This window comes from Marinobacter halotolerans, from assembly GCF_008795985.1.
GTDB classification, from domain to species: Bacteria; Pseudomonadota; Gammaproteobacteria; order Pseudomonadales; family Oleiphilaceae; genus Marinobacter; species Marinobacter halotolerans.
The window spans coordinates 56069-113739 of the sequence record NZ_VMHP01000003.1 but is presented as its reverse complement, the minus strand read 5'-3'; the positions used below and the strand labels follow the sequence as shown (position 1 = coordinate 113739).

General features: G+C 56.5%; 46 protein-coding genes and 1 riboswitch (1 of these 47 cut by a window edge). Of the genes, 17 read left to right on the top strand and 29 right to left on the bottom strand.

Features of this window, described 5'->3' with window-relative positions; all coding sequences use genetic code 11:
* The first annotated feature begins 130 nt into the window (after positions 1 to 130).
* A complete protein-coding gene (gene fnr / locus FPL19_RS17090) occupies positions 131 to 871 on the top strand; it encodes a fumarate/nitrate reduction transcriptional regulator Fnr (protein WP_150914486.1) in 741 nt (246 codons plus the stop codon).
* A 66-nt stretch (positions 872 to 937) separates the two neighbouring features.
* Here fnr and FPL19_RS17085 read toward each other — a convergent pair whose 3' ends face one another.
* Positions 938 to 2992: a dehydrogenase gene (locus FPL19_RS17085; RefSeq protein ID WP_150914485.1), complete on the bottom strand. Its 2055-nt coding sequence runs from the start codon at positions 2990 to 2992 to the stop codon at positions 938 to 940.
* Positions 2993 to 3286: 294 nt separating this feature from the next.
* Between FPL19_RS17085 and FPL19_RS17080 the strand changes: the two genes are divergently transcribed.
* Positions 3287 to 4666, top strand: a complete 1380-nt coding sequence (locus FPL19_RS17080; RefSeq protein ID WP_191965312.1) for a WS/DGAT/MGAT family O-acyltransferase — start codon at positions 3287 to 3289, stop codon at positions 4664 to 4666.
* Here the strand turns inward: FPL19_RS17080 and gcvH are convergent.
* Positions 4663 to 5055, bottom strand: coding sequence for a glycine cleavage system protein GcvH (gene gcvH / locus FPL19_RS17075; protein WP_150914481.1), 393 nt, complete (start codon positions 5053 to 5055; stop codon positions 4663 to 4665). The two genes, FPL19_RS17080 and gcvH, sit on opposite strands and share 4 nt — an antisense overlap.
* 92 nt (positions 5056 to 5147) lie before the next feature.
* Complete coding sequence (locus tag FPL19_RS17070) at positions 5148 to 6044, bottom strand: LysR family transcriptional regulator (protein ID WP_150914479.1); 897 nt, start codon at positions 6042 to 6044, stop codon at positions 5148 to 5150.
* A 115-nt stretch (positions 6045 to 6159) separates the two neighbouring features.
* Here FPL19_RS17070 and metE point away from each other — a divergent pair, with 115 nt between their 5' ends.
* Positions 6160 to 8433, top strand: a complete 2274-nt coding sequence (gene metE / locus FPL19_RS17065; protein ID WP_150914477.1) for a 5-methyltetrahydropteroyltriglutamate--homocysteine S-methyltransferase — start codon at positions 6160 to 6162, stop codon at positions 8431 to 8433.
* A 43-nt stretch (positions 8434 to 8476) separates the two neighbouring features.
* Here metE and FPL19_RS17060 read toward each other — a convergent pair whose 3' ends face one another.
* The 9 genes from FPL19_RS17060 to thiC form a co-directional block, all read right to left on the bottom strand.
* Positions 8477 to 9175 carry a DUF3592 domain-containing protein gene (locus tag FPL19_RS17060; protein ID WP_150914475.1) on the bottom strand — a complete coding sequence of 233 codons (699 nt, stop codon included), beginning with the start codon at positions 9173 to 9175 and terminating at the stop codon, positions 8477 to 8479.
* A 120-nt stretch (positions 9176 to 9295) separates the two neighbouring features.
* Positions 9296 to 10243, bottom strand: a complete 948-nt coding sequence (locus FPL19_RS17055; protein WP_150914473.1) for a formylglycine-generating enzyme family protein — start codon at positions 10241 to 10243, stop codon at positions 9296 to 9298.
* 30 nt (positions 10244 to 10273) lie between these two features.
* A complete protein-coding gene (locus FPL19_RS17050; RefSeq protein WP_150914471.1) occupies positions 10274 to 12409 on the bottom strand; it encodes a LysM peptidoglycan-binding domain-containing protein in 2136 nt (711 codons plus the stop codon).
* Positions 12409 to 13218 carry a DUF4123 domain-containing protein gene (locus tag FPL19_RS17045; RefSeq protein ID WP_150914469.1) on the bottom strand — a complete coding sequence of 270 codons (810 nt, stop codon included), beginning with the start codon at positions 13216 to 13218 and terminating at the stop codon, positions 12409 to 12411. Before FPL19_RS17045 ends, FPL19_RS17050 begins: the two co-directional genes overlap by 1 nt.
* A gap of 15 nt (positions 13219 to 13233) precedes the next feature.
* Complete coding sequence (locus FPL19_RS17040) at positions 13234 to 15357, bottom strand: type VI secretion system Vgr family protein (RefSeq protein WP_150914467.1); 2124 nt, start codon at positions 15355 to 15357, stop codon at positions 13234 to 13236.
* Positions 15358 to 15487: 130 nt separating this feature from the next.
* Positions 15488 to 16294, bottom strand: coding sequence for a 3',5'-cyclic-AMP phosphodiesterase (cpdA, locus tag FPL19_RS17035; RefSeq protein WP_150914465.1), 807 nt, complete (start codon positions 16292 to 16294; stop codon positions 15488 to 15490).
* A 197-nt stretch (positions 16295 to 16491) separates the two neighbouring features.
* Positions 16492 to 16974 (bottom strand): DUF1249 domain-containing protein, encoded by a 483-nt coding sequence (locus FPL19_RS17030; RefSeq protein ID WP_150914461.1) that lies wholly within the window; start codon positions 16972 to 16974, stop codon positions 16492 to 16494.
* A gap of 1 nt (position 16975) precedes the next feature.
* The gene (locus tag FPL19_RS17025; protein WP_150914459.1) at positions 16976 to 17593 is read right to left on the bottom strand and encodes an NUDIX domain-containing protein; all 618 of its coding nucleotides are present in this window, start codon (positions 17591 to 17593) and stop codon (positions 16976 to 16978) included.
* A gap of 144 nt (positions 17594 to 17737) precedes the next feature.
* Positions 17738 to 19615 carry a phosphomethylpyrimidine synthase ThiC gene (gene thiC, locus FPL19_RS17020; RefSeq protein WP_150914457.1) on the bottom strand — a complete coding sequence of 626 codons (1878 nt, stop codon included), beginning with the start codon at positions 19613 to 19615 and terminating at the stop codon, positions 17738 to 17740.
* A 69-nt stretch (positions 19616 to 19684) separates the two neighbouring features.
* Positions 19685 to 19798: riboswitch (TPP riboswitch) on the bottom strand.
* 106 nt (positions 19799 to 19904) lie between these two features.
* Between thiC and FPL19_RS17015 the strand changes: the two genes are divergently transcribed.
* A complete protein-coding gene (locus tag FPL19_RS17015) occupies positions 19905 to 21284 on the top strand; it encodes a TolC family outer membrane protein (RefSeq protein WP_150914455.1) in 1380 nt (459 codons plus the stop codon).
* A 39-nt stretch (positions 21285 to 21323) separates the two neighbouring features.
* Here the strand turns inward: FPL19_RS17015 and waaA are convergent, their stop codons facing one another.
* Entirely contained in the window at positions 21324 to 22619 is a 1296-nt protein-coding gene (waaA, locus tag FPL19_RS17010) for a lipid IV(A) 3-deoxy-D-manno-octulosonic acid transferase (protein WP_150914453.1), read from the bottom strand.
* 152 nt (positions 22620 to 22771) lie between these two features.
* On the opposite strand from waaA, the gene lpxL reads away from it, so the two are divergent.
* From lpxL to FPL19_RS16990, 4 genes are read left to right on the top strand one after another with little or no spacing between them, the layout of a single operon-like run.
* Complete coding sequence (lpxL, locus tag FPL19_RS17005) at positions 22772 to 23716, top strand: LpxL/LpxP family Kdo(2)-lipid IV(A) lauroyl/palmitoleoyl acyltransferase (protein ID WP_150914451.1); 945 nt, start codon at positions 22772 to 22774, stop codon at positions 23714 to 23716.
* A 5-nt stretch (positions 23717 to 23721) separates the two neighbouring features.
* Positions 23722 to 24714 (top strand): mitochondrial fission ELM1 family protein, encoded by a 993-nt coding sequence (locus FPL19_RS17000; RefSeq protein ID WP_150914449.1) that lies wholly within the window; start codon positions 23722 to 23724, stop codon positions 24712 to 24714.
* Entirely contained in the window at positions 24711 to 25817 is a 1107-nt protein-coding gene (locus FPL19_RS16995) for a glycosyltransferase family 4 protein (RefSeq protein WP_150914448.1), read from the top strand. The genes FPL19_RS17000 and FPL19_RS16995 overlap by 4 nt, the downstream gene beginning before the upstream one ends.
* On the top strand, positions 25814 to 26878 hold the full coding sequence (locus FPL19_RS16990) for a glycosyltransferase (RefSeq protein WP_150914439.1): 1065 nt from the start codon (positions 25814 to 25816) through the stop codon (positions 26876 to 26878). The genes FPL19_RS16995 and FPL19_RS16990 overlap by 4 nt, the downstream gene beginning before the upstream one ends.
* A gap of 13 nt (positions 26879 to 26891) precedes the next feature.
* Here FPL19_RS16990 and FPL19_RS16985 read toward each other — a convergent pair whose 3' ends face one another.
* Positions 26892 to 27689 (bottom strand): glycosyltransferase family 2 protein, encoded by a 798-nt coding sequence (locus FPL19_RS16985; protein ID WP_150914437.1) that lies wholly within the window; start codon positions 27687 to 27689, stop codon positions 26892 to 26894.
* A 126-nt stretch (positions 27690 to 27815) separates the two neighbouring features.
* Here FPL19_RS16985 and FPL19_RS16980 point away from each other — a divergent pair, with 126 nt between their 5' ends.
* From FPL19_RS16980 to FPL19_RS16970, 3 genes are read left to right on the top strand one after another with little or no spacing between them, the layout of a single operon-like run.
* Positions 27816 to 29666, top strand: coding sequence for a DUF3413 domain-containing protein (locus FPL19_RS16980; protein WP_150914435.1), 1851 nt, complete (start codon positions 27816 to 27818; stop codon positions 29664 to 29666).
* A 20-nt stretch (positions 29667 to 29686) separates the two neighbouring features.
* A complete protein-coding gene (locus FPL19_RS16975; RefSeq protein ID WP_150914433.1) occupies positions 29687 to 30544 on the top strand; it encodes a glycosyltransferase family 2 protein in 858 nt (285 codons plus the stop codon).
* A 50-nt stretch (positions 30545 to 30594) separates the two neighbouring features.
* Positions 30595 to 31422: an FkbM family methyltransferase gene (locus FPL19_RS16970; protein WP_191965311.1), complete on the top strand. Its 828-nt coding sequence runs from the start codon at positions 30595 to 30597 to the stop codon at positions 31420 to 31422.
* Here the strand turns inward: FPL19_RS16970 and FPL19_RS16965 are convergent.
* From FPL19_RS16965 to FPL19_RS16940, 6 genes are all read right to left on the bottom strand, one after another.
* Positions 31387 to 32388 carry a hypothetical protein gene (locus tag FPL19_RS16965; RefSeq protein WP_150914428.1) on the bottom strand — a complete coding sequence of 334 codons (1002 nt, stop codon included), beginning with the start codon at positions 32386 to 32388 and terminating at the stop codon, positions 31387 to 31389. The two genes, FPL19_RS16970 and FPL19_RS16965, sit on opposite strands and share 36 nt — an antisense overlap.
* A gap of 259 nt (positions 32389 to 32647) precedes the next feature.
* Positions 32648 to 33562, bottom strand: coding sequence for a glycosyltransferase (locus FPL19_RS16960; protein WP_150914427.1), 915 nt, complete (start codon positions 33560 to 33562; stop codon positions 32648 to 32650).
* A 73-nt stretch (positions 33563 to 33635) separates the two neighbouring features.
* Positions 33636 to 34922, bottom strand: coding sequence for an O-antigen ligase family protein (locus FPL19_RS16955; protein ID WP_150914426.1), 1287 nt, complete (start codon positions 34920 to 34922; stop codon positions 33636 to 33638).
* A 56-nt stretch (positions 34923 to 34978) separates the two neighbouring features.
* Positions 34979 to 35908 carry a glycosyltransferase family 2 protein gene (locus FPL19_RS16950; protein ID WP_150914425.1) on the bottom strand — a complete coding sequence of 310 codons (930 nt, stop codon included), beginning with the start codon at positions 35906 to 35908 and terminating at the stop codon, positions 34979 to 34981.
* 59 nt (positions 35909 to 35967) lie between these two features.
* A complete protein-coding gene (locus tag FPL19_RS16945; RefSeq protein WP_150914422.1) occupies positions 35968 to 36921 on the bottom strand; it encodes a DUF6492 family protein in 954 nt (317 codons plus the stop codon).
* Positions 36918 to 37817 carry a glycosyltransferase family protein gene (locus FPL19_RS16940; RefSeq protein WP_150914420.1) on the bottom strand — a complete coding sequence of 300 codons (900 nt, stop codon included), beginning with the start codon at positions 37815 to 37817 and terminating at the stop codon, positions 36918 to 36920. The genes FPL19_RS16945 and FPL19_RS16940 overlap by 4 nt, the downstream gene beginning before the upstream one ends.
* A 160-nt stretch (positions 37818 to 37977) precedes the next feature.
* Here FPL19_RS16940 and FPL19_RS16935 point away from each other — a divergent pair, with 160 nt between their 5' ends.
* Complete coding sequence (locus FPL19_RS16935) at positions 37978 to 38856, top strand: lysophospholipid acyltransferase family protein (protein ID WP_225314477.1); 879 nt, start codon at positions 37978 to 37980, stop codon at positions 38854 to 38856.
* On the opposite strand, the gene FPL19_RS16930 is transcribed toward FPL19_RS16935, so the two are convergent.
* From FPL19_RS16930 to glnE, 3 genes are all read right to left on the bottom strand, one after another.
* Positions 38850 to 39569, bottom strand: a complete 720-nt coding sequence (locus FPL19_RS16930) for a 3-deoxy-D-manno-octulosonic acid kinase (protein WP_150914419.1) — start codon at positions 39567 to 39569, stop codon at positions 38850 to 38852. The genes FPL19_RS16935 and FPL19_RS16930 overlap by 7 nt on opposite strands.
* Before the next feature lie 6 nt (positions 39570 to 39575).
* Positions 39576 to 40499, bottom strand: coding sequence for a branched-chain amino acid transaminase (locus FPL19_RS16925; protein ID WP_150914418.1), 924 nt, complete (start codon positions 40497 to 40499; stop codon positions 39576 to 39578).
* Between the two features lie 68 nt (positions 40500 to 40567).
* The gene (glnE, locus tag FPL19_RS16920) at positions 40568 to 43489 is read right to left on the bottom strand and encodes a bifunctional [glutamate--ammonia ligase]-adenylyl-L-tyrosine phosphorylase/[glutamate--ammonia-ligase] adenylyltransferase (RefSeq protein ID WP_150914417.1); all 2922 of its coding nucleotides are present in this window, start codon (positions 43487 to 43489) and stop codon (positions 40568 to 40570) included.
* 81 nt (positions 43490 to 43570) lie between these two features.
* Between glnE and FPL19_RS16915 the strand changes: the two genes are divergently transcribed.
* Positions 43571 to 44749 carry an ion channel gene (locus tag FPL19_RS16915; RefSeq protein ID WP_150914415.1) on the top strand — a complete coding sequence of 393 codons (1179 nt, stop codon included), beginning with the start codon at positions 43571 to 43573 and terminating at the stop codon, positions 44747 to 44749.
* Here FPL19_RS16915 and FPL19_RS16910 read toward each other — a convergent pair.
* The 5 genes from FPL19_RS16910 to typA form a co-directional block, all read right to left on the bottom strand.
* Positions 44716 to 45600: a CYTH domain-containing protein gene (locus tag FPL19_RS16910; protein ID WP_191965310.1), complete on the bottom strand. Its 885-nt coding sequence runs from the start codon at positions 45598 to 45600 to the stop codon at positions 44716 to 44718. The two genes, FPL19_RS16915 and FPL19_RS16910, sit on opposite strands and share 34 nt — an antisense overlap.
* Before the next feature lie 108 nt (positions 45601 to 45708).
* Complete coding sequence (locus tag FPL19_RS16905; protein ID WP_150914411.1) at positions 45709 to 46734, bottom strand: porin; 1026 nt, start codon at positions 46732 to 46734, stop codon at positions 45709 to 45711.
* A gap of 536 nt (positions 46735 to 47270) precedes the next feature.
* Positions 47271 to 47720 (bottom strand): D-aminoacyl-tRNA deacylase, encoded by a 450-nt coding sequence (gene dtd, locus FPL19_RS16900; protein WP_150914409.1) that lies wholly within the window; start codon positions 47718 to 47720, stop codon positions 47271 to 47273.
* 52 nt (positions 47721 to 47772) lie between these two features.
* Complete coding sequence (gene pip / locus FPL19_RS16895; RefSeq protein WP_150914407.1) at positions 47773 to 48741, bottom strand: prolyl aminopeptidase; 969 nt, start codon at positions 48739 to 48741, stop codon at positions 47773 to 47775.
* Between the two features lie 107 nt (positions 48742 to 48848).
* Positions 48849 to 50660: a translational GTPase TypA gene (gene typA / locus FPL19_RS16890; RefSeq protein WP_150914405.1), complete on the bottom strand. Its 1812-nt coding sequence runs from the start codon at positions 50658 to 50660 to the stop codon at positions 48849 to 48851.
* Positions 50661 to 51109: 449 nt separating this feature from the next.
* Between typA and glnA the strand changes: the two genes are divergently transcribed.
* The 4 genes from glnA (at position 51110) to ntrC (ending at position 55978) form a co-directional block, all read left to right on the top strand.
* Positions 51110 to 52513, top strand: a complete 1404-nt coding sequence (glnA, locus tag FPL19_RS16885; protein WP_150914403.1) for a glutamate--ammonia ligase — start codon at positions 51110 to 51112, stop codon at positions 52511 to 52513.
* Between the two features lie 120 nt (positions 52514 to 52633).
* Positions 52634 to 53164: a DUF4124 domain-containing protein gene (locus tag FPL19_RS16880; protein ID WP_150914401.1), complete on the top strand. Its 531-nt coding sequence runs from the start codon at positions 52634 to 52636 to the stop codon at positions 53162 to 53164.
* A gap of 307 nt (positions 53165 to 53471) precedes the next feature.
* A complete protein-coding gene (gene glnL, locus FPL19_RS16875) occupies positions 53472 to 54554 on the top strand; it encodes a nitrogen regulation protein NR(II) (protein ID WP_150914399.1) in 1083 nt (360 codons plus the stop codon).
* Positions 54551 to 55978, top strand: a complete 1428-nt coding sequence (ntrC, locus tag FPL19_RS16870) for a nitrogen regulation protein NR(I) (protein ID WP_150914397.1) — start codon at positions 54551 to 54553, stop codon at positions 55976 to 55978. The genes glnL and ntrC overlap by 4 nt, the downstream gene beginning before the upstream one ends.
* Before the next feature lie 3 nt (positions 55979 to 55981).
* Here ntrC and FPL19_RS16865 read toward each other — a convergent pair whose 3' ends face one another.
* Positions 55982 to 57671 carry the 3' end of a DUF6701 domain-containing protein gene (locus tag FPL19_RS16865; RefSeq protein ID WP_150914395.1) on the bottom strand. The gene runs 2663 nt beyond the window's last position, so only the last 1690 of its 4353 coding nucleotides appear in the window; the start codon falls outside the window, past its right edge; its stop codon occupies positions 55982 to 55984.

The window sequence follows — 57671 nt, the reverse complement described above, 5'->3', positions numbered from 1 at the left end:
TCTGACTTGTCTATTAACCTATCTTAGCTATGCATGATTCGGCTTGCCCGACCTGCCCGGAACTTTTAGGATATATCCTTGACCTGGATCAATTCCTGAAGTCCGCGTTTCTTCACCCTGGGGTAAGATCATGGGCGAGCCAATTTCCCTCAAAGCACAGGCGGCTCGCAATTCCTGCGAACAATGCAGCCTGAGCAATGTCTGCCTACCAATGGCGGTCAGTCATGACGACCTTTACCGCCTGGAGGCCGTGGTCAACCAGGGGAGAATTCTTGATCGCGGGGAAATGGTCTTCAATCAGCATGACCCTTTCCGATCCTGCTACGCGGTTCAGGCCGGCGCCATCAAAACCTATTTTGTCAGTGCAGATGGTGACAAGCAGCTGACAGGGTTCTATCTGCCGGGCGAAGTGGTTGCCCTGGACAGCGTCAATACTGATCACTACTCGTGCTCGGCCGAAGCCCTTGAGCGCAGCAGCGTTTGCGAAATTCCCCTGCACCGCCTTGAAGAACTGGCAGCACAGATTCCCAGCCTGCAGCAGCACTTTTTCCAGTTGATGAGCCGCGAAATCCAGAGCAGCCAGCAGATGGCGATACTGCTTAACCGGAAAAATGCGGAGCAGCGCCTGGCGACATTTCTGCTGTCGCTGTCCACAAGGTTCAGCCGACGGCGCCTGTCCGGAACCAATTTCCGTTTGCCCATGGCCCGGAACGATATCGCCAACTTCCTTGGCCTGGCAGTGGAAACCGTCAGCCGGGTGCTTACACGATTCCAGAAACAGGAACTTGTTTATATTCAGGGACGCAACTGCACTCTGGTTAACATAGACCAACTGAAAAATATCGTGCACAACTACGACTCTCCCTGTTAGTTGCCCCCCCTGGTAGCCGGGTGCACTAAACCTGGGCAGGCGCCATCACGCAGATGAGCCCGCAACCTATTGCGGGCTCTCCTTGCTGGCCGCCAGGGTCCGTACCCGCTCGAAATCCTCTTCGGTGAAGGTCCCGTTAACGCCTGATATAGCCGCCAGCTTCATGCCGTGCTTCAGCCCCAGCTTGTATACTTCCCGAACTTTTTCCCATTCAATATTCCGACCCAGCGTGAAGTTTTCAAACCGCGCCTCAAGCGCAAGTACGATGGTTTCCGCCAGGCACGCATAGGCAATGCCCTGGGGTAGGCCGATATCTTTCATCCGGACATCTCCGGGCAATTGTATCTCGCCGGATTCGATCACCAATACGTCAGGCCGCCTGGCCACATCCTCCGCTGATATGTCCAGGGGCCGGGCAACATCGGTGATTACACAGCCCGGCTTCACCTTCATGATGTCCAGTATGCGCTTGCCGGCCCCGGAGGTAGCGGTGACAATCATGTCCATATCTTCCAGATCCCTGTCTGCAGCGCCGGCCACATGAACAATGGCCCCCGGTGTTTCCTGCTCGATGCTTTCCTTCAGGGCAAGCAGCTTTGCCGGTTCCGGCGCCGCTAGATACACCTCATCCACGGCTTTTGCCAATAACCTCGCACAGACAGAGCCGATGGCGCCGGTAGCACCCACCACCATGGCCTTACCGGCCGCCTTGCCACTGCGACCTATACCAACGCGACCGATGCGCTTCATGGCATCATGGGCCGCCCAGAGGGCACCAGAGGCACTGTAGCTGTTGCCAGTGGTAATCGGCAGCGGTGCCCGCTTGGCCACGGTGATACCTGCATCACCCACCACCTTGGTGAATGCACCAAGGCCCATGATCTGGGCGCCCAGTTTCTTCGCCAGTTCCGCTGCCTGAAGCAGGCGCGCATAGGTAAACTCGGGATCGTGGGCCATGATTTCCTTGGGTGTGCCACCAACCGTAATCAGCCAGCCTTCAACCTCGTCACCGGTAGGCGACCGGACGCCGGACACCTTCGAGTAAATGAATGGCGGCGAATAGGCCACGGCCTTCTCCACGAGATTCATCACCAGGGGAGGCGACACATTGGCAATCCAGTCCAGAGGCGAGGTTTTGGTCAGATACTGCTGGGACAGAGGGTGAATCACGAAAGCGAAGCGGTTAACCCTGCGATAACCATCCGGATAAAGGATTCTCGGTTCAATTCCCAGGTTCTGGATAACATCCAGATAATCATCCGGACCCAGCTGATCCGGTGTCCGGGAAAGCGACGCGCTGATCATGGCTTCCATCACGTTAACACCGACCGGACGGCCTTCTAGCCACGGGCTGTAGTCCACCACCATGGCGATTCGGCGGGACCGCATCCAGTCCAGCGCGGCATCCGTTGCCCGGGAGGTGATAATAGTTTTTCCGTCCAGCTCTTCACGGGTGAACTGCCTCAGATCGTCAATTGTGGAAACGATAACATGGGCATCCGAAACAGCCTTGTGCAGGGAGCCCCTGACAAGCTTCTCACCAAGACGATAGAGCGGCGAGTGGAGGATTGTTTCAACGGCTTTTACCGCCCTCGGTCGGAACATCACCGGCGCTGTCAGAGAGGTGTAGGTTTCCAGTTGCTTGAGCGAGGTCAGTAGGCGGGGTACGCCAAAATCGGTGTAGGGGTCGGCAAAGAAAAGGTTACCGGTGTGCTCTGACAAGGCGCGCGCAATACGATAACCAGCCTGGCCGTTCAGGAACAAAACGCGGGCGTTGTCGAAGAAATGACCCAGTTCGGATTGGGTATGACGAACCGCCCATTCCTGGAGAATAGCCCGCAGTCCCCGACCGGTTGTCACCGACTTGTCCGGAACGCAGGCTTCCAGCCGCGCTGTGCTGGGGTGCTCAAGCTGCTCCCGGCCCACTTGGTAGTGATCATGAATCATGCTCAGGCCGATGGCATCGGCCTTGTCACGAACCGATTCAAGCACTGCTTCCGCCCTGTTCAGGTCGCCATCTGAGCCAATGCGGATAATGCGAAAGGGCTGGCCCAGAAACACGGTTTCCAGATCGTAATCGTGCTGGCTGGATCCCTGGCTGACACTGAAAATGGTTTTCATATCCGGCCTTTTCCTGCTGTTATCGTGCTGAATCCAAAACAACTCTGCCTGACCGCCATTTCTCAAGAGCTGCCTGAACCACAAGAGCCTGACTAATGCTACATGGCAACAGCCGTTGAAATAGCAGCCGTTAATTGACGTGAATCAAGCGGACAGCAGATTTTCCGAACCCGAGACAAGCGGCATGACCTGCGTCAACTTTAATCTAACCTTGGTATCTCAAACTCTTTTAAGCAATAAATGAAATCACCAGGGAAACAGGGCACAACAACAGAAACCCGTGAGGCTCTGCCAATGACACAGTCCATTGAACCGATGAGCCGTGTGGATACCGCATGGCTGCATATGGATCAGGACGCCAACCATATGATGATTACCGGCGTCCTGGTGCTGGACAGGCCGGTTGACCGCAACCGGTTCAAGAAACTGCTGGAGACCCGCCTGTTACGCTTTGCCCGCTTCCGGCAAAGAGTAACTGAACGCAATGGCAGGGTTTACTGGGAAACGGATCCGAATTTTCATCTGGACAACCATTTACACCGAATCGGCCTACCGGCTCCGGCAGGCCAGGCAGAGTTGCAGGAGATGGTCGCAGACCTGGCGTCGGAACCTCTGGATTTTCACCATCCGCTCTGGCAGTTCCATCTGGTTGATCGCTACGAAGGTGGCGCAGCGCTGATTACACGTATCCATCACTGCATCGCCGATGGCCTGGCTCTGGTTCAGGTACTGATGTCACTGGCAGATGAGGCCTGGGACCCCCACACACAGGATCATCTACGAAGAGAGGGGTCGCTGCCAGAACGCCTTACCCGCCCTTTCAGGCGGGTGGCCGAAACCGGTGCCCACCTGGCCCACGACCTGATAAGTGAAGTGGCGGAGCTGGCGCAACACCCCGAGAAGTTAGGCCAATGGGTTCAGGAGGCCGAGCATATCACTGAAGAACTGATGCGAATCGGCCTACTGCCGCATGACCCGGAAACACATCTGCACGCCCGCCTGGCTGGGCGCAAGCGTATTGCCTGGGCCCAGCCACTTGAGCTCGCTGCAGTGAAGGAGACCGCCCACCAGCTCAGGGGTACGGTCAACGACGTATTGATGACCTGTGCGGCAGGCGCGCTTAGGCAATTTCTGATTGATGTCGATGACGATATCGAAAGTGACATACATGTTGCAGTGCCCTTCAGCCTGCGCCCACGTGATCAGGCAATCACCACTCTGGGCAATCAGTTCGGACTGGTTATCGTTCGGCTTCCGGTCAACGAACCTGATTCACTGAAGCGGTACCACCAGGTTCGTGAGGCGATGACCAACCTGAAGAACTCTGCCCAACCCCAGGTTACCTTCGGCCTGCTGAACCTGCTGGGCAAGGGGCCAGCGGGCATTGAGAAGTTCGCGCTGGACACGCTCAGCGACAAGGCATCACTGGTCATGACCAATGTACCCGGGCCAGAAACGCCACTGAGCATTGCCGGGGCGCGTATTCTTCAGCCGCTGGTCTGGGTGCCCCAGTCCGGACACCTGGGAGTCGGGTTCAGCATCCTGAGCTACGCGGGTTCAGTTCAGTTTGGGGTCATTGCCGACAGTCAGATGATGCAGGACCCCAGTCAGGTAACCCGCGACTTTGAGCAGAGTTTGAGAGAGCTTCAGCGGCATACGCTGAGCCAGGACTAGTCGGCATCAGCAACGTGTGCAGCGTAGGCGTCGGCGTCCATCAGGCCTTCAAGCTCGCCCTGATCCTTCAGCCGCACCCGGAACAGCCATCCATCCCCATAAGGATCTTCGTTGACCAGCTCCGGCTCCTCTTCCAGGGCCTCGTTCACCTCGATGACCTCACCGGTCACCGGGCTGAACACATCAGAAGCGGATTTGACCGACTCGGCCACACCGGCCTCCTCACCGCCGTTAACCGTCGCGCCTACCTCTGGAACGCCCACGTAAACCACATCACCCAGCTGATCCTGCGCAAAATCGGTAATACCCACGGTCGCCGTGCCATCATCGGCCGCCCGCGCCCACTGGTGAGTTTCGATGTACTTGAGATCTGGAGGGGTCTCGCTCATGGTCAGGCTCCCTGATGGATAATTTCGCGCATTTTAACCGAAGAAGTGGGCCCCGGCGAACATCCCGGTGAAAGAGACACCGAAAAGCCAGCTCAGGTCAGCTCCCAGGTTGTTGTACGCGCCATGGTCAAAAACGATTGCAGATACTCCACACCGGCGTCCCGCTCCCGCAGCCCCAGAAAAATCTGCTTGTCGATTCCGTTTCGGCCCAACCTGACCGGCGTGATAGGCATCTGATGGGCGTATTCCTCCACCAGCCATCGCGGCAAAGCCGACACACCCCGCCCCGCCGCCACCATCTGCAGCATGATATCTGTGGTTTCAATGGTCTTGTGGCGCGCCGGGCTGGCATAGGCCGGCACCAGGAAGCGGGTATAGATATCCAGTCGCTCCGCATCGACGGGATAGCTGATCAGAGTCTCGCTCTCCAGGTCTGACGGTTCCACCCAGGGCCTGCCCGCCAGCGGATGATGACTGGACACCACCAGCACCTGCTCGTAATCAAACACCGGCTCGAACACCAGCCCCTTACGATGCAGCGGATCCGGCGTCACCAGCACGTCGATATCGTAGCCGAATAACGCGCCGATACCGCCAAACTGGAAGCGTTGCTTCACGTCCACATCCACGCCCGGCCACTGCTCCAGATAGGGCCCGACCACCTTTAGCAACCATTGATAGCAGGGGTGGCATTCCATCCCGATCCGTAGAGTTCCCCGCTGGCCCCGAGCAATCTGCCCGACCAGCTCCTCGGCATGTTCAAACTGTGGCAATAGCCGATTGGCCAGGGAAAGCAGGTAGAGGCCGGATTGGGTCGGCCTCAGCTTCCGGCCTTCACGAACCCAGACGGCGGTGCCGAGCTGTTGCTCAAGCTTTTTCATGGCATGACTCAGGGCTGACTGGGTCAGAAACAGAGCCTCAGCCGCCGCAGTCAGCGAGCCACATCGCTCCACTTCCCGAACAATTTCCAGGTGGTTGCGCTCGATCATCGCTTACCCTAACTTGAATAAACTTCATGGTTTGATGAGATAATACCATTATTTTTCATAGCGGATCCTGGATAGCCTTGGTGCCTGACGACTAACAACGAACAGGAGACGCACCATGGTGACTACCCATAATCTGGGTTTTCCCAGGATCGGCGAACGCCGGGAACTGAAATTTGCCCTTGAAAGCTACTGGAAAGGCGAACTAAATGAGGCTGCCTTACAGGAGACCGGAACCGGGCTTCGCAACAGGCACTGGCGTGACCAACAACAACTGACACTGGCACCGGTTGGCGATTTCTCGCTCTATGACCAGGTACTGGATATGAGCTCAACCCTTGGTAACCTGCCGGTCCGCGCCGGCGAGAGTGATGAAAACGAGCTCAACCGGTATTTCCGCATCGCCCGGGGCCGCTCACCGGCGGACAGCAACTGCTGCGGGGTCCATGCCGGCGAAATGACCAAATGGTTCGACACCAACTACCATTATATTGTCCCGGAATTCGACGCCAACACCCGTTTCGCCCTCGACTCGACACGGCTGCTGACGCAACTGGCAGAAGCAATAAGAGCAGGCGTGAACGCCAAGCCCGTCATCATCGGCCCGGTCACTTATCTCTGGCTTGGTAAATCCAAAGACAGCACCGACAGGCTCAGCCTGCTGGATGACCTTTTGCCCGTTTACGGTCAATTACTGCAGCGTCTTGCAGACGAAGGCGTGGAATGGATCCAGATTGACGAACCCATTCTGGTGACAGAGCTGGACAGCCAATGGCGGCATGCCCTGAACAGGGCCTACCACAGCCTCAAGGCCAGCCCGGTCAAGCTGCTTCTGACTACCTATTTCGGGCAGCTGCGGGATAACCTGCAACTAGCCTGTGAGCTTCCAGTGGCCGGCCTGCACCTTGACGTCATCAGCGCCCCTAATGAAGTTGCCCGAATAACCGACTGGCTGCCGGGCCACAAAGTGCTCTCGCTGGGCGTAATCGATGGACGCAATATCTGGAAGACGGACCTGAGTGCAGCCCTGGACTGGCTGGAACCCCTCCATCAGAAACTGGGTGAACGGCTCTGGCTTGCCCCATCCTGCTCACTGCTGCATGTACCGGTGGACCTGAACAGCGAAACCACCATGGACCCGGAAATCCGCACCTGGCTGGCCTTCGCGCGGCAGAAACTGAAAGAGCTGCAACTATTGGCCAGAGCCCTTGATGAAGGCCGTGAAGTGGTCGCCAACGAACTTGCTAGCAACGCGAGCGCGGTCCTCAGCCGCAAAGATTCTACGCGAGTTACTGACCCTGAAGTGCGCCGCTCCGTTGCTGCAATCACTCCCGCGATGGGCCGACGAAACAGCGATTTCCAGACGCGCTCTGCCCTGCAGGCCAGGCATCTGAGATTACCGCGGTATCCCACTACCACCATCGGCTCCTTCCCCCAGACCCGGGAAATCCGCGAGACTCGGCTCAAGTTCCGCAAAGGCGAGCTGGGTCAGGATGAATACCAAAACCTGATCCGGGAGGAGATCCGTCAATGCGTCCGCAAACAGGAAGACCTCGGGTTAGACGTACTGGTTCACGGTGAGGCAGAACGCAATGACATGGTGGAGTACTTCGGCGAGCAACTGGAAGGTTACGTATTCAGCCGCTTTGGCTGGGTTCAGTCCTACGGCTCGCGCTGCGTAAAGCCACCCATTCTGTTCGGAGATATCTCCCGGCCCAGTGCCATGACCGTGGACTGGATTCGCTACGCCCAGTCGCTGACCGACAAGCCTCTGAAAGGCATGCTTACCGGCCCGGTTACCATCCTCAACTGGTCTTTCGTGCGCGATGACCAGCCCCGCAAAGACACCTGCCTGCAACTGGCGCTGGCCATCCGCAAGGAAGTACTGGATCTTGAGGCGGCCGGTGTAAACATTATCCAGATTGACGAGGCCGCACTGAGGGAAGGACTGCCACTGCGCCAGAGCGACTGGCAGTCCTATCTGGACTGGGCGATCGAAGCCTTCCGGATTACCGCCAATGGCGTGAAGGACGAGACCCAGATACACACCCATATGTGCTATTCGGAGTTCAACGACATTATCGAAGCCATCGCCAGAATGGACGCGGATGTGATCACCATCGAAACCTCCAGGTCCGACATGGAGCTCTTGGACGCCTTCAAAGGCTTCAGCTACCCCAACGACATAGGGCCGGGCGTGTATGACATTCACTCGCCCAACGTTCCCGCCACCGAACAGATTGTCTCGCTAATGCATAAAGCCGCAGAACGCATTCCGGCAGAGAGACTCTGGATCAATCCGGACTGCGGGTTGAAGACCCGGTCCTGGGATGAGGTAGTACCAGCACTCGAAGGAATGGTAGCGGCAGCGAGGGCGCTACGGGAGGCTTGATGCGACCGGGGAGCGGCAATGCCGTGGCGCTCCCCGGCTGCGATCAGGACGCCATCTTTGGCAGAAACGACGTATCCACCCAGTAACGCTTGGGGTTGTCTGGGCGGATATAGACATTGATCGACTCGCCCGGGATATGGTCGGTGGGATCAAACCAGAGATTATCGCTGCGGAATACATGGAGGGTTGCCGTTGCTGGATCCTGCCACTGCGTCACGATCCGGAACGGGCTCTGGCCATTCATCACCAGGCCCTTGTTCTTCTCCACACTCTGGAGCCTGGCCACCACAAGCTGGCCGGTCTCCCGCAGCTTTGCTCCACGACCCTGGCGGATCAGGGGCACCAGTATCATCAGTGCGCCCACTAAAAAGAAAACACCGCCCATGATGGCCAGAATCAGTGACAGGCCCCAAAGCGAAAAGAAGCCGTTTATGCGGGCACTGAATGGCTCATCCACGCGGTAAAGAACCGATACTCTTTCACCAACGTCATAGGACGCCGGATTGCTTCCCGATGACGACTGAAATTCAACCAACCGACCGCTCGCCGACTGGAACTCCACGACTGGGTAATAGCTGACGGAGTCGTCAGAGCGGGAGTAGATCAGACCAGTGACCGTCCCCTGGGTCTCCACGGCTTCTTCGATAAAGTTGGCGGTGTTCTGGTATGAGAAAAACGCGCCCACAAGCAGGGCCGCGCCCAGCAGAGCGAAAATGTACTTGAGAAGATTATAGGTACGCATAGCATGTCCTTTGCAGTTATCGTTCATCCATGAATTCCGGCAACAGCCTGTCGCCGGGGCGAAAGTTATACAGCGAGCACAAGCCCTCTGTAGCCGTCCCGCTTTACTGATATTAGAGAATTAGCTGAGTGGTTCTGTCCGATTGACCACGCAACGAAAACCATTATTGGAACTGGAGACTGCGCTTCCAGCACGAGCAAAAACGGTCCCCCCACCACCGAAATGCTCGCCGCGACCAGCCCAATCGCGAACAACTTTTTCAGGTTTGTCCGTATTTTCAGGTTGTTCGGGACCAGATGGATTCTTACCCTGAATATGCCTATAAGCATCGGATGCATACCAATCTTTAGTCCATTCCGCGACATTGCCAGTCATATCATATAAACCAAGCGGACTCGGAGGATAACTGCCGACAGCGCGACGTTCAGTTGTCATTGATGAGTGACTCAGAGCATTGCCGGATGGTGGCGTTTCGGGATCAATATATTGATCTGGACGCTGCAAATATGTGTCATTTTGCATGCGCCCATCATCTGTAGCGTAAGGTACATCTTCTCCGCGATTGCGTGCTGCGTACTCCCATTGAGCCTCTGAAGGCAATGAAATCGGCAGCCCAGTCTTTGTTGCAAGCCACTGGCAGTAACCCTCGGCCTCACTATAATTTGGGCTCCGCGCAGGCTTCTGATAAAAGTTTGGCGATTGAGGATCTTTTTCCGAGGAAATTGGCAGCTTGTTTGCCATCACAAAGCCAGACTCAACGGTATATTGCTCAAGCCTTCCTACTTCTTTTAAGTAAACGACGAACTCACCCCATGTCGTCTCATATTTTGAAATAGAAAAACTATTAAGTGTGACCTCTACTGGTGGTTTGTTATTGTCCTGCAACGTAGTGTATGCAGAGCCTCGCAAGACGCCGATATCACCAAGAAGGAAGGTTCCGCCTTCAACGAAAACCATATTACTCAAAGCCTTCTCAGTGACAATGCTTACTTCATTGGACGTTACATTGGAATTGCCAAAGCAACCACCAAAAGTCAAGGTTGATATCAAGATCAAAAGTCTTTGCATTGGCTAACCACACTTTTCGCTTTCGAAGAATTAAACAATGCCACAATTATGACAAGCGCTATAAGGATCAAGCTCGACGGGCCTATCGGCAATAGCGGAGCGAGCCTCAAGAGTTTTTTTGAACATGAGATAGTCGAACCGGTTTTTGCCTATAAACTTAAAGAGTTTTTCTGCATTTATTTCGCCTACTCCAGCCTCTGCCTCACCATCTGGATTCATGCGAAGCATGGTTTCATTGAAGTCACGCCAGCCTTGGAACGTTTTCAATACTTCGCCGATTGCTTTAACTTTGGTAAAAGTTCCATCAAAGAGCTGTGGCGTGAGCCAATGGTCGTATGTCAGCTTGTATAGAACTACGCCTTTTACTTCAGGTGGAGAGTGTCGAAAAACACTTTTTTCATTTCTGGCAATGTCTTTGATGAGATTTTCAGCAAGTATTTCGACGTCGTTTTCTTTGGCCAAACCCTCTCGCTGAGCGCTAATAAACGCAATCACCTCTCGCTCCATATAATCGAACCCCGACGTTGCAAGTTCAGTTGCGGCAACCGCATATTCCACACCCCTCGACAACGCAAACAATGAAACTTGTACGTAGCGCTCAAAAGCCTTTGATTGGCGGTCAAACAGCTCAACGTAACGGAAATCAACTTTCAGAAGACTGTTGTACACAAAATGAATCATTTCAAGCATTTCCTGAGCACTCACTTCAAGTAGGAAACTGCCACTCGCTCCCAATCCCAACACCAGCCCTGCATGTGCTTTCAACAGAAATTTGCCTGTTTTTTCACTGAAGGCTAGCTTCAAGTAGACGTCAGCCCCGATTCCCGCAGCCCCCTCAACTTTGGGCCCGATCTGACAAAGCGCTTTCCAATCAGACTGTTTTGAGAGCACGTCAGTCCAGTAAAGCGCACCGAGAAGCTCGCATCCGCCCCGAACCCCCGCAAAAGCCCCTGCCTCCGCATTAACCCCTTGATCCGAATCGCCAGCTGCGATGCCTTTAATACTGGGCACACCTTCCGAGCAATCAACTTTGACATTGGCGGCAAGCATGGCTGATGCGCCTGCGTATCCGCTCGCGGTGATAGTAAGGCGGGCCTGAAAATGGCCCAAGGTTGCGTATGCTCGCTTACCATCCCAGCCACCAACACGGTAATAGATTCGAATTTCTGAGTAGTCGTTAGCAGGAAACGCCTGCTCTATGGACGCCTTACCCTGGGCCAAACTGAATTGTGCATCGGCTTTGGCTTGTAGATGCACCTTACCTTCGCTTGGAGTGAATTCGCCCGATGCCTCAGCGCCGGCTGCAAATCGCATTAATTGAGCCTCTGCGGAGGCATCAAAACCAGTTTCGTTACGGTTTTTCGCCTGCGCATCCTTGTCGCCCCAAACAGACCAACTAACCTCATCATAAAACTGGTTTAGCGACTTGCTCAGATTGCTATCCGGATCAAGCTTCCACAGATCTGCCTTGAATTTAATACCAAAGTCACTCTCAACAGCCTCTTTCAGCTTGTTGCCATCAATACCTTTTTGGCTCATCCAACCAGCACTGCGCTTCCGGTCCTGCGCCGTCATCTTATAGCTACGCCAGTGGTTTGCGATTTTGTCAGACCGAACGTACGTATAGTGCTTGTTGCCTTTCAAGCGCTTGATCTCAGTCAAAGGTGGCGTGCTCTGCATACTGGTCCCCACAACGCCCATTTCCTCTAGCTCTGAGACAACCTCCAGCTTTGTCTTCTGGAGAGGGGAAATCGCCTGACCAACCATTTCACCGGGCTGATCAATCTTGCACATACCATCATTGTTACCCGCCTTAATTTCCCGATAGAGACGACCAATAGGTGCGCAAACCAGTTTCTCTTCCCGCTCGATTTCCGTCAGATCACTTTGCGTTAAGAAAAACAGCTCGTCGGTTCCAGTGATATGGATGATTTCAACAAAGTCTTCCTGACAATCGCCTCGATCTACAACGCTAGACGCTGGAGCGGATGAAAATGACGAGGATTCGCTGTTCGCCGGTACGTTGAGACACTGACCAGGATAGATCTTGTCAGGGTGATCTATCGTCCCTTCGTTCATTCTCATAAGTCGCGACACGGTTGTACCGTACTTGTTCGCAATCATCCCAAGCACGTCACCCGACTTAACCTGATACTGGTTTGGCATTATGCATCTCCATATGCAATCTGGCGGTCAAGCGCTGTCAGCTTCTGATAAGCGGTTTCGCCCCCATCATTCAGAATTCGCTGGCATGCTGAAGAATGAATGTGCTCATCTTGCCCCCAGGCTAACTCAACAAAGGTCGCGACCTCGCGCTCAGAAATAAAGCCGTACTGCTGTGCCTGGAGATTCAAACGCTTGATAGCATCAATCGTTTTCCCGTCAGTCTGAAGGCCGAGGTGTTGGCACAGCTTGCGACTAAACTCCGTTTCACGAATGTGACTGAGAGCATCCAGATGTTTGCTGCTCAACTGAAACCATCCCTCGTTGTCACGATTGCGGCACTCCCCGCATCCATCAAGCTGAATTTCATCAAATGGTGCTGTCGGATGGGTGCTAAACCAGCTGAATATTGGACCAGAGAAACTACGAGCCTCATGGTCCGAGAATACATCCAGCAACAGCGCCAAATGTTTATTAGAATAAAACCTGCAGTAGCTTTGTTGGCCATTCGGGAGTCGCACGCTGATAAGGCTGCGCAAATGACCAATCAGCTTTTCTGCTGAAACTCTGGTCTTTATACCAACCCCGAAAGATCCCCATTCAGTTTGATGTTCCCAAAATCGAGAATTCCCAGAAGGGCGAATCAGGCAAGGACTGACCTCTATAGCTCCAGCGTGTCTCGTGCCACGATATAACTGATCAAACCAGGGGTCGTCATCATATTTGTATGCCAACAGCGGCGCATTTATGAGCGCACCGTCCAAAACGATGAACGTCTTTTGGGACTGCTCTTCGGGGAATAAAGTGTTCATATTAATCTCCCGCCTCTATGCCGACTCACAATTGCAGGTCTCCAGCGGGCAAGTTCCATCATTACTGCGATGACACTGCGCAACAAACGCTTGGTCTTGCTGGGCAGCCCTTTTCAGTTTTTCTGTAGATGCGGCCTGGCTTTCGTAATTACCCCGCTGCTCTAATTCCGCAAGCTCAGTCGGAGCAATCCGATTTCCCGCTGGATCAAGCAACTGAGCTAGTATCGGCGCCTTACCCGACACGCCCGAACCACTCCCCGGCCCACCCCCGGAATTCATCTTCACCATAGGCCCAGATACCGTCACACCACTTGGGTCCACCTTCACAAAGCTACCACCAGCCTTCAGAGTCACTTCCGCACCGGCTTCAATCACGATTTTCATACCGGCCTTATGGTGAATTTCGCTGCCGGCTTCGATGAGCTGGTTTTTGCCCTGTTTGTTGTGGTAGCTGCCGTTGACGGTAAGGCTGTAATCCCCGCCGATAGACTCCCGCCTCTCGCCATCCACAGTACTGTGCTCGTTGCCTTTGATATGGCTGAAGTCGTTGTTCTCTGTGGTGCGGTGGCTGTCATTTCTGATAACTTCGGTGCGGTTGTTTTCGGTCAGCAGGTCCAGGTCTTTCTGGGCGTGAACATAGATCTGCTCTTTGCCGGCCTCATCTTCGAACCGCAGTTCGTTGCTGCCCTCGCCCTGGTGGGTCTGGGTTTTGAGGGTGGTGCGGGTTTTGTGTTCCGGCAGCGCATAGGGCGGTGTGTTGGCGCCGTGGTAGGTTCTGCCCGTGATGATCGGCTGATCGGGATCGCCGTCCAGGAAAGACACGATGACTTCGTGGCCGATTCTGGGCAGAGCCATAAAGCCATACTGGCCGCCGGCCCAGCCCTGGCTGACTCTGAGCCAGGCGCTGCTGTGTTCATCATTCTTTGAGTAGCGGTCCCACGGGAACCTTACTTTGACTCGCCCGTGTTCGTCGCAGTGGATTTCTTCACCCTCCGGACCGGTGACGATGGCGATCTGGGGGCCGTCCATGATGGGACGGTTAATGGTGTTTGGGTTTGGCCGCCAGGTTCTGTCGGCCGGAATGGCCTGGAAGTCGTTGTGGTAAGTGGTGGGGCCACTACCGCCTTCTTCTTCCAGGGCCTGGGGCTGCTGGCCGGTATGGGTGATCTTTGTGAACAGCCATTCCCTGTTCAGAGTCTGGTTGTCGTGTTCGGTCAGTTCGGTTTTGGCGCCGACGGTGAAATCCGGGCGGTTGCTCTTGCCGGTGGCGGTGCTGGCATCATTTCTGAGTGCGTCCAGTCTGGCTTCGGTAAAGGGCTGGCCGCTGGCGTCGGCCTTGAAGCGGCCGGGGTAGTCGTAGTGTTGGTAGTCTTCCCGTTGGGCTTCCAACTTGTCGGCCTGGTGCTCGTGCATCAGGGCATAGGCGGGATTCTTGAAGGTATAGTCCTTCATGGCCACGGAGGCGGCGCGGACTCTTTCCTGATAACGGAACCGGAAGATGGCCGGGTGCTTCGTGCTGCCGCCGGCTTTGGCGTTGTATTCGGCCGGCGCCAGTCTGGGGGCGTCGCCGTGGTGGTCGGCGATGATCAGTTGCGGCTGTTCTTCGCCGTTGACGTCACCGTGGCTGTAGCGGTAATGCCAGCCTTCTTCGGCAGAAAGGCGCTTAATGAAAGATAAGTCGCTTTCCCGATGCTGGACGCAGTATTCCCGCTCGATGGGGGTGCGTTTCAGGTCGAAGGTGGTATCGATGATGCCCCGCTCTTCCAGCAGGGTTTTGACGATGGCGTCGGTGGACTGGGTCTGGAAGATGCGGCTGTTGTGCATCAGCCCAAGGCGCCATAAGGGCGGCTGGATGATGACTTCATAGCGGGTGCGGCGGTGGCCGGTGTCGCCCCGGGCGAATTCGTTGATCACGCCGGTGAAGCGGCGCAGGGGTTCGCCGTGCTGCCACACCACCAGATCGACTGGTTGTTCCAGTACGTCAGACGCTGAAATATCCGAGAAGGTGCTGGCCAGGTTCAGCCGTCCTTGGAACAGGCTCGACAGGGTTTCCGTCAGCTCGAAGCCGACAACGGTGAAAAAATCCCGGGGGAGTCCGCCAATGGTGGCGGTGAACTGCAGTCCACTTGCCTGGGGCATGTCTTCGGTCCTTGAAGATCCTGATGGCTTTTGCTTGGGCGCCATTCCTGGGCCGCCGGAAATTATATACAGGTTACCCGGCAGATAACAGCATCTACCCGTCCATCGCCTGGGGCCCTGTCATCGCGATTCAATAGCCAGTGCTGTCCATATCCAGCTCGAACACGAAGCCTTCCGAGCGTTTCACGTGCGTGGTGAACTCGCCGTCGGGTTTCATCTCGAACCAACGGTAACCGGGTGCCTTCTCTTCTACCGAGAACTTCAACGAACCTGCTGTAAACTGGATGCAGGTTGACGGTGTTGCCAGCAATCTGACGCCCTTGCGATATTCATCGTATTCCTGATGGATGTGGCCCCAGAGAACGGTTTTCACCTGGGGAAAGCGATCCACAATGCGCCAGAAATCGTCGTTGTTCTGCAAGCCGATGGCCGACATCCAGCGCGTATCAATATCCACCGGGTGGTGATGCAGGGCAATGAGAGCAGGCCTGTCTGGATTATCGCTAAGCGTCTTTTCAAGAAAATCCAGCTCTGATTCAGGAAGATGGCCGTGAACTTTGCCCGGCACTGACGTGTCCAGAAGCACAAACTGCCAGCCGCCCCTGACGACATGACGATGGCTGGCGTTAAGTTCGGTGGCTATCGGCATCAGAACCGACGCATCGTCGTGATTGCCAGCTATCCAGACAGATTCGCAATTGAAAGCCCTCAGCTTTTCACCAAACAGGCGGTAAGCCTCTTCAGAGGCATCCTGTGCGATATCCCCGGTAGCCAGAATCAGATCAGGCTGGCCATGATCCTTCAGCACCTGGGCGATGACCGCATCCAGGCTATCTCTGGTGTTAACGCCCAAAAGCGCCCCGTCAGGGTCGGCCATGAGATGAGGATCGGTGATCTGTAGCACCCGAAGAGGCTTTTGGGGATCGTTTTCTGTCATGACACTTTTGGTTTCAGGGCTCTCAAATTGAGCAATCCAAAGAAGAATGCCTTACAGATTATTGGGAATAGGCCCTAAGGTCCCGAATTCCGTCACATTCCATCCAGACCACTGCTTCAAATTGCCGATTTTGACAACTTCGACACACTCCAACCCGCACAATCCTATGGCAGACGCGAGAGCGCCGACATTCAACCTTAGTCCACGCCCTCACCGGTCCACACGGAATGCTCCATAGGCAGGTGGCCGAACTTTAGACAGTAATCCAGCCAGTCGGCCAGAAAACTGTTCACCTGAACCTTTTCGTCGGGATGGTGCATGAATCGGTTGGGGTAGTCGTTAACCGGCGCGATCTGGCTGTCCCGGTAACAACTGATGACCTCGGCCATGGCCGCATCGTGATAGACCCGAACCGTCAGTTGCGGGTTATTCAGCCATCGGCCAGCGTTGTGGATCTGCTCGAGAAGCAGGGTCTCCGTGAACTTCGCAACCTGGAGAACCTGGATTCGAACCCTTCCCAGGTACTGGTCCTGCCGGTGGAGTTCAAATTCACAGACCGGCTGCCCGCCAGCTTCGAGTTTACGAAGGCGGTGCAGGCGCATGTAATTACCGTCGCACAGCGCACCAAACCGCCTCAGGTCCGGCACATAGCGGCGGGGCTTCATCACCCATTCGGTCATTCTAACTCCAGCCTTCCCGCAGGCGCGGGCGGTTCAATTGTAACCACTGCAGGGCGATAATGGCCGCAGCGTTATTTATTCGTCCATCATAAATCATTGCGATGGCGTCGTCGGCACTGAATACGTGGGCACGGATATCTTCGTGCTCGTCTTCCATGCCAAACAGACCGCCAGCAGACTCGGTGCTGATACGACCGCAATAAAGGTGCACCAGTTCCGTGGTTCCTCCAGGCGAGACAAGATAATCACAGATTTTTTCCAGGGGTGTGAAGGTCAGCCCTGCTTCCTCCTGGCCTTCCCGCTGGGCAACCTCTTCCGGCGACTCGCCCTCTTCATTCATGCCCGCCACGAGTTCGAGCAGCCAAGGTGACTGGTCACGGCCAATGGCGCCCAGGCGGAACTGCTCCAGCAGAACCACTTCGTCCCGATCAGGGTCGTAGGGTAATACGCAGGTGGCATCCCCCCGGATGAAGAGCTCGCGGGTAAAGGTGGGCATTTCCGTGCCATCAAATCGTGGGTGTCTCAGCCAGAGCTTGTCCATGCGGAAGAAACCCTGGAAGACGGTTTCGCGTTTCTCGACTTTGACGTCGTTCGCTTTGAACTGGAATGGTCTGGTCATACTGCACCTGGCTATGGATCAGCGGATCAACTTTGAACGATAGCCGGTAGTTGGGTTGGGCTGCAAGCCTACCCCCGGGCCTGCCTTTCGGGTGCAGGGCCACGGTGGGCGCCTGCACCCAACCGAGCAGGCTAGGAAACCAACTCAGACCTTGTCATAAAGCTTGGATCCAGCCTCCACAAACTCCCGCGACTTCTCTTTCATGCCGGCGTCCACCGCCGAAACCTCATCAATGCCGTGCTCCTTCGCGTACTCCCGAACCTCCTGGGAAATCTGCATGGAGCAGAACTTCGGCCCGCACATGGAACAGAAGTGCGCCACTTTGGCAGACTCTTTCGGCAGGGTTTCATCGTGGTAAGCACGGGCGGTGTCCGGGTCCAGACCCAGGTTGAACTGGTCTTCCCAGCGGAACTCGAAACGGGCCTTGGACAGAGCGTTGTCGCGGATCTGGGCGCCAGGATGGCCTTTCGCGAGATCTGCAGCATGGGCGGCGATCTTGTAGGTGATGATGCCGGTTTTGACATCGTCCTTGTTGGGCAGGCCCAGGTGTTCTTTGGGCGTGACGTAGCAAAGCATGGCACAACCGAACCAGCCGATCATCGCAGCACCGATGCCTGAGGTGATGTGATCGTAACCCGGCGCAATGTCGGTGGTCAGCGGCCCGAGAGTGTAAAAAGGCGCCTCGTCACAGCACTCCAGCTGCTTGTCCATGTTCTCCTTGATCAGCTGCATGGGTACATGCCCGGGGCCTTCGATCATGCACTGCACATCATGCTTCCAGGCAATCTTGGTCAGTTCGCCCAGGGTTTCCAGTTCGCCGAACTGGGCCTCGTCGTTGGCATCGGCAATGGAGCCCGGGCGCAGACCATCCCCCAGGCTGAACGAGACGTCGTAGGCTTTCATAATTTCGCAGATGTCTTCGAAATGCTCGTACAGGAAGCTTTCCTTGTGATGCGCCAGGCACCACTTGGCCATGATCGAGCCGCCACGGGAGACAATGCCGGTGGTGCGCTTGGCGGTCATGGGAACATGATGCAGGCGCACGCCGGCATGAATGGTGAAGTAATCCACGCCCTGCTCCGCCTGCTCAATGAGGGTATCCCGGAAAATTTCCCAGGTCAGATCCTCCGCGGCGCCGCCGACTTTTTCCAGAGCCTGGTAAATAGGCACAGTACCGATCGGCACCGGCGAGTTACGAATGATCCATTCTCGGGTCTCATGAATGTTCTTGCCGGTGGACAGGTCCATGATGGTATCGGAGCCCCAGCGGGTACCCCAGGTGAGTTTTTCCACCTCTTCCTCAATGGAGGAGCTGACCGCCGAATTGCCAATGTTGCCGTTAATCTTCACGAGGAAATTGCGGCCGATGATCATGGGCTCGGTTTCCGGATGGTTGATGTTGGCAGGAATGATGGCCCGGCCCCGAGCGACCTCGTCCCGGACAAACTCCGGCGTGATCTCCTGTGGCAGAGAGGCGCCGAAGGACTGGCCCGGGTGCTGGTCTGCGAGGAGCCCCTGTTCACGAGCCTCCTGAAGTTTCATGCTCTCGCGGATCGCAATAAATTCCATTTCCGGCGTGATAATGCCCTGCCGTGCATAGTGCATCTGGCTAACATTTTTGCCCGGCTTTGCCCGAAGTGGTTTGCGTTCGTCCATAAACCGCAGCGGATCAAGCTGCGGATCTTTCATTCTTCGGCGGGTAAATTCAGAGGTATAGTCTGCAAGCTGTTCCACATCCCCGCGCTCTTCAATCCAGGCGGAACGGATTGGTTTCAAACCCTTGCGCAAATCAATCTTGGCTTCCGGGTCGCTGTAGGGACCGGAGGTGTCATAGACCGCCACCGGTGGATTCTTCTCGCCACCCATGTCGGTGGGAGTGTCGCCCACGGTAATTTCCCGCATAGGCACCCGCAGATCGGGTCGGCTACCCTGTACGTATATTTTTCGCGATTGCGGCAGCGGCTTGATGGCGGCTGAATCGACTTTGGCGGAATCGCTGAGATAGGAAGGAAGTTCGGTCATGTTGCGCCCCTGAAGGTTGGATTTCGGGTCGCGTATGACGGAGGCGGATTCACGCTAGGCGCGTGACACACAATCGAAAGTCTTAATCCCTACGCCGGTATTATCCGGATCAGGTCGCGGGTTCTGCGTTGCAATCTCAGCCGGCAAATCAGAAAACTGATGCCAGCACCCCGTCAAGACGCGAATTCAATTAGGTGACACTGTCAATCAGTGCCAATGACAAGTGTAGAGGTCGCCCGGATTATTGTCCATAATGCGGTTTCGACGCGCGTTAACGTTAGGAGACATCATGAAGAAACGACTGCTTTCCGGGCTCATCGGCCTGCTTGCGGCCCAGCCTGCTCTGTCCATGGATCTGGTGGAGACCTACACGAAAGCAATCTCCTACGATTCCGGAATCGCCACCGCCCGGGCCACCTTTGAGGCTCAACAGGCCGCCAGCGACGTAACCCGCAGCGCCCTTTTGCCGCAGATCGTCGGCTTCGGCGAGGCAAATTACACCGATTCAGACGGTCCAAGCCAGGATGTAAGTTACGAGACCCTGGCCTATGGCGTGCGACTGACCCAACCCCTGTTCCGCGCCGAAGAGTGGTTCCGTTATGACGCCAGCCAGTTCCAGACCGAGGCAGCGCGTGCCGAATACAACCTTGCTCAGCAGCAGCTGATTCTGGATGTGGCGTCAGGCTACTTTGGTGTTTTGCGCGCGGCGGACAATCTCACCGTGGCACGATCAGCCGAAGCGGCTTTCCAGCGCCAGTACGAGCAGGCTCAGGAGCGCTTTGACGTAGGGTTGATCGCAATTACTGAAGTCTACGAGGCTCGCGCCACCTACGACGCCAGCAAAAGCCAGCGGATAGCCGCGGAAAGCGAGCTTGCCATTGCCCGTGAACAGCTTGCGAGACTGACCGGCGACTACGACGAGGAACTGGAAAACCTTCGGCGCAACTTCCCGCTCAGCCAACCTCAGCCAACGGATCCGGCAGTCTGGGCAGAAACCGCACTTGATCAGAACTGGCAGATCCGCTCGGCCCTTTTTGAGCTCAATGCCACCGAAGCCAATCTTAGAACCGCTAAATCAGGACACCTGCCAACGCTTGATCTGAACGCTTCCTACGGAAAAACAGACATCAGCGGTCTGGAGCAGGCAGCCACACTGCAAAGCCAGCGGGATGGCACGACCACCGAAGCCCAGATTGGCATTACGCTCAATGTCCCGCTTTACATGGGTGGCGGCACCCAGGCCGGTGTTCGCCAGCAAAGATCGCTGGTAATTGCCGCCGAGCAGTCGCTGGAAACCATCAGGCGGGATATCCGGGTGAACACCCGGAGCTTATACAGCAACGTAAACACCAACATCCAGTCAGCATCGGCCCTGTCACAAACCATCGTTTCCCGTCGTAGCGCGTTGAATGCAACCCGGGCAGGATACGAAGTAGGCACCCGCAACATCGTGGAAGTACTGGATGCCCAGAGAAACTACTTTGTGGCACTGAGGGATTTTGCCAATGCTCGGTATGACTACATCGTCAATTCCCTGCAGCTAAAGCAGGCTTCAGGCACTCTGAGCCCGGAAGATCTGGTTCAGTTGAACAACTGGCTGAGTGCCGAAGCACCGGGCATCCAGGCCCTGGCGGATGAGGATGACACGCTCGACAACCCGGTTCAGTAAGGGGGGCGCCGGGAAGCGACCGCTTCCCGGCTGCCAGCATCAAACCCTTTCGATAATCCCGTCAACTACCCGTTCCAGTGCTCCACGATTGGCGTTCACCACGGCCAATGCGTTCTGTCCGGCTTTAATGGCAGAGGGCTGATCGTCGAACAGGCGGATTACACACTCCGCGAGTGACTGGGATGAAGGCGTCATAAAAACGCCCTGCCCGTCCGACAGCTGGCTGTAAATCGTCTCGAAATTGAAGATATGAGGCCCTGACAGAACCGGCAATCCCCATGCCGCCGGCTCCAGGGGGTTATGACCACCGCGCTCGATCAGGGAGCCGCCGACGAAGGCAAGGTCGGACGCACCGTAAAGCATCAGCAATTCGCCCATGGTGTCACCCAGGTATACCTCGAACTCCTCATCAGGGATGTTTACGTCATCCGCTTGCCCGCCACCGGACGGCGCGGATTCGTCAGACCGGCGCTTCAAGGTGAACCCCATGGAGGTGATCAGGGACGCGACCGCTGCAAACCGCTCCGGGTGCCTGGGAACAATCACCAGACGCGCACCTGGGTGGCGCGCCAGCACCGCCCGGTGGGCTTCCAGAATTTCCCTGTCCTCGCCTTCATGGGTACTGGCAGCAATCCACACCGACCGATCCAACCCCAGCCTTTGGCGAAGAGCAACCGCCTCCGATCGTATCCGGTCGGAAATATCCACATCGAACTTGATACTGCCGGTGACCGACACCGATGCCGGAGTGGCGCCGATTCTCAGGAAGCGGTTGGCGTCTTCCTCAGCCTGGGCCGCGATCCACCGGATGCTTCGCAGCAAAGGCTTCACCAGTGACGACACCCGTTCATACCCTCGGGCGGAGCGCTCGGACAAGCGGGCATTAATCAGAAATATGGGCACATTCCGCCGCTTGCTGAGGGAGATCATATTCGGCCAGAGCTCGGTTTCCATGATCACCAGTGCCCGCGGCCTGACCCGGTCCACAAACCGCCTGACCGCGCCAGGGGTATCGTACGGGGAAAACGCGTAAAGCACCCGATCCCCGAACAGGGCTTTGGCCCGGGCAGAGCCGGTTGCGGTCATTGCCGTCATCAGGACGGGAATACCTGGATTACGCCGCAACAGCGCCTTCACCAACGGCGCTGCGGCAATCGTTTCGCCGACTGATACCGCATGCACCCAGATCACCGGTTCGCTAGCCTCGTCAACGTAGCCCAGCCGCTCCTGCCAGTGCACAAATGCATCGGGATTCTTTCGCCCGTTCCACCACAGGCGGAAAATCACGAACGGCAGCGCGATACGAAAAAACAGTGAGTACAGAAAATGAAGCATTATTTCCCCGGGCAGGCTCGGACCGAGGACATTCTACAGAAAGCTGCCCGGAACGTCTGCCGGGCAGCGGGTTGCGGGAAATGCTGCTTTAGGCACTGTCTTCGGCCCTGCTAAACTTGGTTTCATTCTTTAGCAAAGAGAGTGAAAGATTAGTGACAAAAGCACGAGAACGGGGTCGGGATACCCGATACACACACTACCTGCATCCTCGTTGGTGGCCCACCTGGCTAGCCATTTTTATTATGTGGGCGGCTGCAAGGCTTCCATTGCGGTGGCAGTGGTGGCTGGGGGAAAAACTTGGGGAACTGACCTGGCGCTTTGCATCAAAACGGCGCCACATCACCGATGTAAACATTCGCCTGTGTTTTCCCGAGCTAACGGAAAACCAGAAACAGGCCCTGGTGCGGCAATCCTTCCGGGCCAACGGCATCGGCGTCATGGAACTGGGGCTGGCCTGGTTCCGGGACCCGGCATCTTACCTGCCAATGACCAATGTATACGGGCTGGAGCATCTGGATGAAGCACTGGCCAGAGGCAAAGGCGTGCTGCTGCTCGGCGGACATTACAGTACACTGGATCTGGGCGGCAGCCTGGTGACCGAGTACATCAATGCAGACGTCATGCAACGAGACCACAATAACCCGCTGATCAACGCCGTGATGACCCGTGCCCGGGAGCGCCGATATGGCCAGGTGCTGGATGCCAGAAACCTGCGTGGCCTGCTCAGACAGCTCAAGAAGAACCGCATTGTCTGGTACGCAACCGATCAGGATTACGGCCGCAAGGACATCGTATTCGCGCCCTTCTTCGATGTGCCTGCGGGATCCATTACCGCTACGTCCCGCATAGCGAAGAGCAGTGGCTGCGCCGTGGTACCTTTCAGTCACTTCCGTCGAACGGACGTCCCGGGGTACGACATTTTCTTCCAGGCGCCACTGGAGAACTTCCCCAGCGGCGATGACCTGGCCGATGCCACACTGGTAAACAGGACCATCGAAAATGAAATCCGCAAACAGCCGGACCAATACCTCTGGATGCATCGCCGATTCAAAACGCGCCCCAACCCCGGGGATCCCAGTCTTTATGACCGCACCTGAAAAGCATGCCTGAGCACTCTAAGCAGCCTGCAGAAGCGCCGGTCATCTGGCTTCTGACCGACAACAAGCCGGGCCACCGTAGCCAGCTCAAAGGCCTTGGCAACAGGCTTCGGGTGCTGGCCGGGGCTAGCCTGCACTGGGTCGACGCGTCGCTGACCAAAGTTCCTTTCTGGCGGGTTTTACTGACCAGGCCGCCGCCCCTGCAAGACCCGGAGCTCCCGGATCCGGATCTCATTATCGCGGCCGGTTCCAGCACTCATCGGCTTTTACTTGCCTTGAGAAAATTCAAAAAAGCCAGAACACTGGTGATGATGAAGCCGGACTTTCCAGTCAGGTTGATCAGCGCCGCCATGATTCCCGCCCATGACCGTGTGCCGCCCTCTTCACGCGTCCTGGTCACCGAAGGTGTTGTAAATGCCATCACACCACTGGCAAGAATCACGGAAAAACAGGAAGCGCTGGTGCTTTTGGGAGGGCCATCGCCCCACTTTGACTGGAAAGATGACGCGATTCTGGAGCAGCTCTCGGAACTGATCAGCCGGTATCCGGACTGGGGCTGGACCATCAGCAGCTCCCGGCGAACTCCCAGGGCACTGCAGGATCGACTGGATCAGCTCGCCGGGTCGCGGGTTGCCGTTGTGCACCCCGAGCAAACTTATCAGGACTGGCTCAGCCACAAGCTTGCTGCATCCCGGGCCGTCTGGGTAACACCCGACAGCATGTCGATGGTGTGTGAAGCGGCAACCTCGGGCGTGCCCACCGGGCTGTTCGAGATCCCGGCAAAAGCCGGAAGCCGTGTTGCCGAGGGCGTAGGCCGGCTGAGAAAGGGGGGATACGTTGCGCTATTCCGCGATCATTCAAGGGTTATGTCTGGCAACGTCACTAGAGCCGACACCCTGTGGGAAGCCAATCGCGCCGCCCTCTGGGTGCTTGAACAGGGGCTCCTGCCCCACCATCACAAACCTGTTCAACGCCAGAGCAGGGAGGCAAAGCTTTGAGGATTCTTCAGGCCCTGCCAGCACTTTACAGCGGCGGCGTTGAGCGTGGCACGGTGGAATTCGCCGCCGAACTGGTTAAACGCGGCCATGAATCCTTCGTCGTTTCAAGAGGCGGCCCCATGGCAGAACAGCTACGGGGCCAGGGCTCCAAACACATATTCATGCCAATCCACCGGAAGAACCCGGCCTCTTTCGGGCAGATTCTGCCGATGCGAAGACTGCTGCTGGAGCTGAAACCGGACATTGTGCATGTCCGCTCCCGCATGCCGGCCTGGATCGTTTTTCTTGCCATGAAAAGCCTCCCGACTAACGCACGCCCTCTTGTTGTATCCACCTTTCATGGCATGTACTCGGTCAATCCCTACAGCGCCATCATGACCCGGGCCGACCATGTCATTGCGGTATCCCAGTGTGTCCGGGACTATGTTCTGAAAAACTTTCCGGTCCCAGAGGAGAGGCTGACCGTCATCCAGCGTGGAGTAGACGTGGATGCCTTCCGCCAGCGGGAACTCAGCAGACAATGGCTCGACCGTTGGTTCCGACATTACCCGCAGTTGGCCGATAGAAAAATCATTATGATGCCCGGGCGGATTTCGCGCTGGAAAGGCCAGATGGATTTTCTGGCCATGATGGCGGAGCTGGTTCAGGAAAGACCCGACTGCCATGGCATTATTGCCGGCGGCGCTGAGCCAGGTAAGGAGCATTTTCTTGAGGAGCTGGAAAAAGAGCGTGCGCGCCTGGATCTCACTGACAAGGTCAGTTTTCTGGGCCAGCGCAATGACATGACCACCCTGTACCTGCTGGCCGACGTGGTTTGCCATATGAGCACCAAACCGGAACCCTTCGGCCGGACGGTGACCGAAGCCCTGGCCTCCGGCACCCCGGTGATTGCTTACAACCGGGGAGGAGCCGCTGAAACCCTGCAGGCCTGTTTCAGGGAAGGCCTGGTGCCACCGGACGACATCGAAGCCTTCGCCCGGGCAGTTTCCCGCCAGCTGAACGCCGGCCCACCCGCTATTGAGGTTCCCCATCGATTCAGGTTGGAAGCGCAGACGGAAGCTACTCTGGGTATATACCAGACCTTGCTGCAACAACCCACATGACTGACACGAACCCGCCCGCACGCCTGACCATTGCATTCCTGCTGGCTACACCCGGCACTGCCTGGGGCGGCATGGAACAACACACCTCCGATCTGGCCACTGCGCTGTCCGGGCTGGGGCACCATGTTCATGTGCTTGGCCATTCGCATTACCGGGAAAGGTTCTCGGCGGGAACAACGTTTCATGCACTTCCTGTTCAACTGGGGCGCCGCCATCCCTGGCTGAAGCTGGCCTTTCACCGTTGCCTGAAACGGTTGTCGCCAGACGTTCTGCACGCCCAGGGCAACAAGGCGGCGCAGATGGCCAGCGCAACCCGCAGGCTGGCAAAGGTCACGACCGGCACAGTTCATGGCATCAAATCCAGCCACAGGGCATTCGACCGCCTCGATCGGGTTATTGCCGTCAGCCCGCAGATTTTCGAAGCACTGACTCATCCTCGCAAGCAACTTATCTATAACGGCGTGGATACGAATCGCCAGGGCATGCCTGAAAACGTCGATCCGGTTCTTCCGCAAAGAACCGTTAACGTGATCGCAGCGGGTAGACTGGAACCCGTGAAGGGGTTCGATACGCTCGTGAGGGCCTGGTCGAGACTTGATACCTCTGCTGTCCCCTGCCATCTGACCATTTTCGGCGATGGCAGCCAGCGACGGTCACTGGAACGGCTGATCCGGCAATCAGGGCTGGAAGAGCGAGTGACCCTGGCCGGTTTCCGCCAGGATCTGACTCCGGCCTATAAGCAGGCACAGCTGACGGTGATCAGCTCCCAGCGCGAAGGGTTCCCCTACGTGCTGATGGAATCCCTACTGGCAGGCTGCCCGGTTGTGTCCACACCGGTATCCGGGCCCAGGGATATTCTGCCAGCCGCAGCCATCAGCAAAGGCCATAACGAGGAGGACCTTGCGCGCCTGCTCACCCGGTCCCTGTCCGATCTGGCGGACCTGAACCGGGCCGAACAGTCGGCCATGGCCTTCGCCGCCAGCAACCTGACGTTGCAGGCCATGGCGGCACAAACCGAGGCGCTTTACTACGACGCACTGGTTTCGAGTCCGCCAGCGTGAGGCAGGCGCATAGCTACTTGCGAGCGCGTTCCTTATCCAGCGCAGCCAGCATCTGAAGCTCCCTGGCCTTGGCCAGTCGCATAAAATTGCGATTGGCAGCGGTGATTGCAACGCTCAGCCCAAACCAGCCGTTCAGTATCTGTCGGTGCAGCAGGTAATATTTTAGAAACTTCAGAGGAAACTCCACAAACAACCGCGCGCTGGAAATCTTTCGCCCCTTTTCCGCCATAAAACGGGCCTGCTCCGAGGACAACTGGCAATACTTGCGCTCCATCTGCTCCAGTGAAATCAGGGTGCGATGCAGCACGTCGCCTTCCAGATCCACAACCCGCCCGGACTTTACCCGGGGCCGGTCGTCATTGCTGCCTTTCTGCGCCTCGATGGCCGCCATCTTCCGATTGTAGAGCCTGAGAATCTTTTTCGACTTATCGTGCCGAAAGGGATGCCGGGAGTCGGGCTGCGAGAGCACCCAGCGCATCCGGAAACCTGCAATATCGGCATCCACGGGCTTTGAGAAAACCTCTTTGACAGTGCGAACCAGCTTGTCAGAAAGGACTTCATCCGCATCAAGATCCAGCACCCAGTCGTTCCGGCAGAGACTGGCGGCAAACGCTTTCTGGCAGGCAAAGCCTTCCCAGTCATTGTGGACAAACCGGGCACCTGCAGCCTCGGCAATCTCCCGGGTTCTGTCAGTGCTTCCGGAATCGACCACGATGATTTCATCTGCCCACCCAGCCACTTTCGCCAGTGATTCCGGCAATCGCAGCTCTTCGTTCAGAGTGATGTAGTAAACGGATAAGGGCAGTTTCATTGCGGGTCCTTTGAGTCGGTAAAAACGATACCACGGAAACCACGGATTCTAACGGCGCGTCATCAAACAGTAATCTATAGCTCTGCGCGCAGCGTATTCAGCGCCCTTTAACCGGATCCTCAGTCTATGAAACGAAGCACTACGCTCGGGCAACGGACGGCCTGGTTATCCTGGTTCATCTTCGCCAACGGGCTGATCGCCCTGATGGTGGGCCTGCGCTATTTGCCCTGGATGAACATTCCTGACACGCAGACGGCCGCTTACGTCACGCTACTCTATCCCGGCCAGTTTGCGGTTCTGGCGTGGCTGACATCGCTGCCGCTGCTCGCCCTTTCTGTTTTTCTGCCTTTTAGACGAAGCCTAGCGACCCTGGCCGTTTTCTATGCCAGTGTGGGCATTGCGCTGATTGTTCTGGACACGGTCGCCTATTCCCTTTACCGGTTTCACCTCTCGTCCTTTGTGCTGGAACTGGCGCTGGGCAGCGGAACCGACACCTTCTCATTTTCCTGGCAGCTATGGGCAACCGCCGCCCTGGTTTTTGCCGGCATTCTGGTTATCGAAAGTGCAGTGGCCTTCCTGCTTTGGCGGAAACGTCCAAAGGCACGCTGGCTGAGCGGGGCCTTTGTGGTCATGATCAGCCTGCAGGCGGTTGCCCACGGCTGGCACGCATGGGCCGATGCAAATTATGACACACGCATCACCAGCGTCACCCGCCATGTTCCCCTCTATTATGCCGCCACCGCTAAGCGCTTTATGAACGAAGTAGGCCTGGTTGACCCGCAGAAAGTCCGGCAAAACCAGCCTGCCCGATTGCTGGGCGATGCCAGTGGTGGAAGCCAACTGAACTACCCTACTCAGCCGCTGAGTTGTTCACAGCCGGACCGCAAACCCAACGTGCTGATGATCGTAATAGACGGAGCGCGCTGGGACATGCTAGCCCCCCGTTGGATGCCCAACATTCATCAATTCGCAGAAAACAGCATTGTGTTCGAGAATCACTACAGCAACGGCAATGCCACCAAGCCCGGCATATTCACCCTGTTGTATTCGCTACCTGCCAGCTACTGGGACGCCTTCACCGCCGTCAAAGAACCACCGGTAGCAATAAACCGGATGCAGGAGCTGGGCTATCAGACAAAGGTACTGGGCTCAGCGACGCTGGTTAGCCCCGCCTTCGATCAGAATGTATTCTCATCCATTCCCGATCTTCGCCTGAAAACACCGGGCGAAGAACCCTGGGACCGGGACGTACAGATCACCAAAGACTGGCTTGATTTCACCGAATCAGGGCGCAAACCCGAGCAGCCGTTTTTCGGATTCCTGTTCTACGACACGCCCCATAACCACCGCGTACCGGACGACTACCCGGTCAAATTCCAGCCCTACTGGGAGTCGGTCAATAAACTGGAGCTGGACAACGACTTCAACCCGGAACTGATCAAGAACAACTACAAATCAACCCTGCACTACGTGGACAATCAGGTTGGCCGGGTGCTGGATGACCTGAGAAACCGGAAGATACTCGACAACACCATCGTCATGATTACCGGGGACCACGGTCAGGAGTTCAACGAATACGGCAAGAATTACTGGGGTCATGGCAGTAACTTCGGCCAGTATCAGCTGAGAGTGCCTATGGTGGTGCACTGGCCGGGCAAAGAAGCGCAACGAATCAGTCACAGAACCGAGAATTTCGACGTAGCCCCAACGCTGATGAAAAACGCACTGGGGTGCAGCCAGACACCAGTCGAAACCTACGCAACCGGCAACGGGCTATTTACACCCGGAGAACATCCGTGGAGTATTGCCCACAGTTACATGGATTATGCTCTGCTGGTGAACGACATTAAGATAGTAAAGAATGCTTCGGGCTCGGTTGATGTCCTCGACAGTGAGCTTGAGCCTGTATCAGGCTATAAGCTTAAGCCCGGCATCACAGCGGAAGTTTTACGCGAGCTTTCCCGCTTCTACCAGTGATTTTTGACAGGACCGCCTGAATGAAACTTTCAGTCATAATGACGACCTACAACTCACCGGAATGGCTCGAGAAAGTATTGTGGGGGTATAGCGTCCAGACCCACAAAGACTTCGAGATTATTATCGGTGACGACGGCTCAACCGGAGAAACCAGGGACGTCATTGACCGCCTGAGAAGCGAAACAGGGCTGACCATCAAACATGTCTGGCAGGAAGACAAGGGTTTCCGCAAGTGCCGGATACTGAACAAGTCGATCCTGGAGGTCGAATCTGATTATGTGGTCTTTACCGATGGCGACTGCATTCCCCGAGCAGATTTCCTCGAAGTGCATGCGAAGGAGGCAAGACCTTCCACCTATCTTTCCGGTGGCTATCACAAGCTCCCGATGAGCACCAGCGAGACCATCACCCGCGACGATATTGTCTCGGGACGGTGTTTTCAGCTCGACTGGCTCAAGGCTCACGGCCTGAAAAAAAGCTACAAAAACAGCAAGCTCACTGCCGGACCGCTCAGGGCCGCCGTATTTAACGCCCTCACCCCCACGGCCTGTAATTTCAAAGGATCGAACGGCTCAGCCTGGCTGAAAGATATTCTTGCGGTCAACGGCTTTGACGAACGTATGCCCTGGGGTGGGCTGGATCGGGAGTTTGGGGTACGACTGGCAAACTCGGGCGTGAAACCAAAACACGTTCGATACAATGCGATTGTCATTCACCTTGACCACAAGCGTGGCTACAAAGACCCCGAGCTGGTCGCTGCCAACAAGGCATTGCGGGTAGATAGTGAGAAGCAGCGCAAAACACGTACAGAGCATGGTATTGAGCAGTTGGCCTTGTCAGAAGCCCCTACCAGGACTCATCAGGAAGCCGTGAAATGACATCAGGACAAGAGACGTTCGGAAGCCGGAAGCCTTCGGCACTCTGGCAGGTGCTGATAACTCTGTGCCACGACAACAAGGGCGGAATCGTCAGCCGCCTGCTAGCCCCCCTGACCCGCAAGGCCCTGATAAAACAGACATCCCGCCTGCCAATCGACATTCAGGTGGAAGGCATCAACCTCCGGTGCCAGTTCACCGACAATTATTCAGAAAAAAAGTTCGTCTTTACGCCCTGGCGCTATGACCGAGCCGAGCGGCAAATACTCAGTCAGGCTCTCGCCAATGGCGGAACCTTCATCGATATTGGGGCCAATGTGGGGCTGTATACCCTCACAGCCATCGCCGCGATGGGTTCCGACAAGGGAAGGATCATTGCCTTCGAGCCGAACCCCGTCACCCTGACGCGCCTTTTGTTCAATATTGAGGCAAACCCGCAATTCGAGCAGAGTAATATCCGGGTACTGGACCATGGTATTGCTGACGAAGAAACCAGTTTCTTTCTTCATCTTAATGCAGGGAATCTGGGAGAAAGCAGCATAAGAGGTTCTGACTCGGGGCCTGAAACGGTGCCACACCCGGGCAATAGCCGGCAAGGCGTAAACATTAGATGCAGGCCATTGCTCCCTGTTCTATCCGAGCTTGGAATTGATCGAATAGATGCTTTGAAGATTGATATTGAAGGGGCAGAAGATCTGGCGCTCACTCCGTTTCTAGATGCGGCCCCGGACGCTTTGCTTCCGCGTCTTCTGATCATTGAGAACTCAGAGAAACAGTGGAAAACCGATCTTTTCCAGACCATCCAGTCTCGCGGTTACTCGCTGGTTGGTCGCAATAAGATGAACTCAGTTTTCCAATTCAGATCGGGTTACGGCCATTAGCTGCTCACACAATTGATGGAATTCCCGAGCCACCGTGGCCGGACGATACTGGCTCATTGCCCCAAACGATGCCTGCAGATCCAGATATTTCTGGTCTTTTACCCAGCTTTTCAAAGCAGCCGCCAGGGCTTCCGGAGTTGGCTCGAAATACTCGACGACCCGGTCGATATCATCGAGAATCCGGTAGCGGGCAGTCACCAGTGACGGTTTCCGATACAGCAAAACGTCATTTTCGATGCCTGACATTTTACTCTTCCCGTACACCTCCCGGTACTTCCTAAAGTGCGTCTCGATCTTGATCGGTGCCAGCAGAAAATCCACTTCAGAGACCTTCTGCTCAAAGTCCTCAGAGCTGACGTAGTCGCGGCTGTAGTCCAGCGAAAACTGTGCGCATTCCAGAGAAGCGAACTTTTGGACGATGCGCTCGGCCTGTTTACCCGACGCCTTCCCTAGTAGAATAAGCTTGAGCGGCAGTTTCAACTGCCCCAGGCACTGACGTAATGCCCGATAGACCAGGTCGTAATCCTTTTTCGCATTGGTGACTTTGCCGGTAATCGCGATAGTTATGCACTGCTTTTGTCCGGTGAGTTTTTCCGACGAGTGTGTTTCGCCCAGAAATCCGAAGGGCATGACAGGTGGCAGTATTCTTTCGCTGCCAACCCAACCCTGTTCAGCAACATAATTGGAAATCGCGCGGTTGGGGAACATAAAATAATTGATGTGGGCCAGGAATTGCCTCCGCTGACGCCACTCGCCAGCAATCAGAACTTTGCGTATAAGATGAGAAAGGATGGCGGGGAATTTCATCAATGGACGATAGAAATGACTGGCCGGGGCAAGATCCGCATGGGCGTTATGAACCCGTAGGATCGAAGGTGCCGCGAAAGGAATTTCGCATAGCTCTGCCCAAAAGTGGCGGACAGTATTGAAGTACAGGATGTCTGCCGACTCGAAGATCGGTGCCATTCGTTCGATAAATCCCGCAACACTCTCATCCGAGCGCTTGCAGTGAGCGTCTAGCCAATCCGCTTTCTGATCCCAGTCAACGTCTACGCGCTCAAGAACCTCCGGTATCGTCACTATAGCCACTCGGAAGCGTTCCATCTCAAGTATATTGATCAGGTTCTGGATTAGCTCGCTGTGATGGTGTAGCTCCACGATTACGATGTGGATAGGTCGGACGGACTGGTTTGCTCCTGAATCCCCTGCGCTGCTCATGATTAATCTACCGGGCCAGAAAAAGCTTTCGTATCGCCAGCTCAAGGCTGTTCAGCTTCTTGAGAAAGCGGCTGCCCTGCATCGGGTAATAACCCCAGGGTTTGTCCAGGTCCTTGTTAACACAGGTCAGAAAGTCCTCGGCAAACGGTAGGACGTCTTTCGGGCGATCACGAAGCTGCTCAACCTGGCTCTCGCTAAGAATCTCATAGGGGAAGAATCCGCACCTTCTCCAACGCTCAGCCAGCTTCAGTGCCAGGGTTTTCCTCTTGCCTCGATAGGCCGGCACGTCGGGCAACCACATAGCAAAGGGCGTGAACAGGTGTCCGATGGTGTGAAAATATTCGCGGGCCTGAAGATCGTTGGCAGGCTCTGATGGCCGGAACCGCCAGTTTTTCTCTAACAGTCGGGAAGGCCGGGTAATCAGAATGGCCGAAAAGTACTGACCTGCGCTCTGGTCCGTCGCCCGTCGACGAAACGCATCCAAAGAGGCGTCATAGGTCAGGGTTGCCTCGTCCCGCTCACGGTTCAGGCCTTTCAGAAAACATGGGTGCAGAAACGCGACGTCCGGATGGTTATCGAAAATCCGGTCCAGTTTGGTAATTTCTTCCTTTTTCATGGGTCTTACGACTTGCATGTCGTCCTGGATAAAACAGACCAGGTTGCGCTCACTGGCATATTCAATCGCCGACTGCATATTGCCGTACAAACCGCCCAGCTTGTGGGAAGACTGGTTTCCCGGCTGCACCACCTCCATGCGCTCAGACAAGCGCTCCAGTACTTCCCGTGTATAGGCATCGTTACTGTCGTCATCAAAAACAACGACATCGGCGTCTGGCACGCAGGTTTCAATGGAAGCCACGCAGTTTTCGAGAAACCTGCCCCGGTTGTAGGAAAAAACGCAAAAAAGAAGCCTGTCAGACATAATTCGGAATCCGGTAGGAGGATCAATGGTCAGCCTTTATGCCACACCCAATGTCACTCACGGTGTTCTGAAATTAAACGGCGCGCTCCATTCCCTTCTGGCGCACCTCGGCAATAAGATAAACAATCAAAACGGCGTAAAGGCAGAAAAAAACCAGCGGAGGCCCGTAGCCCATCACCGAGTCGGTGAGCCCGAAAAGGGCATAACCAACCAGCAGCGCCAACCCTGCCGCGCCCAGCGTTCGCAGTTCAGTTGCTTGCGCAAAGACTGCTTTTACAAAAACCATTCCCAGCGCGCCCCATAAACCGAAAAGTCCGGCAAGTCCGACAATCCCTTGCAAAGCAAGCGTGTCCAGGAATACGTTGTGTGGCATGGTCTGCTTCACTAGCGTTGGATGATAGTTGCCAAGGGCGACCTGTTCCTTCAGATAGGCGTTAAAGGAATGACCAATACCGCCACCGAAAACCGGCTGCTCCAGAAACATGTTCCAGGATGCGTGCCAGAGTGCCAGCCGTGTCCCGACCGAAGTGTCGCCATGTTCCATCGGATCATCGACATACCGGTTGAACTCGGTGACGGCCAGTTCTACCCGGTCCGTCACACCTGTCTGGGGCAACAACAACACTGAACCAATACCGATCGCAAGAATAACAGCGGTTGTCAGCGATGCCTTCGCATAACCCGTTCTGCTGAAATGCCATAACAACAGCAGCACCAACGCAGGCAAAGCCACCCAACCACCTCGCGTACCCGAGAGCAGGCTTGCCAAAAGACCCAGCATCAACGCAACGGCAGGAAGGATGATCCAGGGCTTTCCGAGCTTTCTGAAGTATGGAATACCGATCGCTGACATGATGCCCATCAACAGCGCTGTATTGCCGAAGGTGACCGCGCTGGTCGCTCCGTCTGCACGGACGTAATGATCGACCATCAAGTACTCGTAAAGTGCGCTCAAACCGACGGCGATCGCGCCAAGAGCAACACCGAACCAAAGCAGGGATTCGGCCATGCGAACCCGAATAAAGAGGAACAGAATCGGTATCGCCCATAGTGGCCTGAGCAGCACGTCAAGTTCACGCACGGAGTCTCGACGGAAGCCGGTCTCAACCAGGGAAATCAGGACTGCCGCAGTGAATGCAGCGAACCCGAGGCAGGCCATACGCTCATCCGCATCGAGGGCTCGCGGCATCCGGGGCCGACGGATGGCCAGGCAAGCCAGGCCGATCACCGCCGCAATGTGATAGGGCGTGCTTCCGCCGCTGGAAACCAGTAGAAGAAGTACCGGAATCGCCAGCAGAATCACCGACACAATAAGGTTTAGCGTACCTGGTGTTGTCTTATCCATCGTTTGAGGTTGCATCCAGATCTCCGATCCAGGGCGGCCTTCTGCCGCAAAGGTTTTTATGTATACCGGTTCTAGCCTTTCCAGCCTAACCGCCTGAGCAAACGTCGCAGAATGACTTCGACGTTGTTCAACTGCTTGTAGAACCTCAGGCCCGTGAGCGGATTGTAGGTCCACGGTTTTGATGGATTATTCGGCACGCACTCCAGCCAGTCCTCGGCGACAGGCAATGCATGCCCCGCTTTCTGCTGAGCCTGGGCAACTGCCTCGGGCGACCAGATACGGAACGGATAAAAGCCCACCTGCTTTTTACGCTCCGCCAGTTTCAGCCCTATCGTTTTCTGTTTACCCCGGTAGGCAGGCACTTCCGGTAGCCACATGGCAAAGGGCAGCCAGATGTAGGCCATCATCCCGAAAAGTTCTCTCGCCTGGCGGTCATTGTCCGGTTCCGACTGGCGGAACTGCCAGCCCGCCTCAAGCAGCCTGGCGGGATTAAAGACGACCAGATCCGAGTAATGGATCCCGGCACTCTGCCCGGTATCCTGCCTGTAAAAATAGGCGGGATCGGGGCCTTCAAGAGGGGTCACCCGTTGCTTCCTCAAGGCGACGCCCCGGATGAAACAGGGATGCAGAAACCCGAGCCTCGGGTTCTTTTCAAAAAGGCTCGCCATGCTTTCCAGCTCGGAATTCGACACCGGGCGGACAACCTGTGTGTCGTCCTGCAGGAAACAGACAAGCGGTTTCCCGGCGCAGAGCCGAAGCGCCGTATTCATATTGTGATAAAGACCCCCATGCTTGATAAATCCCTCTTTTTCAGGACCCACCACGCGGCAGAACGAGGCGGCCTCCGAGAGGTATTTCCGGGTCTCGGCGTCCGTGCTGTTGTCATCAAGAATGATAATTTCAGCCTGTGGCAGACAGATCTTTACCGACTCGACGCAATTCCTGAGGAAATCGCCCCGATTATACGAAAAGATGCAAAAAGTGATTGGATGGTCCGTCATTGCCAATGCCTTTTATCAGTCGGAAAAACATCCGCCAGAGAGTGAGTCAGAGTCTTTTTTCATGCCGTCGATTTCAGATCAGAAAGAATCGGCACCAGAAAATCTTCAGCAGGCCATTCATGTCGGCCACTGGCCTGGGAGTGAATGGTGACATAGTGAACCTGCGGGTCGTGCATAAAGGATTTTACCTGGCTCACAACAGTTTCAGGGTCCCGTGTATCGTACAGATACCGGAAAAAAGCAGGCTCACGCCACTCAGGTTTCAACTCGTTTTGCCGGCTTGCGAGGAATGCCTTGTAAACGCCAAATTCGGACCAGCGACGCGGAGGCCGGCTCAGTAACGCATCCCACCAGGGCTTACCCTGTTTTGCCTCGAGCTCCCTCAAGGCCTGGTTAAGAACCGCTCTGTCCAATACAAACGGCGTATCAAAATACACGTTAACCCGTTCAGAATCCGGCTCGACCCCAAGCAGTCTTTCCGATTCCTCCAGCCAGTGCTTTACCTTGCCACGAAGTTCCGACCGCCTCTGCCACTGGGCGTAACACAGAACACCGGACTGCGCTGAAAAATCATCAGCCATTGCGTTCGGCGTTACGACCACATCGGAATCAATGACGACTGCCAGGTCACAGTCCAGCTCACTGGCCAGCTTCAGCTTGCAAAGCTGCTGGGTATGCCAGCCAGTGTAGGACGGCCATGCCGGCCATGAAACGACCCGCTTGAGGCTTCCACAGATTCGGGTCAAATTGCGCCCCAGGCGCTGGGATAGCCGCCTTGCCTTCACCCTCCGACGCTCCACATCTACAGGTAATACATCCCGCGTGGACAGCAGTGTCAAACCGGGCCGATCGCGAAACTCCTCGAACAGTGAAAGATCTTCGTCTTGAACCACCACATAGTGCAGAAACCGGGCCAGAGGAGAATGTTCCAGAGAGGCGCGCATCACCCGGAAATGCTCAAAGTCGCCTGCCCAGGTGGGCGTAATGAAGACTATTCGAGGTTCGCCACTCATAAGGATTCGCCCGGCTTGCGGTCCCGAGCCTTGGACTGCCAAAGCCGCAGGCGCGTTCTGAGTCGGCTGCGGAGAGTATTTTTGCTATACCGCCCCTTGGACACATGGCGTATCCGATAGACTCCCGGCACATCCACTGGCTGGCCGTGACTGCGAAGTAACCAGCGGAATGCCCGGTCCTCGTGGCATTTGGCGAAGCTTTCCACTGGCTGCTGGTAAAGGCTGATATTGCGGCAATAACCCACGGCCCGGCACACATCTCCATGGGCAATCTGCAACGGGCCGGTAGCCTTGGAAATCTGACGGGTGGTGAATGAGCTGGTGTCGATATCCAGAACCTGGGGCTCGCTCGTACCTGCGCGAAGCATGGGGTTATCTTCGGCAAGCAGATCTGTGGTGTGCTCATGCTCGGGGAACAGCAGCGCATCCTGTCGACCCTGCAGCACATCAGCCAAAGCGTCGAGGCAACCCTCGCGGAACATCAGGTCGCAATCGGTAAACCAGACCCAATCAGCTTCAGTAGCCAGAGCTGCGCGATTCCGCCCAATACCACGGCGGAACAGCTCCTGCTTCGGCACCGGCTGCCAGTTCCAGTTAACGCCGGGCACCGTCTGGCTCTCGAAAAAAGCCAGCAGTTCCCCGGTGCGGGTATCTTCCGAGCTGTAGAAAACCGTCATGGTGACATCGAGCTTCTTCGGGGGGAAAAGTACCAAAGAACTCAGTTGATAGACCAGAAAGTGAGAGTAATTCCAGCAATGGCTGACGACTTCAAGCTTGAGGTGGCCGGTTCTGGCTGAGCGCTTGCCTTCTGGCGGAAGGTCGGGCTCGAACCACCGTGCAGGTATCCAGCCACCCGCTGCAAACCGGAAAAACACCAGCTGTATCAGATTCCACATAATTGTTGCCCGGACCCAATCAATAAAAGCTCGCGAATTCTACCATGGCGCCTGATCAAAAGCAGACCGTCTGGCCGTTACAAACCATCAATCACCTTGTGTGCGTTTGACGACAATGGTACTTTTTTCGGCCCTGTTACCTCCCGACTGGATGGTTTTTGTGACCGGCAAACTCATCAGACTGGCATTCCGAATACTGTCACTGCTCAGCCTGAAAAGCGCTCAGCGCCTCGGCCGCCTGCTGGGTACGGCTGCCTGGAAGCTGGGCGGGCGTTCCGTGGATACCACTCGCAAAAACCTGCTTGCCTGCTACCCGGACCTCAACCCCGACGAAGTGGAAGCCCTTGGCCGCCGGAGTTTTCAGGAAACCGGCGCCACCGCCCTGGAGATTCCCCTGATGTGGGAGTGGCCGGTTGAACGTTGTCTTGGGCTGATCCGGGAAATCGAAGGGGAGGAACTGCTCGAAGAGTACAAGGCCGGCAAACAGGGTCTGTTGCTGCTGGCGCCCCACCTGGGAAACTGGGAACTGGCAGGGCTTTTCTTTGCGTCCCGCTACAGCATGGCGGCGCTTTACAGCCCGCCCAACCAGCCTGGTTTCGAGGCCTACATGAAGTCTGTGCGAAGCCGCAGTGGTTCAGAGCTGGTCGCCACCGACCGGCGCGGCATCATGCGGCTGTTCAGCATCCTGCGCGAGGGTGGCGTTGTGGGCATCCTGCCGGACCAGACACCTCGACGGGAAGGCGGTGAATTTGCACCCTTCTTTGGCATCCCCGCCATTACCATGACCCTGGCTTCGAAGCTGGTGCACAAAACCGGAGCGAGACCTCTGGTGACCTACGCCCAGAGGCTGCCCGATGGCCGGGGGTTCAGGATCGTCATTCGTGAGGTAGGACCTGCCATGGCGTCCAGGGATATGACCGAATCCCTGACCGCCCTGAACCAATCGGTGGAAAATTGCATTGCAGACGTACCTGCTCAGTATCAGTGGGAGTACAAACGCTTCCGTCGCACCGCCCCCGGGGAAAAATCCGTCTACTGATCGGTCCGGTTGTAACCGTCCAGAAACGCCTGCCAGAGCGCTTCCCTTGACCCCGGCTCCACTCCAGCCAGAAGTTTGTTGACCGAACGTTCAAGGCGGCTGATGTTGGCGGCTTTCCAGGCATCATTACTTTGACCAGGCATTATCCGGCCGCGGTCAAAATCAATCAGATAGACCTGATCCGCAACCAGAATATTCATGCAGTTAAGATCCGCGTGAAATACGCCGGCATCGTGAAACCGGCGCACACAACCGCCGGCCTCGCGCCATGTTTGCCTGTGAGCAAGATCGGTGAAATCAGAGAGAGGTGTTGCATCGGGAATGCGGCGGATGATCAGTGCAGCCCGGTATAGCAGAAGAGCGCGCCGGCTGAAACCGGCCGCGACGGGCTCCGGTACCGGAAAATTCCGATGGAAAAGCTCATGCAGCAAGCGGAATTCAGCTACGGAGCGGACGGCATCTCGCCCGGTGAACACATAATCGCGGCGGATAAACCGCCCCGGAATGCCGCCCCGGCAGAAGTGCCGAAGCACCAGATCGCCGACCTCCGACCGAATAAACCAGGCCGAACCGCGGCCACCCGTGGTAACAGGCGAAGCGCGGTCGCCCCAGAAACCCGGATCAAACCAGTCCTCCCGGAAAATCTCACCGAAAGACCGGGCGACAAGATAGCCCCCGCCGGCCCTCAGATGTCTTTCGTAGCCGTTCCCCACGGGACTTTAGTTGACCTGCGTCAGCCAGCGGCTGTGCCCGGGCGACTTGCCCTTCACCGCATCAAAATACATGCCCTGCAGTTTTTCCGTCAGCGGGCCGCGCTTGCCGGCGCCGATCACCCGGCCATCCAGTTCACGAATCGGCAGCACTTCGGCCGCAGTGCCCGTGAAGAAAGCTTCGTCGGCGATGTAGATTTCATCACGGGTGATCCTGCGCTCGCGCACCGGCACATTCAGCTCTGCCGCAAAGTCGAGAATGGTCTGGCGGGTAATGCCCTCCAGGCAGGAGGTGAGCTCGGGTGTATGCAGTACGCCGTTACGCAGCACGAAAATGTTCTCGCCGGACCCTTCTGCCACATAGCCTTCGTTGTCCAGCAGCAGCGCTTCCTCGCAGCCACTGGCGATGGCCTCGTTCAGCGCCAGCATGGAGTTGATGTAGTTGCCGTTGGCTTTGGCCTTACACATGGTGATATTCACGTGATGGCGGGTGTAGGAAGAGGTGCGAACCTTGATGCCCATCTCCTTGGCTTCGGGGGACATATAGGACGGCCAGCTCCAGGCCGCGACCATGACGTGCACCTGCAGGTTATCGGCACGCAGACCCATGCCTTCGGATCCGTAAAACACCATAGGGCGAAGGTAGGCTTCGTCCAACCCGTTTTCCTTCACGGCGGCGCATTGGGCCGCATTCAGCTGCTCTTTGGTAAAGGGCATCTTCATGTTCAGAATATGGGCGGAGCGGAACAGGCGGTCTGTGTGATCCTGCAGCCGGAAAATCGCCGCACCTTCGGGAGTGCTGTAGGCGCGCACGCCCTCGAAGCAGCCCAGTCCGTAATGCAGGGTGTGCGTCAGCACATGGGTTTTGGCGTCCCGCCAGGGGATCATCTCGCCATCCATCCAGATCAGGCCATCACGATCAGCCATCGACATTGTTCTTGCTCCTAAGCGCGCTTAACGGAATCCGGCATTCTAGCAGGAAAAATCATGGGTACGAAGGGCTACGAGGAGCCGGGGTCGTCCAACATCACACGGTTCCACATGGCCTGAATGTAGGCACGCTCCTCCCGGAAAGCGTCCTCCGCCACCTGACTGTTGAGGTTCTGCAACGCCCGGCGATGAATGGTCGAACGCAAGGTGATGTAGGCTTCCCGCAATCCCTGGGCATCCTCCACCGGGATCACGCCCACGTGCCCCAACTCTTCCATTTGCCGGATATTATCGGAATAACGGGTCAGTTCCGGAAACTCCGAGGAATAGGCAAGCATCAGGTACTGGACCATGAATTCGATATCAATGATCCCGCCATTGTCATGCTTGACGTGAAACACCTCCGGCGCCTGGCCGGACCTTGCCGAGGTACCCAGCGCGGAGCGCATCTTCTCACGCATGGCGATCACCTCCTCGCGCAGTGCCTGGCGGTCTCTGGGCTGGCACAGGATCGAGTGGCGGATCGCCTCAAAGGCTTTCCGCGTATCGGCGGAACCGGCCACTCCCCGAGCTCGAGCCAGAGCCTGATGCTCCCAGGTCCAGGCATCGCTTTGCTGATACTTCTCAAAGGCGGTTAGGGTGCTGACAAGCAGACCCGAATTGCCCGAAGGCCGCAGGCGCATATCCACCTCGTAGAGCTGCCCGGCGGGGGTCTGGGTATTCAGGATATGAACGATGCGCTGCCCCAGACGGGTAAAAAAAATCGCGTTGTCGATGGGCTTTTCACCGTCGGTCGAACGTTCGGGGTCGCCGCCATGGATAAACACCAGGTCCAGATCCGACGTATAGCCAAGCTCGATCCCCCCCAGCTTGCCATAGCCAATCACCGCAAAATCCGTGTCTTCTGCAGCACCCTCCTTTCGCCCGGGATAGCCATGGCGGCTGATCAGGTTGGCAAAAGCCACGTCCACCACATGATCCAGAACCACCTCGGCAATCCAGGTGAGGTAATCGCTTACCTTCATCAGTGGCAGCGTGCCGCGCAGCTCTGACGCCGCCACCCGCAAGATATGCGCCTTCTTGAAGTGCCGCAGGGTATCCATCTGCTCTTCCAGATCCTCGAACGGAATACGCAGCATCTGTTGCCGGAGGTCGTCCCGCAGTTCTTCCTTCGCCGGCGGCTTGTACAGACTTTCAGCGTTCAGCAGTTCATCCAGCAGCAACGGGGTTTCCGCAAGCTGAGTGGCAATCCAGGGACTCTCGCTGCAAAGCTTCACCAGCTGTGCCCGTGCACCGGGGTTTTCCAGCAACAGAACCATATAAGCGGTACGACGGAGGATAGCCTCCACCAGTTGCAGCACCCGACTCAGCGTCTGGGAGGGTTCATCAACGTGACAGAGCGCTTCCAGCAACACCGGCATGAAGCGGTTCAGGCGCTGGCGCCCCTGGGTCTGGAGAGACTGCACGGTGCGGGAGCTTCGCAGCGTGTCCAGTTCCCGGTAGCTGGATTCAGGAGACTCGAACTGATGCTCCGCCAGCCAGCTGATAGCGGCCTCCTCGTCCATCTCTCCCATCCAGAGTTCCTGCCATTCCTCGTCAATATCGACTCGGTCGCCATCCTCCTCTTCTGTGGCAATGATATCGGCAAAATGGGTCGCAACCCGCTGTCGATGACCATCCAGGGCTTCCTGACAGGCCGGCCAGTCGTCATAGCCCATAATCAATGCTACCCGCGCCCTGTCGGCATCGTTGTCCGGTAGCAACTGTGTCTGTTTGTCCTCCATACCCTGCAGCGCATGTTCAAGGTTTCGCAGGAAGGTATAGGCGGCCGCAAGTTCGTTCACCACCACCGATGGCAACAGTTCCAGCGCCTCAAGTTCCCGCAGAATCGTCAGCAGTTCCCGCTGCTGCAGCTCCCGGTCGCGGCCACCCCGGATCAGCTGAAACGCCTGCACCACAAACTCGATTTCACGAATACCACCACTACCGAGCTTGATGTTGTTTTCCAGTCCCCTGCGCCGGACTTCACGGCTGATCATGGACTTCATGCTGCGCAGGGATTCGAAGGCACTGAAATCAATGTATTTGCGATAGACAAAAGGCTTCAGGCTGTCCATCAGCACCTGCCCAGCCTGCTGGTCACCGGCCACCACCCGGGCCTTGACCATGGCGTAGCGTTCCCAGTCCCGCCCCTGGTCCTGGTAATAGGTTTCCAGCGCAGCAAAACTCAGGGCCAGAGCGCCGCTCTGACCATAAGGCCGCAATCTCATATCAACCCGGAACACGAAGCCATCGGCGGTAATCTGATCCAGCGCCTGAATCAGCCGCTGGCCCAGTCGGGTAAAGAACTGCTGGTTATCAATGGCGCGGCGGGCGCCCCGTGTTTCGCCCTTACCCGGATAAGCAAAAATGAGGTCGATATCGGAAGACACGTTCAACTCATGGCCCCCGAGCTTGCCCATACCCAGCACAATCAAAGGCTGCGCTTCTTCCCTGCCGGTCGCCGGATTCACACCCCAGGGCGTGCCGTACTGGCCGCAGCAGTCCTCGTAGAGCCAATCCAGTGCGCCCTGCAGGCACACATCGGCAAAATCACTAGTAGCCGCCATGGTCTCCGCCAGATCAGACCAGCGCATCAGATCCCGCCAGATAATGCGGAACTGGGTTTCCATCCGGAACTGGCGCAAGGCGGCCTGAAGTTCGGTCTCGCTGGTGACGGCACCCAGGAATTCGCCCCAACGCTGGCGCAGATAGCCCTCGGTGGTGCGCTCGGTTAAGGGCAAGGAAACGCAAAGGGCCTCGACGCGTTCCGGATGAGCCTCGATGGTGCGCCGAAGGAAAACACTGCGTGCGAGAGCCTGTGCGGCGTCGGCCTCGGAAATGCCGCCCTTCTCCGCCAGAAAATCGGGAACACCGGCGGGAAAAACCGATGGCCAGATGCCGGCAACCTCGTCCGCCAGCGGTTGTGGTAAAGCGCGCCACGGCTCGGACATAATGCAAACCCCTGTGTCTCTGTTATATTTCCCGTACTGTATACCGAACACCGCGCCGACTGAACCGCTCCGGGGACTTACATGCCGAGATACCGCAAGCCGCTGAATCCGGAACACCAGCTTTCGCATCTGCCGATGGCTGGCATGATCCGGGCGCGGATCCAGCGGCTGTTCGCCATTCTTGCCGGGCTTCTGCTCTTCCAGGTTCTGCTGATCTGGAGCGTTGAGGACCTCACCTTTTTCGAATCCGCCTGGATGACCATGACGACGCTGGTCACGGTGGGCTACGGTGATTTCGCACCGGAAACCACCATTGGACGGCTCAGCACCATCGCACTGATGTTCGTCTCTGCCATTACCGTGATGACACTGATCGTCAGCGACTACATCGAATACCGGTTTTACCGCCGGGAACGCATATTAACCGGACGCTGGATATATAAAATGCAGGACCATATCGTAATCATCAACACGCCCCAGACCGGGGGCGAGCAGTATTTTGCGCGCTTTGCGTCACAGGTCAGAGCGATACCTGGCTATGAAGCCATTCCGATCATGATTCTGACCCAGAACTTCCCCAACGGCCTGCCGACAGAACTGTCCGATACCGGACTGGTGCACTTCCATGGCTCAGGCAGCGACCCGGCGGCTCTCAAAGCCGTCCATGTGGGCGGTGCACGCCACATTATCGTACTTGCTGCGGATGAGGCTGATCCGACCTCGGATAGCCTGACGTTTGATATTGCCCACAGACTGAGCGAGTCAAATCTTGGCTACCATGCCACAGTGGAGTGCGTCAGGGACGAGAACCGGGCCCGGTTCCAGGCACTGGGGGTAAGAACCATCATTCGGCCGGTCCGTACCTATCCCGAGATCATGGTGCGGTCGGTGGTCGCCCCGGGATCGGAAAAAGTACTGGAGGACCTGTTCAACTATGAGCACGACCATCCTCATCGCTATGATATCGAGCTTGATGACCTTTCCTGGGCCGACATTGTCAGCGCCCTGATACGCCATGGCATAGGAACCGCGCTGGCGTATATTGACGACAACAATGAGGTTGTCTGTCACCCTCCTACCGACAAAGGAATCGAGGGCAAAGGACTGATTGTACTGGTCAAATCCATCGATACGCCCACCGTTGAAGTGGTAGAAGAAGCGCTGGCGCACTACCGGGAGTTCATCCGGAAATGGCACGCCTTGCAGGATGAGCAGGCCGCAAAGGATCAGTCCGGTGAAACACCGGCAAGCGCCAGCTGAACGCGCCCAAGCAGACCATTGCTGATCAGTGAGTTGACTGACTGCCCCGCCAGCAGCATACCCAGAAGCTGCTCCAGCTCCTCTGAGACCCCGGTGGACTGCGCTGCGCTGCGGATCAACGAGAAGTCCGCACCCTTGTCTGGGAAAGGCACTTGCCGCAACCAGCAGGCACTCAGACAGCGAAAAAACTTGTAGACGTCCGGCGTCGCAGCCAAATCCGGCTCCGGAAACAGAATCCCTGCCAGGTAATAGCCCTGTTCAGCTTTGCTCAGTACGTTCAGAAATACCGGTACTGATTCGGCGAGCCGCACAGCCAACTGCCTCAAGACCGCTGGATTTCCTGACTTGAGCTCGAATTCGGCTTCGCACAAGGGGATTGATCGCTCCCCACTAAGTATTCGACCCTGATCAATGGCCACCTCCACCAGGGTTTCACCACCGGCTTCGGATTCCTTCACCATCACCACCTGCCGTTCAAAGTTAGTCTCAAACACAGGCCGCAAACGGCCAAGGTCCGTCTGGTCCGCCAGCGGCGTTTTTTCGAGCAGTGACCGGTCCAGCTCTGCTGATTCAAGCGGCCACTCCCACTCTAGCCGGCGATGCCCGCCATCAACAAACTCGCCCTGGGTTTTCAGCGTCTGGATAAAACGCGAGCCTTTCTGGCGCACGCGCAGAGCCATACGCTGCTGGTTGAGGGCAGAATCGGCTGTATCAAAGTAGATGTTCCGGAGCGTCACTGGCTCAGCCCCGGCTTCACCAGACTGACTCACCAGCAGTTTCCGCGCCCTGGCGAGGGCGTCAGGCTCCAACGCCAGTTTGATTTCAAGCTCGACGTTTGCATCGTCTGCCATTGGCATTCCGTTCCTTTCTGATCAATGGGTTTTGCCTTTTCAAAAAGGCATAAAAAAACCGGCTCCCAAGGGAGCCGGTTTTCAGCTTACTTTATTCCGATTCAGAGATCAGAAGTAGTAAACACCACCAACGTTGATCTGGTTGATTTCTTCTTCAGCCGCACCGTTTTCGTTGTTGCGCTGAGCCAGCTCAGTGTAGACATACAGGTTGCTGGACACGTTGTGCAGCGCCTGAATGGTCAGCACGTCAACCTCAAGGCCTTCGGCATCAGTTTCAGCCATCTCGTAGGCCAGGCGGAAGGTGTTCGGTCCCAGGTTGTAGGTACCCATTACACCGATCTGACTACGGCCTTCGCTTCCGTCAAAGGTGAAGTCACCGTTGTCAGTTGCGCCGTCTGCAGCTGAACGCATGTCGTAATACGCATCCAGAACCAGCGCGTCGATGGTGTATTCAAATGCAACACCGTAGCTGTTCTCATTGCTGAAATCGGGGGATCCAGGTCCGCCGCTGTAGGTGCTGTCACCGTCGTTGGAGTCCATAATCAGCGACGCTGTCAGGCCGCCCATGCTGTAGGTCGCACCCAACTGGTAGGGATAGGACTCTTCAGCGAAGCCTTCGCCTTCACCGTTTACCTGAACCGCACCCATCAGGGTCAGGCCACCGAAGCTTGGCGACATGTACTGGAGCAGATCGCCCTCACCCGTGGTTGCACTGGCATAGGGATTCAAGCCTGCGTATTCGAATACCCAGTTGCCATAGTCACCCAGCTGAGTTTCGTAGATGGAGTCGTCTGAACCAATCCATACCTGGCCGAAGCTGTCGCCTTTAACACCGATGTACGCCTCGTCCAGATCCACCAGGCCGTTACCAGCGCCCTTCTCTTCGGCAGAAGCCACTTCCAGCTCGATCTTCATGAAGCCTTCGATGCCTGAAGTGATGGCGTGGCTGTGCGTCAGACCAACGGTTGTGCCGTTGTCAGCGTGCTCGCCGGCAGCGCCGTTTACGTCGCTGTCAGAGTAGGTATATACATACTGAATGTTGCCGTAGAAGCTCGGCATGTTGCTGTCTTGGGCAGCAACAGCACCGGAGAAGGTCGCGGCAGCGATTGCAGAAGCGAGGAGCGTTTTTTTCATGTTGCGTCTTCCTTTTTGAGTTAACTCAGGTTTTAGCGACGGGTTATATTCCCGGTCTTCAGATTTCACCAGGCGAACTGGTTGAACCCTATCCTGTGCAAAGAGCGTGACAATTTTATGACACGCCATTCACCAGACTTTTCGTTTTTGTGTTCTTCATTCTATTGTCAGGTAATGAACGCAGAGCGTCTTTTCCCTTCAATCACTTACAGATTGTTGTTCACAAACTGCATTTGCTTCTTTTTAATACAGGAAAGTCGTTATTGCAAACTTCCGTTGAACTCTTTTTAGCTCATTTTGAAGCAATAATGCAACGTTTTATGACAACACTGCTCGTTTGACTCCGAACACTCAGCTTAAAGGAAAACCCTTCAAATCTGAGGCCAATAAGCATTAATTTGTTAATAAACAATGAATTGCTGGCAATGTTCTTTTTATTCTCGTTTTTTCGTTCCGGTAAAACTGCGCCTCGCGCACCACAACCGGACAGGGCCCACTATAGCGCATCATCGAAGGGCAAGTATTCGACCATCGTATCACTTGGCGGTCTCCAGCAGAAAAGTGACTGGCCCGCAGTTCGTCAGCGAAACCTGCATGTCGGCCCCGAATTCGCCTGTCGCGACATTAGCGGAACCCAGAATTGACCGGGCCTCTTCGACAAATGCTTTGTAGAGGGACTGCGCTTTCTCAGGATCGGCGGCGACCGAGAAACCCGGACGGTTTCCGGACCGGGTATCCGCCGCCAGCGTGAACTGGGGAACCACCAGCAGTGAACCTGCCGCATCGGCGACACTGTGATTCATCCGGCCGGACTCATCGGGGAAAATACGATAACGGGTCACACGCTGACACAGGCGCTTGGCGCTGTCGGCGTCGTCCTGTTTTTCAACACCGAGGAAGAGCAGCATTCCCTGCCCGATCTGACTTATTCGGGCACCGTCAACGGTAACACTGGCATCGCTGACTCTCTGGATAAGCCCTTTCATCAATACCCTTAAAGAACGGAGCGTGTGCAAAACTCAACGAAGTCTATCCCCGTCAATCCGGGTTCGCAAGGTCTTCGGCCCGCTCGGCAATTTCGTCCACCGCACGCATCAGCGCATCCACAATGGCGGGCTCTGAAGCGGAATGGCCCGCGTCGCGGATGATTCTGAGATCCGCTTCGGGCCAGGCCTTGCTGAGTGCGAGGGCATTATCCAACGGGCAGACCATATCGTAGCGCCCGTGAACGATGATTCCGGGGATATCCCTGAGTTTTCCCGCATCACGGATGATCTGATCCGGCGCAAGAAAGGAGTGGTTCATAAAGTAATGGCATTCAATCCGCGCCAGGGCGATTGCCACATGCGGATGACCGAAGTGCTCCACCACCCGGGGATTGGGATGAAGCGTGGCACAGCGACCTTCCCAGATTGACCACGCTTTGGCTGCCTGAATCTGTTCCAGATCATTGGCGCTGGTCAGCCTGCGGTAATAGGCGCTTACCAAGTCACCCTGCTCGTCCTCAGGAATCTGCGCCAGGAAATCCTGCCAGTAGTCCGGGAAAACGCGGCTGGCACCGTGCTGATAGAACCACTGGATGTCCTGGGGCCGGCACAGAAATATACCCCTGAGCACCAGGCCAGACACATGCTCCGGGTGAGCCTGAGCGTAAACCAGTGAAAGTGTCGAGCCCCAACTTCCGCCAAACAGGATCCATCGATCAATGCCCAGAAAATTGCGCACCACTTCCATATCCGCAACCAACGCCTGGGTAGTGTTTCCTTCAAGTTCTGCCAGCGGCCGGGACCGACCAGCGCCACGCTGGTCCATCAGAATGATGCGATAGCGCTCGGCATCGAAAAATCGCCGGTGCGAATCCTCACAGCCGCCTCTCGGCCCGCCATGCACCACCAGAACAGGAATCCCCTCCGGGTTACCGCTTTCTTCTATATAAAGTTCATGGGGCGGATCCACCGCAATCCGGTGCTGGGCATTGGGACTGATTTCAGGATAGAGGGTCAGCATCAGACGCTCCGTGAAAGAGGATGTAAGGAAAGTCTAGCTGACTGGCACAAAAAAAGGGCAGACCTTCTCAGGATCTGCCCTTTTATTAGTCAGCCAACGGCTGCCTGTTACTTCTTGTTGGCGCGCTTACGCTCGTTTTCAGTGAGCAGCTTTTTACGCAGTCGCAGTGACTTGGGCGTCACTTCAACCAGCTCGTCGTCGTCAATGAACTCCAGTGCCTGCTCAAGGGTATGCTTGATGGGCGGCACCAGTGCAATTACTTCGTCTTTGCCGGAAGCGCGCATGTTATCGAGCTTCTTACCCTTGGTGGGGTTGACCACCAGGTCGTTTTCCCGACTGTGGATCCCACAAAGCTGTCCTTCGTAGATTTCCTGGCCCGGGTCAAGGAAAAGCTTGCCGCGGCTCTGCAGGGTTTCCAGAGAATAGGTCAGCGCCGTGCCGGTGGCCATGGAGACCAGCACACCGTTCTGGCGACTGGTCACGTCACCCACTTTGATGGGCCCGTAATGGCTGAAGGTGGACGTCAGTATGCCGCTGCCGGAGGTCATGGTCAGGAAGGTGTTGCGGAAGCCGATCAGACCACGGGCCGGGATGGTGTAATCCAGGCGCATACGGCCTTTGCCATCCGGAACCATGTTGGTCATATCACCCCGGCGCAGACCCATCTGGTCCATCACCGGGCCCTGATGCTGCTCTTCGATATCCACGATTACGTTTTCGTAGGGCTCCTGCTTCACACCGTCGATCTCGCGGATCACCACTTCCGGGCGCCCCACCGCCAGCTCGAAGTTTTCACGGCGCATATTCTCAATCAGTACCGACAGGTGCAGTTCACCACGGCCGGAAACCTTGAACTTGTCCGCCGATTCACCTTCTTCCACGCGCAGCGCAACGTTATGTAGCAGCTCTTTTTCCAGCCGCTCCTTGATGTTCCGACTGGTCACAAACTTCCCTTCTCGGCCGGCAAACGGGGAATCGTTCACCTGGAAGGTCATGGAAACGGTGGGTTCGTCAACGGTCAACGGAGGAAGAGCCTCAACATTGGACTGGTCACAAAGCGTATCGGAGATAAACAGCGAGTCCATGCCGCTGACGCAGACGATATCGCCCGCCTGAGCTTGATCGACTTCGACGCGATGCAGTCCGGAATGGCCCATGATCTTGAGGATACGGCCGTTACGCTTTTTGCCGTCGGCACCAATCGCGGTGACCGGCGAGTTGGTCTTCACCTTGCCGCGGGCAATCCGTCCGATACCGATTACACCCAGGAAGCTGCTGTAATCCAGCTGGGAAATCTGCATCTGGAACGGGCCGTCCGGGTCAACGTTCGGGGCTGGCACATGGTCAACAATGGACTGAAATACAGCGTCCATGTTGTCGTCCAGTTTCTCGTGGTCCATACCGGCAATGCCGTTCAGGGCGCTGGCGAATACAATCGGGAAATCCAGCTGCTCGTCCGTGGCACCCAGGTTATCGAACAGGTCGAACACCTGATCCACAACCCAGTCGGGCCGGGCACCGGGGCGGTCAATCTTGTTAACCACCAGGATCGGGCGCAAACCGGCCGCGAAAGCCTTCTGTGTCACAAAGCGGGTCTGGGGCATGGGGCCGTCGATGGAATCAACTACCAACAGTACACAGTCCACCATGCTCATGACCCGCTCGACTTCCCCGCCGAAATCCGCGTGGCCGGGGGTGTCCACGATGTTGATATCGTAGTCGTGCCATTTAAGCGCCGTGTTCTTGGCCAGGATGGTAATGCCCCTTTCCTTTTCCTGGTCGTTGGAATCCATGACGCGCTCGCTCTCGAGCTCTTTGCGGTCCAGCGTGCCGGACTGACGCAGCAACTGGTCGACGAGGGTGGTCTTGCCATGGTCAACGTGGGCGATAATGGCGATATTACGAAGTTTCTCAATCACAACTTTATTCCTGCAGAATGCACCAACGGGGGTGAAAAATGGGGTGAAAATAAGTGGCGCGCAGTATATAGCAATAGGAGTGATGTTTATATGAACAATGATACGAAGCTGAGAGGAAAACCGTTTGCTCTTAATTGGTGCATTGTCAGCAAATCTGCACCAAACTAACGCACCACAACAGGGCGAAAGCGGGATGCAGATTGGTGCGCTCGCTCTAAAAACGCCCGAAACCCCTCTGATTGCGCAGTTCTGGCGCACTTAGCACACCTGTAGCAGAAATTGGCAAGCCTATTGCTTCGATTCCAGCAGCCGAATTTGTAGGTAACTGGCGATAGCTTTTGATAAGCTGCCAGACCTGAAAAAGATCGGGCTTCAGTAATGCTGAACGATCCGGCACGCATCTACACAGAAATGGCCCGCCCGGCGGGATAACAGACGGAGCATGTACAATGTCCAAAACGATTGATCTGATCAAAGAACACGAAGTCAAATGGATCGACCTTCGATTCACCGACAGCCGCGGTAAAGAGCAGCACGTGACCCTGCCTTCCTCTGAAGTCGACGAAGACTTCTTCGCTGACGGCAAGATGTTCGACGGCTCGTCTATTGCTGGCTGGAAAGGCATCAACGAATCCGACATGATTCTTATGCCGGACGACAGCACTTCCGTTCTGGACCCGTTCACCGAGGAAACCACCCTCAACCTGACCTGCGACATCGTCGAGCCTTCGACCATGCAGGGCTATGAGCGAGACCCCCGCTCTGTTGCACGTCGCGCGGAAGAATATCTGAAATCTACCGGTATCGCGGACAGCGCACTGTTCGGCCCTGAGCCCGAGTTCTTTGTATTCGACTCCATGAAGTGGAAAGTCGACATGCAAGGCGCCATGTACGAAATCCACTCTGAAGAAGCCGCCTGGGTATCCGGCGACGACTTCGAGCGTAACAACATTGGTCACCGCCCTGGCGTTAAAGGCGGCTACTTCCCGGTTCCGCCAGTAGACAGCCTGCACGACCTGCGTGGCGCGATGTGTGCTGCCATGGAATCCATGGGTCTGGAAATCGAAGTACACCACCACGAAGTGGGCACAGCCGGCCAGTGTGAAATCGGCGTTGGCGCCAACACCCTGACCAAGAAAGCGGATGAAGTTCAGATCCTCAAGTACTGCGTGCACAACGTGGCTCACGCTTATGGCAAAACCGCTACCTTCATGCCCAAGCCAGTGGTTGGCGACAACGGTTCTGGTATGCACGTCCATATGTCTCTGGCCAAAGACGGCAAAAACGTATTCGCCGGCGACAGCTATGCCGGCCTGAGCGAAACCGCCCTGTACTACATCGGCGGCGTCATCAAGCACGCGACTGCGATCAACGCCTTTACCAACGCGTCGACCAACTCCTACAAGCGTCTGGTTCCAGGCTTCGAAGCTCCGGTAATGCTGGCCTACTCTGCCCGTAACCGGTCCGCCTCTATCCGTATCCCCTGGGTAAACAGCGCCAAGGCACGTCGCATCGAGGTACGCTTCCCGGATCCGTCTGCGAACCCGTACCTGGCCTTCGCTGCCCTGATGATGGCTGGCCTGGACGGCATCCAGAACAAGATCCACCCTGGCGATGCCATGGACAAGGACCTGTACGACCTGCCGAAAGAAGAGGCGCTTAACATCCCGACCGTTGCAGAGACCCTGGCAGAAGCCTTGGACTCGCTCGAGAAGGACCACGAGTTCCTGACCCGCGGCGGTGTCTTCACCGAAGACATGATCGCCGGTTATGTGGAACTGAAGCGCTCTGAAGTTCAGCGTCTGAACATGACAACCCATCCGGTTGAGTTCGACCTCTACTACTCCTGCTAATTGCTTTAGCCGGAAACTGTAGTCTGAAGCCCCGCTTGTGCGGGGCTTTTTGTTATTGCAGGATTGAAAACCAGCACCACCACACCGATAATCGAAGAAAATCAACAAAAGGTTGGTCGTATGACGCGCAGGCTCACTCTTGTAACCGGCATCGCAGTATTGCTATCTGCTCCTGTCTCAGCCGATATCTACCGGCAGGTGGACGCCCAGGGCAATGTGACCTATACGGACGAGCCATCCGGCAATGCTCCGGTTGAACGCGTGGACGTCAAACCCGTTACCACCATTACGCTGCCGAAACCGGAAGCCGTTCGCGAGCCGGAAGAACTGCGGGAAAAAGTAGAGACCGAAGGCGCCGCCTACTCTGATGTGCGTTTTCTCTCTCCCAACGATCAGCAGGCTTTCTGGCGCGGTGCTGGCAACGTTTCCTTCGAAGTCACCAGCACACCTGGGCTCAGGAACGGTCACAAGTACGAGGTAGCCCTGGACGGCCAGCCCGTGGGCCAATCGAGATCTGGCACAATCAATGTGAACAACGTCTACCGTGGCACCCACCAGGCCACCGTGAGCATTGTGGACAGCGACGGCGTTACCATTAAACCCGGCGAAACCATCAGCTTTACCGTTCATCAGCCCAGCGTACAGAATTGATCTGACCTGACGAACCACCTGCTGATCCCCCGCACGATGACTGCTGTGCTTTATTTTGGTGCACGCGCACCATAAACTGGCCATACTCTGTTCCTTGACGGGGCGGATATCAGAGCGTTTTTCCAATTCAATAAGACATTTGCACTAACCAACGGCGTAACAGATCGCCCTGGAGCGCATATGCCCGCTAAACGCGCATCCCCGGATCCTATTTTCTTAAAGTGGTTCGCTTTTTGCACCTGATCCTGGGTGACTTTTTGCACTTGATCACATGTGATTCGGGGTGCCAATCGGAAAGGGACAGAACATGGCGTTACCGGCGGAGTACAAGAACATCCTGGACAGCCTGACCACGGCGATTCTTGTGCTGAAAGGCAACCTGTGCGTGCATTACCTCAACCCCGCCGCTGAAAGCCTGTTCGAGACCAGCGTCACCCGGAGTATCGGTTCGCCCATCAGCGATATCCTGATAGACTCCGAAGACGCTCTGAAAACCCTGCATGCGGCCGCCGAAACCGGGCACAGCTACACCCGTCGAGAGGCAGAATTTATTCTGGCCAGCGGATCCAGACTGACCGTCGACTATTCGGTGACCTCCGTCAGCCCCGACCCGTCAGAACTGATTATCGAGATTCAGCCCCGGGATCGCCTCCTTCGCATCAGTCGTGAAGAGGACATCATCTCCCAACAGGAAACCACCCGTATTCTGGTGCGGGGCATGGCCCACGAAATCAAGAACCCACTTGGCGGGATTCGCGGCGCGGCCCAGCTTCTGGACCGGGAACTGGACGACGAGGACCAGCGAGAATACACCCAGGTAATCATCGACGAAGCCGACCGGCTGCGATCGCTGGTGGACCGCATGCTCGGCCCCAACAAGGCCCCCAAACTGGCAGCCACCAACATTCATGAGGTGCTGGAGCGGGTAAGAACCCTGCTGGAGGCCGAAAGCCGTGGGCGACTGAATTTTCATCGGGATTACGACCCCAGCCTTCCGGAATTCCAGGGCGACAAGGAACAGCTTATCCAGGCATTTCTGAACATTGCCCGCAACGCCATGGAAGCCGCTTTCGAAAACCAGTCAGACAGCAACCGGAAAGAGCCGCCCACCATCAGCTTCCGCACCCGGGCCCTGCGCCAGTTTACCATCGGGCACCGAAGGCACCGGCTGGTCTGCCGTGTGGACGTCATCGACAACGGCCCCGGCATTCCCGCTGATCTGCTTCAGAACATCTTCTACCCGATGATCAGCGGCCGGGCCAGCGGTACCGGCCTGGGACTGTCGATCACCCAAAGCATCATCGGACAACATCACGGGCTTGTGGAATGTAAGAGCGAGCCCGGCCAAACCGATTTCATCATCTTCCTGCCTCTGGAGGACAAACAATGACCCAACCGGCAAACGTCTGGATCATAGACGACGATCGCAGTATTCGCTGGGTGCTGGAGCGCGCCCTGAACCAGGCCGGTATGCAGCCCCGGGTTTTTGACAGTGGCGAAAGCATCATGATGCGGCTGGATCACGAGCAGCCTGACGCCATCATCAGCGATATCCGCATGCCGGGAGTGGATGGCATTACCCTGCTATCGCGCATTGTGGAGAGCTTTCCGGATCTGCCCGTCATCATCATGACTGCACATTCCGATCTTGAGAGTGCGGTCACCAGTTACCAGACCGGCGCATTCGAATATCTGCCCAAACCGTTTGATGTGGACGACGCCGTGGCCCTGGCCAAACGCGCAGTCGCCCATAGCCATGAACGGCGGGCCACAACCGAGCCCCAGGTGGACAGCAACCAGCGCAACGCCGAGATCATTGGCGAAGCGCCTGCGATGCAGGAAGTCTTCCGTGCCATCGGACGACTGTCCCACTCCAATATCACGGTGCTGATCAACGGGGAAAGCGGCACGGGCAAGGAACTGGTGGCCCAGGCACTGCACAACCACAGCCCCCGAGCCAACCATCCGTTCATTGCACTGAACATGGCTGCCATTCCCAAGGACCTGATCGAGTCAGAGCTGTTCGGCCACGAAAAAGGCGCCTTTACTGGTGCCGGCGCCGCTCGCCAGGGCCGCTTCGAGCAGGCGAACGGCGGCACCCTGTTCCTGGATGAAATTGGCGACATGCCTGCCGATACACAGACCCGCCTGCTTCGTGTACTGGCGGACGGTGAGTTCTACCGGGTTGGCGGCACCACGGCCATCAAAGTCGACGTGCGCATTATTGCCGCCACACATCAGGACCTGGAAAAGCTGGTTCAGGCCGGCACTTTCCGTGAAGACCTGTTTCACCGCCTGAACGTGATCCGCGTGCACCTGCCAAAGCTGGCAGAAAGACGGGAGGACATCCCCAGGCTGATGGAGCACTTCCTGAAACGGGCGGCCAAGGAACTGGCGGTTGAAACCAAAATCCTGCGACCGGAAGCGGAAGAATACCTGACCACCCTGCCCTGGCCGGGCAACGTCCGCCAGTTGGAGAACACCTGCCGCTGGCTGACGGTGATGGCCAGCGGCCGCGAAGTTCACATTGATGACCTGCCGCCGGAGCTGATGCAACAGGCCGAAGCCCCCGCCACCGGCCAGACTTGGCAGGATGGCCTGCGCAACTGGGCGGAACAGGAACTCAAGAGAGGACGAAAGTCGATTCTGGACACGGCCGTGCCAGAGTTCGAGCGCATCATGATTGAAACCGCTCTCAAACACACCGGCGGTCGCCGCCGTGATGCCTCCATCCTGCTGGGCTGGGGCCGCAATACCCTGACCCGGAAGATCAACGAACTGAATATGGACCACCCGGAAACCGAGGAAGACTAGCGGCTAGCGTTCCTGCCAGTAGATCACACGGTCGTTGCCACGGTAGACGCCGAAGGTGGCGGTGGCCGCGGGATTCTGCAACGTGGCTGCATCGTTCCAGAAATCCTGGAGCCACGCGGGCACCTCCCAGATCAGCGTGTCTGTTCCCTGGCTGCCATCAGGCTCAAGCACCAATGGCCCGCCGGCACCATTACTAACAGTGCCGGAAGCCGCCACCAGGCTGTGGTGGTCGGTCGTGCCGGTAATGTTTGTCGTATCCCAGACACTGCAGTTGTCCGCTTCGTTCAGTTCAAACCGGTCACCGACCCAGTACTGTGCCTCGAAAGGCATTTCCAGCTCTGAGATGGTCTCAGGCCCGTACACGTTCTCCATCGACCATCGTCCATAGCGAATGTCCAGATTAGCCGCTGGCTCGAAGCCGAGCGGCAGGCTGGTGGCACCACTGACATTATCGCTGTCAACAACCTGATTAATGGCAAAAGCCAGGCTGGGATTGAAAGGCGCGACCAGAGAGGCCTTGGTCTTGGGGTAGGTCAGGGTATCTGCCGAAGAAAACTCGTAAGCCATCCGACCCGGGGTCGACGCTACGGCCGAAAGATTTGCGGGCTGGGCTGCGACAATCACATCAAGTAGACCCGTGTTATCCGCCTGTTGGCGAGAGGAGTCCGTGGCAGGCAAAGCCCTGAGCACGTCTCCTGCCTGGAGCTTCTGGAAATCTCCACGAGTATAGTTTGCAGTCAGCTCCGCCTGCTCGTTAAGTGCGGCAATCAGAACTCTGGGCGGCACCTGCCAATCGGAGTCCTGCCCGGTATAGGTGAAGCCGGGCAATCCAGTACATGCGGGGCCTATCTCCCCGGGCGTTGCCAGTGTTACGGCAAAGCTTGCGGGTATGAATCGGCCCACGGGTGCACTCTCGCCTCCGGGTAAGACCGTTCCCAGATACGATTGGCCGTCGGGAATTCGGATCCTGAATACACCGACTTCGCTGATGCGCTGGAGTTGATCTGACGTGCCACCTCCGCCAGTCGAAAAAGTCGATTGTTGCGGGGTAAAAGTGCCCGCTTCGCCGCCAACCGGCGCAACCAGCTCCTGCGTTATATTCATATTGAGCCGTTCAAAGGCCGGGGTCACCGGATTACCACTGCAGAATTCGGCACCACTTTCTCCCGCCTGCTGCCACGCGACAGCTCGATAGCTGACGGGAAAATCACTGCCGGCACTGGTAAGCACAGAGCAGCTGGCCAGATCGCCCGTGCATGAGCTGTTAGCATCGGTGGCGGCAATGCAGAAGCCGGCGGGCACCGACACAAACGCATTGCTGCTACCCGCTATTTCTCCTCCAGTGGGGTTGCCGTCCGCATCGAGAAGAGGTTTGCGGGCGAACAGGGAGATTCGACCGGCATCGGCATAGTTGAGCAGAAACGCTGCAGAACCAGTCGAACTGTCACCGAAATCAAGGCTCACGATTCCGGTATTGCCGGTGCCGCCACTGTTGTTGGAGGCCACCGTCTGCCCATTGACCCGAAGTGCGTTCGTCTGTGCGCAGGTGCCCGGACTGTCGCAGGCATAGCCCACTTCAACACTCTGGGGGCCAGTCAGAAAGGCCTCGCAGGCTCCTGTATTGTCATTGGTTCGCACGGCCGTGAGCCGGAGGTCCTGACTGCCAGGAGCAATTGAAGAATCCTTGCCCGCG

What these genes read in the sequence shown, in the direction of transcription:
- fnr (WP_150914486.1), top strand. Translation starts at nt 131, where the DNA reads ATGGGCGAGCCAATTTCCCTCAAAGCACAGGCGGCTCGCAATTCCTGC.
- FPL19_RS17085 (WP_150914485.1), bottom strand. Translation starts at nt 2,992, where the DNA reads ATGAAAACCATTTTCAGTGTCAGCCAGGGATCCAGCCAGCACGATTAC.
- FPL19_RS17080 (WP_191965312.1), top strand. Translation starts at nt 3,287, where the DNA reads ATGACACAGTCCATTGAACCGATGAGCCGTGTGGATACCGCATGGCTG.
- gcvH (WP_150914481.1), bottom strand. Translation starts at nt 5,055, where the DNA reads ATGAGCGAGACCCCTCCAGATCTCAAGTACATCGAAACTCACCAGTGG.
- FPL19_RS17070 (WP_150914479.1), bottom strand. Translation starts at nt 6,044, where the DNA reads ATGATCGAGCGCAACCACCTGGAAATTGTTCGGGAAGTGGAGCGATGT.
- metE (WP_150914477.1), top strand. Translation starts at nt 6,160, where the DNA reads ATGGTGACTACCCATAATCTGGGTTTTCCCAGGATCGGCGAACGCCGG.
- FPL19_RS17060 (WP_150914475.1), bottom strand. Translation starts at nt 9,175, where the DNA reads ATGCGTACCTATAATCTTCTCAAGTACATTTTCGCTCTGCTGGGCGCG.
- FPL19_RS17055 (WP_150914473.1), bottom strand. Translation starts at nt 10,243, where the DNA reads ATGCAAAGACTTTTGATCTTGATATCAACCTTGACTTTTGGTGGTTGC.
- FPL19_RS17050 (WP_150914471.1), bottom strand. Translation starts at nt 12,409, where the DNA reads ATGCCAAACCAGTATCAGGTTAAGTCGGGTGACGTGCTTGGGATGATT.
- FPL19_RS17045 (WP_150914469.1), bottom strand. Translation starts at nt 13,218, where the DNA reads ATGAACACTTTATTCCCCGAAGAGCAGTCCCAAAAGACGTTCATCGTT.
- FPL19_RS17040 (WP_150914467.1), bottom strand. Translation starts at nt 15,357, where the DNA reads ATGCCCCAGGCAAGTGGACTGCAGTTCACCGCCACCATTGGCGGACTC.
- cpdA (WP_150914465.1), bottom strand. Translation starts at nt 16,294, where the DNA reads ATGACAGAAAACGATCCCCAAAAGCCTCTTCGGGTGCTACAGATCACC.
- FPL19_RS17030 (WP_150914461.1), bottom strand. Translation starts at nt 16,974, where the DNA reads ATGACCGAATGGGTGATGAAGCCCCGCCGCTATGTGCCGGACCTGAGG.
- FPL19_RS17025 (WP_150914459.1), bottom strand. Translation starts at nt 17,593, where the DNA reads ATGACCAGACCATTCCAGTTCAAAGCGAACGACGTCAAAGTCGAGAAA.
- thiC (WP_150914457.1), bottom strand. Translation starts at nt 19,615, where the DNA reads ATGACCGAACTTCCTTCCTATCTCAGCGATTCCGCCAAAGTCGATTCA.
- FPL19_RS17015 (WP_150914455.1), top strand. Translation starts at nt 19,905, where the DNA reads ATGAAGAAACGACTGCTTTCCGGGCTCATCGGCCTGCTTGCGGCCCAG.
- waaA (WP_150914453.1), bottom strand. Translation starts at nt 22,619, where the DNA reads ATGCTTCATTTTCTGTACTCACTGTTTTTTCGTATCGCGCTGCCGTTC.
- FPL19_RS17000 (WP_150914449.1), top strand. Translation starts at nt 23,722, where the DNA reads ATGCCTGAGCACTCTAAGCAGCCTGCAGAAGCGCCGGTCATCTGGCTT.
- FPL19_RS16990 (WP_150914439.1), top strand. Translation starts at nt 25,814, where the DNA reads ATGACTGACACGAACCCGCCCGCACGCCTGACCATTGCATTCCTGCTG.
- FPL19_RS16985 (WP_150914437.1), bottom strand. Translation starts at nt 27,689, where the DNA reads ATGAAACTGCCCTTATCCGTTTACTACATCACTCTGAACGAAGAGCTG.
- FPL19_RS16980 (WP_150914435.1), top strand. Translation starts at nt 27,816, where the DNA reads ATGAAACGAAGCACTACGCTCGGGCAACGGACGGCCTGGTTATCCTGG.
- FPL19_RS16975 (WP_150914433.1), top strand. Translation starts at nt 29,687, where the DNA reads ATGAAACTTTCAGTCATAATGACGACCTACAACTCACCGGAATGGCTC.
- FPL19_RS16965 (WP_150914428.1), bottom strand. Translation starts at nt 32,388, where the DNA reads ATGGCACCGATCTTCGAGTCGGCAGACATCCTGTACTTCAATACTGTC.
- FPL19_RS16960 (WP_150914427.1), bottom strand. Translation starts at nt 33,562, where the DNA reads ATGTCTGACAGGCTTCTTTTTTGCGTTTTTTCCTACAACCGGGGCAGG.
- FPL19_RS16955 (WP_150914426.1), bottom strand. Translation starts at nt 34,922, where the DNA reads ATGCAACCTCAAACGATGGATAAGACAACACCAGGTACGCTAAACCTT.
- FPL19_RS16950 (WP_150914425.1), bottom strand. Translation starts at nt 35,908, where the DNA reads ATGACGGACCATCCAATCACTTTTTGCATCTTTTCGTATAATCGGGGC.
- FPL19_RS16945 (WP_150914422.1), bottom strand. Translation starts at nt 36,921, where the DNA reads ATGAGTGGCGAACCTCGAATAGTCTTCATTACGCCCACCTGGGCAGGC.
- FPL19_RS16940 (WP_150914420.1), bottom strand. Translation starts at nt 37,817, where the DNA reads ATGTGGAATCTGATACAGCTGGTGTTTTTCCGGTTTGCAGCGGGTGGC.
- FPL19_RS16925 (WP_150914418.1), bottom strand. Translation starts at nt 40,499, where the DNA reads ATGTCGATGGCTGATCGTGATGGCCTGATCTGGATGGATGGCGAGATG.
- glnE (WP_150914417.1), bottom strand. Translation starts at nt 43,489, where the DNA reads ATGTCCGAGCCGTGGCGCGCTTTACCACAACCGCTGGCGGACGAGGTT.
- FPL19_RS16915 (WP_150914415.1), top strand. Translation starts at nt 43,571, where the DNA reads ATGCCGAGATACCGCAAGCCGCTGAATCCGGAACACCAGCTTTCGCAT.
- FPL19_RS16910 (WP_191965310.1), bottom strand. Translation starts at nt 45,600, where the DNA reads ATGGCAGACGATGCAAACGTCGAGCTTGAAATCAAACTGGCGTTGGAG.
- FPL19_RS16905 (WP_150914411.1), bottom strand. Translation starts at nt 46,734, where the DNA reads ATGAAAAAAACGCTCCTCGCTTCTGCAATCGCTGCCGCGACCTTCTCC.
- dtd (WP_150914409.1), bottom strand. Translation starts at nt 47,720, where the DNA reads ATGAAAGGGCTTATCCAGAGAGTCAGCGATGCCAGTGTTACCGTTGAC.
- pip (WP_150914407.1), bottom strand. Translation starts at nt 48,741, where the DNA reads ATGCTGACCCTCTATCCTGAAATCAGTCCCAATGCCCAGCACCGGATT.
- glnA (WP_150914403.1), top strand. Translation starts at nt 51,110, where the DNA reads ATGTCCAAAACGATTGATCTGATCAAAGAACACGAAGTCAAATGGATC.
- FPL19_RS16880 (WP_150914401.1), top strand. Translation starts at nt 52,634, where the DNA reads ATGACGCGCAGGCTCACTCTTGTAACCGGCATCGCAGTATTGCTATCT.
- glnL (WP_150914399.1), top strand. Translation starts at nt 53,472, where the DNA reads ATGGCGTTACCGGCGGAGTACAAGAACATCCTGGACAGCCTGACCACG.
- ntrC (WP_150914397.1), top strand. Translation starts at nt 54,551, where the DNA reads ATGACCCAACCGGCAAACGTCTGGATCATAGACGACGATCGCAGTATT.